Below are 45827 nucleotides of genomic sequence, written 5' to 3' on the forward strand. Positions count from 1 at the left end.
TGATAGGCCGCGAGCCCATCCCAGACCGAAAAACTTTCCCCAACCAACCATGCGGCCAGAAGGAGGTATCCGGTATTAGCCCCCGTTTCCGAGGGTTATCCCAAAGTCCAGGGCAGGTTACTCACGTGTTACTCACCCGTTCGCCGCTCGAGTACCCCGAAGGGCCTTTCCGCTCGACTTGCATGTGTTAAGCACGCCGCCAGCGTTCGTCCTGAGCCAGGATCAAACTCTCCAACAAAAACCTTTGTTAAAAAGCGACCTGGCAACCATAATTAACGGATGCCAAAATCAAACACAATTGGCACTGGCTTATCAAACACCCTGTTGAGTTCTCAAAGAACAAACACACACCAAGAGACTGGCTCGTTTCCGAGCCCGTATCCTAGGGCTTTGTTTTAGCTCCCGTGTCCGGCGCTTCCGCGCTGGGCACTTTTACTACGTTACCCGGTCCGTTTGGCGTTGTCAACCCGGTGTTTCCCGGTTTGTCATGCCTTGGGCGGGTTCCCCGTCCGCGGGCGCGCAGCAGTCAACCTGCCGAACTCTCGCTTCAAGGGATTTGGTAGGCCGTCCGCTCGCTGCTCTCGCCGCGTCGCGCCCGGTGCCCTACCGACTCGCAAACCTTACCCCGTCGGTTTCGCCTCACCAAATCGACCCGTTGTCCGGATCGTTCCGTGTTGCTCCCGCCGTGCAGAAAGAAAGATACGCAGCCCCCGGATTGATCGTCAAATCGGGGGACTGCGTCCCGCGTCACATGATCAAAAGAGCGGCTCAGGAGACCCGCTCGACGCCCGCGAACGTGCGCTTTCCACGCCGCAGCACCAGGAAACGCCCGTGCAGCAAGGCATCCGCGGGCACCGTGGCCTCTACATCGGACACTCGCTCGTTGTTGACGTACGCACCGCCCTCGGTGATCGCCCGCCGTGCCTCGTTGAGACTGCCCACCAGGCCGGTGTCCCGGAAGAGGGCGGCAACCGTCGGCAATTCACCCTGGATCTCCACGAGACCCGCCTCCGCCAGAGCCGAACGCAGCGTCGCGGGGGCGAGCTCGGCCAGCGAACCCCGCCCGAACAGCGCCTGGCTCGCCGCCAACACCTGGGCGGTCTCCGCCTCACCGTGCACCAGCGTGGTCAGCTCCGCGGCCAGGGCCCGTTGCCCCTCCCGCGCTCCCGGCCGCTCCGCTGTCGCCCGTTCGAGCTCCTCGAGCTCGGCGTGCGACCGGAAGCTGAAGTAGCGCAGGTAGGACGTGATGTCCCGGTCATCGGTGTTGAGCCAGAACTGGTAGAAGGCGTACGGGCTGGTCATCCCGGCGTCGAGCCAGATCGACCCGCCCTCGCTCTTGCCGAACTTGGTGCCGTCGGCCTTGGTGATCAGCGGCGTCACGAACGCGTGCACCGACCCACCACCCCGCCGGCGGATGTAGTCGACCCCGGCCGTGATGTTGCCCCACTGGTCGGAGCCCCCGAACTGCAGCGTGCAGCCGTGCCGCACGTGCAGCTCGTAGAAGTCGTTGGACTGGAGCAGCTGGTACGCGAACTCGGTGAAGCTGATCCCCGACTCCAGGCGCGCCTTGACCACCTCGCGGGCCAGCATCCGGTTGACGGGGAAGTGCTTGCCCACGTCGCGCAGGAAGTCGATGGCCGACATCGGCCCGGTCCAGTCGAGGTTGTTGACCAGCGTGGCCGCGTTGTCACCCTCGTAGGTGACGAACGGCCGCACCTGCTCCCGGATCTTGTCGACCCACCCGGCGATCACGTCGACGGGGTTCAGCGTGCGCTCGCTGCTCTCCCGGGGGTCACCGATCTGCCCGGTGGCCCCGCCGACGAGGAGCAGCGGCCGGTGCCCGGCGAGCTGCAACCGGCGCGCGGTGAGCACCTGCATCAGGTGACCGAGATGCAGGCTCGGCGCCGTCGGGTCGAAACCGACATAGAACGTCACCTGCCCCGAGTCCAGATGCTTGCGCAGGTCGTCGAGGTCGGTGGAGTCCTGCAGCAGGCCCCGCCACAGCAGGTCGTCGATGAATTCGCTCACGCTTGGATTGTCTCGCACCCGTGGCCGGTGCTCACACCCGGTTTACTGCACGGAGAGCACGTCGACGACGAACCGCAGCGCGCCCGCGGGGTAGCCGGCCGGCGGCTTCTCCCCGTACGCCATCGCCGCCGGGATGTCGAGCTGCACCCGGCTGCCCTGCTTGACGCCGAGCAGGCCCTTGTCCCAGCCCTGGATGACGCTGCCGGAGCCGAGCTGCACGGGGAACGGCTGCCCGGAGTTCCAGGACGCGTCGAACTCCTTGCCGTCGGCGTAGGTGACACCCACGTAGTTGACGGTCACCGTCTGCCCGTTCTGCGCGGCGGGCCCCTTGCCCTCGATGATCGGCGTCACCTTGAGCGTCGTGACCGTACCCTCGCCGGCCTTGACCTCAGGCTTGGTCTTGAGCGCGGGGTCGACGTCGGCCGGAATCCCACCGGCCTGGGACTGCGCGGGCGCGGACGCCGTCGCGCTGGCACCGGCCTGCGGCGTGGTCGGCTTGTCGTCGCCACCCCGCACGAACAGCACGATCGCCACGACGATCGCGACAACAGCGAGACCGGCAAGCGCGATCGCCCACTGCTGGCGGCGCTTCTTGGCCTTCGCCGCCCGCGCCTCGGCAGCCAGACGTGCGGCCTTGGCAGCGGCACGCCGCTCATTCTTGGTCTCGGCGACGCGGTTGCTCACGGTGATGTCGTCCTCACGGCAGGTGTCCGGCCGGCCCGGACCGCTCAGCACACGGTACCGGCGTCACCTGAGCATCGGCAGGGCGAAATCCGGCCAAGTCCGATTGAGAATCCACGCTGTCCCACGAGTCACTTATGACCTTGTCCCGGGTACGCGGTGGTCCGGACCGATGCTCCCGCCGGGGACCGCTTCGCTTGCCAGGTCCGACGTTGGTTCTGGTCAAACCTTGGTCGGGGATCGACTGGTCTCGGCCGCGTTGGCTGCGTTGGTTTCCGGGGCGCTGCCCCGGTCCCCGCCGCGATCAGGCCTGGGTGGCTGAGAGGTGGGGCGCGGGGATCGAGGCCCAACCACGCAGTGCCCAGCGGCGGGCCAGGACGATCGCGCCGGCGAGGGCGGCGCCCATCAGGGCGCATTCGATGGCCAGGACAGGCAGGGCGTTGCTGTAGTTGACCGTGGCCGCGAACGCCACCGTCACCGGGGTGGCGAGCGCGCCGGCCAGTGGCAGAAGCAACGCCATCGCCAGCACCGTGTGGGGCATCGCCGGTAGGTGGCGGAGGCGGAACCAGACCGTGACCAGCGACGTGGCGAGGACCAGCGCGGCCAGCACCGCGTACGTCGCGATCACCGCGGCCAGCGACGGCTCGTCCGACGGTGGCGCCGTCGGGCCCGCGATGTAGCCGTAGAGGAGTGCGTAGGCGAACGCCAGGCCCGGCAGCGCGGTGAGCAGCAGGCGGTCGTACGCGTACGGCACCCGCTCCACGCCGGCCTCGTCGGCCAGGCGGCGTGCGAAGCCGCGGACGTCCGGGCCGACCAGGTCGGCCGCCGCGACGCCCTCGTCCGCTGCCGCGGTCAGGTCGTCGCGCAGGTCGCGGCTCAGCCGGGCCAGGTCAGCCGGCCGGACGTGCTGCCGGCGCCACTGGCGTTCGGCCGAGCGGACCGTCTGGTCTATCGACCATTGCTGGGACTCATTCAAGGCCGCCTCCGGAGGTGTCTGCGAGGGTCGCGTCGACGGTGGTGACGAAGCGTTGCCACTGCTGCCGCCAGGCACCCAGCCGGTGGTGGCCGGCCGGGGTGACCTTGTAGACCTTGCGCCGCGGACCGCTCGGGCTCTCCTGCGTCTCGTCTTCGACCAGGCCCAGTCGGCGCATGCGGGTCAGCAGCGGGTAGACCGTGCCGTAGCCGCCCGCGTCCAGGCCCGCCTCGTCGAGGCGGCGGACGAGCTCGTAGCCGTGCGCGGGCTCCTTGGCCAGGAGCGCCAGCATGCACATGTCGAGGGCGCCGCGCAGCAGTTGCGTGTGCCGTTCGCCGCCCTCGACAGGTGTCATGCGAGACATACTAGTGAGAGCTATTAGGTGTCGTCAAATACCGGCGGCCGGGGAGCAGCAGACCCGCGACCGCGGCCGCACCGACCACCGCCGCGCCGACCAGCACCGCGGGGACCAGGCCGTCCACGTAGGACGTACCACTGCTGTAACTGCCTTGGCTCGCGAAGACCGAGGCCAGCGCGGCAACGCCGACCGCGACGCCGAACTCACGGACCATGTTGAGCGTTCCCGAGGCCACGCCCTGCGAGCCGGCGTCGACGCTGCCCAGCGCCACCGTGCTCAGCGGGGCGAAGGTCAGACCCATACCGATGCCGGCGAGTACGAACGCGGGCACCAGCGAGCCGAAACCGACGTCGACCGTCGACGACAGCGCGATCCAGAGCAGGCCGAGCGCCAGCAGCACCTGGCCCAGCACGATCAGCACCCGGCTGCCCACCCGGCCGACCAACAGGCCCGCGATCGGGGCGACCACCATCGGGGCCGCGGTCCAGGGCAGCGTGCGCAACCCCGAGCCGAACGGGCCGAGGCCCTGCACCACCTGGAAGAACTGGGCCAGCAGGAAGACCGAGCCGAACACGCCGAGGGAGAACAGGAACGCCACCACGTTGACGGCCGAGAACGCCCGCGAGCGGAACAGCCGCAGCGGCAGCATCGGCTCCGGCGCCCGCCGCTCCCAGGCCACGAACGCCACCAGCAGCAGGAGACCGGCGGCCAGCGTGCCGAGCACCGACAGCGACGTCCAGCCGTCGTCCGAGCCGTGCACCACGCCCCAGATCAGGCCGAACATGCCGACCGAGACCAGCACCAGGCCGAGCGGGTCGAGTCGCTTGGCGCTGCCGTGCGACTCGGTCAGCACCAGCCGCACCAGCACGATGGCCAGCACACCGACCGGCACGTTGAGCCAGAAGATCCAGGTCCAGTGCAGGCCTTCGGCGACGGCGCCGCCGACCACCGGGCCGACCGCCACGCCGAGGCCGCTGATCCCGCCCCAGATGCCGATCGCGGCGTTGCGCATGCGCTCGGGTACGGCCGCCGCCAGCAACGTCAGCGACAGCGGCATGACCATCGCGCCGCCGACGCCCTGCACCGCGCGGGCGGCGGTGAGCATCCACGGCTCCGTGGCCAGCGCGCACGCTGCGGACGCCAGCGTGAAGACGGCGATGCCGAGGACGAAGAGCCGGCGCCGGCCGACCCGGTCGCCGATCGCGGCGGCGGTGAGCAGCAGGGCGGCGAACGGCAGCGTGTACGCGTTGACGAACCAGGACAGGTCGCTCAGCGAGGCCCCGATCTCGGTCTTGATCACTGGCAGCGCCGTGGTCACGACCAGGTTGTCCAGCGTGACCATGAACATCGGCACGCCGACCGCGACCAGGACCCAGGCCAGCGACCGGGATCTGGGCCGGGCCCCCGGCGCGGCGGCCACGGGTGTGGCGGTTGTGGTCATGGCGGTCCCCCCTTGTTGTTATCGACTGATAACTTCGAAAGTAGTTATCGACTGATAACCTGTCAACAGCAATAAGGAGGAGAGCACCGTGACACGCACCCGGCTCACCGCCGCCGAGCGCAGCGAGCAGCTGGTCGACGCGGCGATCACCGCCTTCGCCAAGGGCGGCTACGCGGGCACCACCACCGACGACGTCGCCCGGCTGGCCGGGGTCTCACAGCCGTACGTGATCCGCCTCTTCGGCTCGAAGCACGCCCTGTTCATCACCGTGATCACCCACGTCAGCGACCGGATCCAGCAGGTCTTCCGGGACGCCGCGCCGGCACAGGGCGCCCAGCTCGGCGACCTGGCCGACGGCTTCGACCGCTTGCTGGCCCAGCGCTACCTGCTGCCGGTTCTGCTGCACGGCTTCGCCGCGGCGAACGCCGACGAGGAGATCGGCCGCACGGCCCGCACCTGCTACGGCGACATCTTCACGCTGGTGCGCGACCTGACGGGCGCGTCAGCCGAGGAGGCCGCCGACTTCATCGCCAAGGGCATGCTGCTCACGGTGCTCGCCTCGATGCGCGTGATCGGCCCCGACCCGGTCGAGCAGACGCCCTGGATGACCGAGATGATCAGCACCTTCGCCGACCACACGCACTGACCGCCCCGACGCCAGACGGGCGCGGGGCGGTCAGCGACACAAAGCTCAGAACACCGGCATCGGTAGGCCCGGGCTTTCGTTCCACAGGCGGTCCAGCGCCGTCACCACGTACGTGTAGCGGTGGCCCGGCTGCGCTGTCGCATCCACATAGGACTCTGTGCCGCGTACGGTGCCGAGCAGGTGGTCCGCGTCCGCGCGGTCGCAGCCCGTCGGGATCCGGACGCCGTCGAAGCGGTAGACCGCGTACGACGTGGCCTTGCCGAACGGCCCGATCCCGTTGGCCGGCTGCCGCCAGCGCAGGGTGACCGCCCCCGCGGCGTCGCGGCTCGCCGACGTGACGACCGGGAACAGCAGCGGCTTGGCCGGCAGGTGGGTCATGGTCGGCACCAGCGCCGGGTGCGCGTAGTGCTCCGCCGCGTAGATGTCGGTCGCCCCGAGCTTGTTGGCCCGCACCTGCACCGCGCTGAAGTGCACGTGCCCGGACACGTTGTAGTCACGGGCGAACGCGAGGTGGTCGGTCATCTCGCGCGGGTCGTTCCAGTTGGTGTCGGCGTTGGCCGCGATCTTGTAGTCGGCCTCGCCGATGTAGAGCTGGACCTTCGTCCCACTGACCACGTCGGACCACCACGGGATCAGCTTCGCGTAGTCGGCCACCGTGAACCCGATGCTCCAGTAGATCTGCGGCACGATGTAGTCGATCCACTCCTCCTTGACCCACTTGCGGGTGTCGGCGGAGATGATGTCGTACGACTGCGAGCCCGCCGTGTCGGAGCCCAGCGGATCAGCCGTCTTGTTGCGCCAGATGCCGAACGGGCTGATGCCGAACTTCACCCACGGTTTGACCGCCTTGACCGCCGTGCCGAACTCCTGGACCAGCAGGTTGATGTTGTCGCGCCGCCAGTCGGCCTTCGAGGCGAAGCCCCGGTTGTACGCGGCGAACGTCGCGTCGTCGGCGAAGTCCTGGTTGGCCGCCGGGTACGGGTAGAAGTAGTCGTCGAAGTGCACGCCGTCGATGTCGTAGCGCGCCACCGCGTCGAGCATCGCCGTCTGCACGAACGCCCGCACCTCGGGGATGCCGGGGTTGTAGTAGAGCCGGGCGCCGGCCGCGTTGATCGGGTACGGCACCACCCAGTCGGGGTGCTGGCGCACCGGGTGGTCGGGCGCGAGCTTGTTGATGTCGACACCGGCACCATCGGGCATCGACACGCGGTACGGGTTCATCCAGGCGTGGAACTCGAGGTCGCGCTTGTGCGCCTCGTCGATCAGGAACGCCAGCGGGTCCCAGCCCGGGTCCTGGCCCCGCACACCGGTGAGGAACTCCGACCACGGCTCGTGCGGCGACGGCCAGAACGCGTCGGCGGTCGGCCGGACCTGCACGACGACCGCGTTGTGGTGGAGCCGCTGGGCCAGGTCGAGCCAGCCGAGGTATTCGGCCTGCTGCGCGGCGATCCGGTCGGGCGCGGTCTGCGACGCCTTGGTCGGCCAGTCGATGTTGACCACCGACGAGATCCACATGGCCCGGAACTGCCGCTTGGGCGCGGCCGGGTTGGTGACGCACGTGGCGGCGCCCGTGGCCCCGGAGGCCGAGGCCGGCGCGGGTGCGACGACGGCCAGCAACGAGAGGGTCAACGTCGCGGCGCCCACCGCCGCACCGAGTCTGCGAGCCACCATGCGCGCGTACCTCCGTGAAGATTTCCGTCATCAGGTCTGTCACATTGAAGGAAATCTTCATGCCCAGACGGATCGAAAGCAAGACCTTCGTGGATGTCCGTCCAGGATAGGCGGTCGAGGTGCGTTATTCGCCGCGTTTGCGCGGCACGTGCCGCCGGTACGTGCTGACCGTCGGGTCGTCGGCGATCCAGAACCGCCATTCCAGGTCGTGCGCCCCGGTCACGCCGACGCGCGGGCCGGCCACGATCGCGGCGGCCGGCACCCGCGACGGCCCCCGCGCCAGCCGCACCGGGCTGGCGGGGTCGAACAGGTCCAGCCCGTACGCCGCGCGGTCGATGCCCAGCGCGGAGCACAGCCGGGCGGGTCCGCGGGCCAGGTCGACGTCCTTGCGGACCGCAGTGCGGCGGGCGCGGGCGGCGTCCAGGCCGGACACCACCTCGCCCGCCCGCAGCAGCACCGCGTTGGCCAGCCCGGGCGGGCCGGTGACGACGTTCATGCACCAGTGCATGCCGTAGGTGAAGTACACGTACGAGAACCCGGCCGGCCCGAACATCACCGCGTTGCGATTGGTGCGACCCCGGTGCGCGTGCGACGCGGGGTCCTCCCCCGTGCCCGCGTAGGCCTCGACCTCGGTCAGCCGGACCGTGACACCGCCGGCGGTCAGGTGGCAGCCGAGCAGCTCGCGCGCGGCCCGCACGCCGCCGCCGGCCAGCACCTCCCGCAGATCCTTCACCACGCGATCAGCGCGGGACGACGCGTTGCGCCGTCCACTCCCGCCAGCTCTCCAGCTTGTCCTGCACCGACGCGAGCTGGTCGGCGACCGGGCCCGGGCCCGTCGAGCCCGGCGTCGTGCGCGACGCGAGCGCCGACTCGACCGTCAGCACCTGCCGCACGTCGGGCGTCAGCAACGGGCTGACCCCGCGCAGGTCGTCGTCGGAGAGCTCGTCGAGCGCGCAGTCGCGGGCCTCGCACAGCGACACCAGCTTGCCGGTGATCTCGTGCGCGTCGCGGAACGGCACGTGCTTGCGGACCAGCCAGTCGGCGACCTCGGTGGCCAGCGTGAAGCCGACCGGTGCGGCGGCGGCGAGCCGGTCCGTCCGTACCGTCATCGTCGAGATCATCCCGGCCAGCGCCGGCAGCAGCAGCTCCAGCGTGTCGACCGCGTCGAAGACCGGCTCCTTGTCCTCCTGCATGTCGCGGTCGTACGTCAGCGGCAGGCCCTTGAGCATGGTCAGCACCGCGACGAGGCCGCCGACGAGCCGGCCGGACTTGCCCCGGGCCAGCTCGGCGATGTCCGCGTTCTTCTTCTGCGGCATGATCGACGAGCCGGTGGCGAACGCGTCGTCGAGCTCGACCCAGCCGAACTCCTGCGAGGTCCACATCACGACCTCCTCGCCGAGCCGGGACAGGTGCACGCCGGCCAGCGCGGTGACGAACAGGAACTCGGCGGCGAAGTCGCGGTCGGCGACGGCGTCCATCGAGTTGGCCGCCGACGTGGTGAAGCCGAGCTCCTTGGCCACCACCACCGGGTCCAGCGGCAGCGACGAGCCGGCCAGCGCGCCCGAGCCGAGCGGCGAGATCGCCGTGCGCTTGTCCCAGTCGCGCAGCCGGTCGAGGTCACGCAGCAGCGGCTGGACGTGCGCCAGCAGCCAGTGGCCGAAGCTGACCGGCTGGGCGTGCTGCACGTGCGTCATCCCGGGCGCCGGGGTCTCGACGTGCTGCGCCGCCTGCGAGACCAGGGCGTCAGCCAGCTCCACGAGCCGCGCCGCCACCCCGCGGGCGTGGTCGCGCAGATAGAGCCGCAGGTCCGTGGCGACCTGGTCGTTGCGGGACCGGCCGGCGCGCAGTTTGCCGCCGAGCGTGCCGAGCCGCTCCAGCAGGCCGCGCTCCAGCGCGGTGTGCACGTCCTCGTCGTCGACCGTCGGCCGGAACGCCCCGGAGGCGCAGGCGGCCTCCAGGTCGTCGAGCGCGGCCAGCATCTGGCCCAGCTCCTCCGCGTCGAGCAGACCCGCGTGCGCGAGCACCCGGGCGTGCGCCCGCGACGCCGCCAGGTCGTAGGGGGCGAGCCGCCAGTCGAACTGGACGCTCACCGACAGGCGGGCGAGGGCCTCGGCGGGGCCGCCGGCGAACCGGCCACCCCACAGGCTCGTGCGCGAAACAGACTGATCGGTCACGGACACCATTCTGTCGGTCACGCCGACGGGCCACCCAACCGGGCGTCCCGGGCAGCCGCCATGCGCGACGGCAGGCCCCAGAGTTGGACGAAGCCCTTCGCCAGCGACTGGTCGAAGGTGTCGCCGGTGTCGTAGGTGGCCATGCCGAAGTCGTACAGCGAGGACTCCGAGCGCCGGCCGGTGACGACCGCGCGGCCGCCGTGCAGGGTCAGCCGCACCTCGCCGCTGACGTGCTTCTGGGTGTCGTCGATGAACGCGTCGAGCGAGCCCTTGAGCGGCGAGAACCACAGGCCGTCGTACGCGAGCTCGGCCCAGCGCTGGTCGACGCTCTTCTTGAAGCGCGCCACGTCGCGCTCGACGGTGACGGCCTCCAGCTCCTGGTGCGCGGTGATCAACGCGATCGCGCCCGGAGCCTCGTACACCTCGCGGCTCTTGATGCCGACCAGCCGGTCCTCGACCATGTCGAGCCGGCCGATGCCCTGCGCACCCGCGCGCCGGTTGAGCTCGGCGACGGCCTGGAACGGCGTCACGGTCTCGCCGTCGATCGCGACGGGCACGCCGGCGTCGAAGGTGATCACGACCTCGTCGGCGTCGCGCGGTTCGGCCGGGTTCGCCGTGTACGAGTACACGTCCTCGATCGGGCCGTTCCAGATGTCCTCGAGGAAGCCGGTCTCGACGGCGCGACCCCACAGGTTCTGGTCGATGGAGTACGGGGACTTCGCCGACACGTCGATCGGCAGGCCCTTCTCCTCGGCGTACGCGATCGCCTTGTCCCGGGTCCAGGCGAAGTCGCGGGCCGGGGCGACCACCTTCAGGTCCGGTGCGAGCGCGCCGAGGCCGACCTCGAAGCGGACCTGGTCGTTGCCCTTGCCGGTGCAGCCGTGCGACACGATCGTGCCGCCGTGCTTGCGCGCCGCGGCGACCAGGTGCTTGACGATCAGCGGCCGGGACAGCGCCGAGACCAGCGGGTAGCGGTCCATGTAGAGCGCGTTGGCGCGGATCGCCGGCAGGCAGTAGCCGGCCGCGAACTCGTCGCGGGCGTCGACCACCTCGGACTCGACCGCACCGCAGTCGATCGCCCGCTGGCGGATGACCTTCATGTCCTCGCCGCCCTGGCCGACGTCGACCGCGACCGCGATGACCTCGGCACCGGTCTTCTCGGCGAGGTACGGAATGGCGACGGAGGTGTCGAGACCTCCGGAATATGCGAGGACCACGCGCTCGGTCATCAGTTGCTCCCTTCCAGTGGTTCTCCGGCCCAGCCGGATAGCTTGTCGGCCAGTGCCGCACCACCCATGGCATCGCGGGACACGACGAGGATGGTGTCGTCGCCGGCGATGGTGCCGACGACCTCGGGCAGCCCGGTCCGGTCCAGCGCGCTGGCCAGGAACTGCGCGGCGCCCGGCGGAGTGCGCAGGACGGCGATGTTGCCGCTCGCGTCGACGCCCGTCAGCAGCTCGCGCAGGAGCCGGATCAGCTTCGCCGAGGCGGCCTCGGCGTCGCGCAGCGGGCGCAGGCCGTCTTCCGGGATCACGTACGCGGCCGGACCGTCGGCACCGCGCACCTTGACCGCGCGCAGCTCCTCCAGGTCGCGGGAGAGCGTGGCCTGGGTGACGACGAGTCCGTCGCCGGCGAGCAGCTCGGCGAGCTCGGTCTGCGACCGGATCGCCTTGGCGCGGATCAGGTCGACGATCCGGGCATGCCGCGCGGCGCGGGTCACGGGAGAAGTCACGCGGACTCCTCGATCAGGTACGCCAGCAGTGCCTTCTGGGCGTGGAGCCGGTTCTCGGCCTGGTCGAGCACCGCGCTCTGCACGCCGTCGAGCACCTCGTCGGTGATCTCGTCACCCCGGTGGGCGGGCAGGCAGTGCAGCACGACCGCGTGCTTCGCGGCCTCGGCGACCAGGTCGGAGTCGATCCGGTACGGCAGGAACGGCGTCATCCGGTCGAGGCCGTCCTCCTCCTGGCCCATCGAGGTCCAGGTGTCGGTGGCCACCACGTCGGCGCCGCGCACGGCCACGTACGGGTCGGTCATCGTGCGCACCGAACCGCCGGTCTTGGCCGCGATCAGGGTGGCCTTCTCGAGCACCGCCGGGTCGGGCGTGTGCGCGTCGGGGCCGGCGACCCGCACGTGCATGCCGGCGGTGGCACCGGCCAGCAGGTACGAGTGCGACATGTTGTTGGCCGTGTCGCCCAGGTACGCCAGCACCCGCCCCTGCGTGCCGCCGCACCGCTCGCGCACGGTCAGCAGGTCGGCGAGCAGCTGGCAGGGGTGGAAGCCGTCGGTGAGCGCGTTGACCACCGGCACGGTCGCGCCGGACGCGAGCTCGGCGAGGTGGCTGTCGGCGAACGTCCGCACCACGATCGCGGAGACGTAGCGGGACAGCACGCGGCCGGTGTCCGCCGCGGTCTCGCCCCGGCCGGCGTGGGTGCCGCCGCTGTCGACGACGATCGGGTTGCCGCCGAGCTCCGCGATGCCGGCCGCGAACGACACGCGGGTCCGCAGGCTCTGCTTGTCGAACAGCACGGCGACCGAGCGCGGACCCTCCAGGGCCCGGTACTTGAAGCGGTCGGCCTTCATCGCGGCGGCGAGGTCGAGGACGGCCGACTGCTCGGCCGGCGACAGGTCGTCGTCACGGAGGAAATGCCGGGGGGACGTCATGGGAGCACCTCGGCTAGGGCCGCGACGAACGCGTCGGCCTGGTCGGCGGTCAGGATCAGGGGTGGTGCCAGCCGGATCACGCCGGGCTGGACGGGGTTGACCAGGAAGCCGGCGTCGCGCAGGCCGTCGGCCACCTCCTTCGACGCGGGCTTCGTGAGCACGATGCCCAGCAGCAGGCCCGCGCCCCGCACCTCGCCGACCAAGGGGTGGTCGAGCGCCTCGATGCCGCGGCGCAGCCGCTCGCCGACCCGCTTGACCGAGTCGAGCAGGCCCTCGTTGGCGATCGTGCCGATCACCGCGAGGGCGGCCGCACAACTGACCGGGTTGCCGCCGAACGTGGTGCCGTGCAGGCCCGGTGCGAGCAGGTCGCCGGCCGCGCCGAACGCGACGCAGGCACCGATCGGCAGGCCGCCGCCGAGGCCCTTGGCCAGCGTGATGACGTCGGGCTCGACGCCGTCGGCCTGGTGCGCGAACCAGTGCCCGGTGCGGCCGATGCCGGTCTGGATCTCGTCGAGCACCAGCAGCGCGCCGTGCTTCGTGGTCAGCTCGCGCGCCGCGGCCAGGTAGCCGGGCGGCGGGACGACCACGCCGTTCTCGCCCTGGATCGGCTCCAGGATGACCATGGCGGTCTCGGCGGTGACGGCGCCGGCCAACGCGGCGACGTCGCCGTAGGGCACGTGGGTGACCTCGCCGGGCAGCGGACGGAACGGGTCGACCTTGGCCGGCTGCCCGGTCAGCGCCAGCGCGCCCATCGTGCGGCCGTGGAAGCCGCCGACCGTGGCCACCACGTGGGTGCGGCCGGTCAGCCGGGAGAGCTTGAAGGCCGCCTCGTTGGCCTCCGCGCCGGAGTTGCTGAAGAACACCCGGCCCGGCCGGCCGGCCAGCGCCAGCAGCAGCTCGGCCAGCGCGACCGGCGGCTCGGCGACGTAGAGGTTGGAGACGTGGCCGAGCGTGCCGATCTGCCGGCTGACGGCCTCGACCACCGCGGGGTGGGCGTGGCCGAGGGCGTTGACCGCGATGCCGCCGAGCATGTCGACATAGGACTTGCCGGCCTCGTCGGTGAGCACCGCGCCGTTGCCGCGCACCAGCGCCAGCGGCGGGGTGCCGTAGTTGTCCATCATGGACCGCTGCCAGCGGTCGACCAGGGTCATGACGCGTCCACCACCATGGTTCCGAAACCCTCCGACGTGAACACTTCGAGCAACGTGGAGTGGGCGACCCGACCGTCGACCACGTGCGCGGCGGGCACCCCGCCACGCACCGCGCGCAGGCACGCCTCCATCTTCGGCACCATGCCCGCGGCGAGCGTCGGGAGCAGGGCTTCGAGGTCGGTGGCGGTGATCTGGGAGACCAGGCTGGCGGTGTCGGGCCAGTCGGCGTAGAGGCCGGGCACGTCGGTCAGCACGACCAGCTTGCGCGCGTCGAGCGCGATGGCCAGCGCGGACGCGGCGGTGTCGGCGTTGAGGTTGTGCAGCACGCCGTCGACGTCCGGCGCGACGGTGGAGATGACCGGGATGCGACCGGCGGCGATCAGGTCGTCGACCGCCGAGGTGTCGACCGTGGCCACGTCGCCGACCTGGCCCACGTCGACCGCCTCGCCGTCGACGAAGGCCGGGCGGCGGACGGCGGTGAACAGCCGGGCGTCCTCACCGGAGAGCCCGACCGCGTACGGGCCGTGCTCGTTGATGAGCCCCACCAGCTCGCGGCCGACCTGGCCGACCAGCACCATCCGCACGACGTCCATCGCCTCGGGCGTGGTGACCCGCAGGCCGCCGCGGAACTCGGTGACGATGCCGAGCCGGGTGAGCATCGCGGAGATCTGCGGGCCGCCGCCGTGCACGACGACGGGCTTGAGGCCCGCGTAGCGGAGGAACACCATGTCGGCCGCGAACGCCCGCTGGAGCTCCGGGTCGACCATGGCGTTGCCGCCGTACTTGACCACGACGGTCGCGCCGTGGAACCGGGCCAGCCACGGCAACGCCTCGATCAGCGTGGCCGCCTTGACCTGGGCGTCGCTGAGGTCACGGGACAGGGAGGCGGTCATGTCGAGTACGCCGAGTTCTCGTGCACGTAGCCGTGTGACAGGTCGTTGGTCCAGATCGTCGCGGTGGCGTAGCCGGCGTGCAGCGCGACCTTGACGGTCACGTCCCGCCCGCTGAGGTCCACTTTGGAGCGGTCCTCGGCCGCCGCGCCGGAGCGGCAGACCCAGACCCCGTTGACCGCGACGTCGAGCTCGTCGGGCTCGAAGGCGGCGGCCGTCGTGCCGACCGCGGCCAGGATCCGGCCCCAGTTGGGGTCGTTGCCGAACAGCGCGGTCTTGACCAGGTTGTTGCGGGCGACGGCCCGACCGACCTCGACCGCGTCGTCGTCGGACGCGGCGCCGGTCACCTCGATCGCCACCTTCTTGGTCGCGCCCTCGGCGTCGTCGACGAGCTGCTCGCACAGGTCCTGGCAGGCCGCGGTGACCGCCTCGGTCAGCTCGTGCGTGGTGGGCGCGACCCCGGACGCGCCGCTGGCCAGCAGCAGCACGGTGTCGTTGGTGGACATGGCGCCGTCGGAGTCGACCCGGTCGAAGGTGAGCCGGGTGGCCGCGCGCAGGGCCACGTCGAGCGTCCGGGCGTCGGCGACCGCGTCGGTGGTCAGCACGCACAGCATGGTGGCCAGCCCGGGCGCCAGCATGCCGGCGCCCTTGGCCATGCCGCCGACCGTCCAGCCGTCACCCGCGACCACAGTGGACTTGGGCTTGGTGTCGGTGGTCATGATGGCCCGCGCCGCCGCGTCGCCGCCGTCGGCCGCGAGCGCGCCCAGGGCAGCGGTGACGCCCGGAAGCAGCTTGTCCATCGGCAGCCGCTCGCCGATCAGGCCGGTGGAGCAGACCGCGACCTCGCCCGCCCCGATCGCCAGGGCCGCCGCGACGTGCTCGGCGGTGGCGTGGGTGTCCTGGAAGCCGAGCGTGCCGGTGCAGGCGTTGGCGCCGCCGGAGTTGAGCACGACCGCGCGCACCACTCCCCCGCGCACGACCTGCTCGGACCAGAGCACCGGCGCGGCCTTGACCCGGTTGGCGGTGAACACACCGGCGACGGCCGCCGCCGGACCGTCGTTGACGACGACAGCGACATCGTCGTTGCCGCTCTTCTTGAGGCCCGCGGCCACACCGGAAGCCCGGAAACCCTTGGGACTTGTAACAGTCACGGCATGACTCCGAGGGCGGACAGGCCGGTGGTCTCCGGCAGGCCGAGCATCAGGTTGGCGCACTGCACGGCCTGGCCGGCGGCGCCCTTGCCGAGGTTGTCGAGGGCGCTGACCACGATCACCCGGCCCGAGTCGCGGTCGACGGTGGCCTGCAGGTGGCAGGCGTTGGAGCCGAGGGTGGCCGCGGTGCGTGGGAACACGCCTGTCGGCAGGACTTTCACGAACGATTCACCGGCGTACGCGGCGGCGAGCACGTCGGCGGCGTCGGCGGTGCCGGTCGGCCGGGCCGTGACGGTGGCCAGGATGCCACGCGGCATCGGCGCGAGCAGCGGCGTGAACGACAGCGAGCGGGCGCCGGTGGCCTGCTTGATCTCCGGAACGTGCTGGTGCGCACCGGTCTTGTAGGTGGACAGGTCGCCCATCACCTCGGTGGCCAGCAGATGCGCCTTGGCGGCGCGGCCGGCGCCGCTGGTGCCGGAGGCGGCCACCACGACGACGTCGTCGGCCTCGACCGCGCCGGCGGCGACCAGCGGCGCGAGCGCCAGCGTGATCGTCGCGGCGTAGCAGCCCGTGTTGGCGACCCGGTTCGCGGCGGCGATCGCGGCCCGCTGACCGGGCAGCTCGGGCAGCCCGTAGGTCCAGGCACCCGCGTGGGGGCCGCCGTAGTAGCTCTCCCACGCCGCGGCGTCGGTCAGCCGGTGGTCGGCGCCCAGGTCGACGACCTTGACCGACTCGGGCAGCTGGGCCGCCAGCGTGGCCGACTGGCCGTGCGGCAGGGCGAGGAACACTAGGTCCGCATCGGCCAGCACGGCCGGGTCGGTCGCCGACAACGTCAGGTCCAGACCCGCGAGCTGCGGGTGTACGGCCGACAGGGGGGAGCCGGCCTGGCTGTGCGCGGTGGCGGCGACGAGGTCGAGCTCTGGGTGCCCGGCGATCAGGCGGACCAGCTCACCGCCCGCGTACCCGCTCGCTCCGGCCACCGCGACCCGGATGCCCATGTGCACCTCCGCATGTCTATGCAGAAAACGCTAGCAGCAAGCGTTGCCGAACCGCAAGATCATGCAGTCGGATGTATGGCCAATCACGCGTACGTGCGACGCCGGCGGATCAGGACACCGGCGCCGATACCGAGCAGGGCGGCGAGCGCGGCACCGGAGAGCCACGCGCCGACGTTGTGGAGCGGCATCCGGTACGCCAGCCGGACCGTGTGAGTGCCCGCCGGCACCGCCACCGCCACCAGGCCGTTGTCGGCCGGGACCAGAGTGGCGGGTGCGCCGTCGACGGTGACTCCCCACGTGCCCTGCAACGCGTCGGCGACGACCAGGTAGCCCCCGCCCTGGGCGTCGACCCGGGCCGCGATCTCGTCGGTGCCGTCCTCGGTCACGGTGACGGTGGCCGGTCTGCCCTCCGGCGCTGTCGGCGGTGCGGCGTCGAGCACCACCTGGTCACCCGGCAGCCGTCCGCTCAGCGCGGACATCCGGGACGTGAGGTCGGAACCCACCTGGACCCGGCTGGCCCAGCGGATCCGCGGCAGCGCGGTGGTCCGCTCCCAGACGGTCGAGTTGCCGGCGTACGCGATCCGGAGCCCGTCGGCGGCCGGCGTCACCGTCGAGATCGCGGGCCGGCTGCCCTCCCCGGCGACGGTGACCGGCCGGTCCACGACCACGACGGCGGTCAGCGGCGTACCCGCCGGGATGTCCTCGCCCGCGATCGGGACGTATGTCGGGGTCCCGATCTTTCGCCACCGCACCGACCTTTCGGCCCTGGTGAGCTCCGCACCCCGGGCATCGCGGATGCTGACCTCGATCCTGGTCGGCCTGGTGAGCGCGGCGGCGAAAATGAAGCCGACGCCCCGGATCGGGCCCTTCGTCGCGAGCGGCACGCTCACCGGCCGGCCCGGCTCGAGTGCGACCGTCGACCCGTCACCGCCGGCCACCCGCTCGGTGCCGAAGACGTCCGCGCTCGGCGGGGTCACGAAGTAGCGCACCGCCAGCCGGTCGAGGATCGGGCTGCGGGCCATCTCGTGAGTGGCCGGCACGCGCAGCAGCGTGGCACCGAACTGCTCGCCCGGGAGCCCCTGCACGGTCTCGGCGAACCGGCCGTCGAAGAACGCCTCACCGGTCAGCGACCGGAGTTTGGCCGCGCTGTCGGCGCCCGGGTACATGCCGTAGTCGGCCGCGGCGAACCGCTCGTGCCCGAGGTTGGCGGCCAGGTAGCGGTGCACGTCGGTCTGCGGATACCAGGTGCCCCGGTCGACCCGTGGCCAGTACGCGTCGACGGTGGCCAGCGCTTGACCGGCCATCAGCAACGGCACGAGGGCCGCCGCCGCGACGGTCAACCGGTCGGCGCGCCACAGCACGCGGACGGCCAGGGCGGTGACGGCGATGATGGCCAGCCCGCCCGCGGTGCGCAGGGCGAAACCGCGCATCCCGAGGCCGCTGTCCGGGGCCGCCACCACCCGCCAGCCCGCGAACAGGGTCGCGGCGACGAACACCAGCCCGGCGGCGCCGACGCCGAGGGCCCACGACCGTTGCCGGCCCGCGACGGCGACCGGGCCCTTGGCGCGCCGCAGGGCGAGCTCGAAGCCCACCGCGACCAGCACTGCGACCAGGAAGCCGAGAACGCTCCGGGCCCGGCCGACGAAGTTGTCGGCGAACAGCAGCGGCAGCTTCTGCAGGAGCTCCAGCGGCAGCCCGCCCGCGTAGATCAGCACCAGCCAGGTGGCGGTGGCGCCGACGAGATAAGCCCAGACGCCGCGCGGCAGGAACGAGCGGGCCCGGGCCGGCAGCGCCACCGCGACGAGGAACAGCACCAGGCCGGCGGCGCCGACGTAGGAGAGCGCCTCGACCGCGTTCGGGCGCAGCGCGAAGTCGTTGACCCGGCCGAGCGACCACGGCGCCCACGAGGTGAGCAGCGCCGCCGGGTCGAGGTGGTCAGCGCCGGTCTGGCCGCGTCCGCTCAGCTTGGCGTGCCGCATGGCGGCGGCGAACGGAAGGAGCTGGATCGCGGTGATCGTGACGGCCCCGGCCAGCGCGCCCGCGGCGCCGAGGACCGGGCCGAGCGGGCGGCCCTGGGCGAAGGCCCGCACCAGCAGGTAGCCGCCCGCGGTCAGCACCGTGTAACCGGTGACCGCGGGGAAGCCGCCGAACAGCATGCATGCCAGGGCCGTCGCCAGGAGCGCGCCGTCGCGTACCCGGCGCTCGGTGGCCAGCCGCTCGGCCGCCCAGAACACGGCCGGGATGAACGCGGCGACCCGGGTCTGCGGCCAGTTGGTCCACACGACCATGAACGCGCTGCTGGTGAAGGCCAGCCCGCCGAGCCACGCCGCGGCGCGGCCGAGCCGCAGCCGGCGCAGGAACAGGTAGGTGCCGCCGGCCGCGACCAGGATCTCCAGCAGCTTGACGAACGCGGGCGCCAGCGGCGCCGGCAGGACGTAGTACGGCAGCGTCAGCGGCGAGAGGACGGCGAAGTTCGGCACCGCGCCCAGGGTGCTGCCGCCCGCGACGTACGGGTTCCACGCCGCCAGCCGGCCGTCCCGCAGCTCCGCGGCGAACAGCGACGTGCTGGGCAGCACCGACGCGACCACGTCGTTGGCGATCTCGTTGGTGACGGGGACCGACAGGCCCGCGCCGGCGTACGGGCTGTGGCTGACCAGCAGGTCGGTGTTGGCGAAGGTGGTCAGGCCGAGCAGCGGCGTCCCGATGCCCACCAGCGCGAACAGCACGACGGCGAGCAGGGCCACCCGGTCCACGAGAAGAGCCCGGGTGCGTGGCGACGCACCCGGGCTCTCAGAGCCGTTCTCGACGGCAGTAAGCGTGCCGGTTTGCTCCACCATCAGGAGAAACCGTACCCGTTTGTCCGGTTAGCCCGCCCAACCTCCCGTCAGGGAGTACACCGACGTGTCAGAGACGGCCGTCCTTGACCGCCTGGGTGACCCACGGGATGACCTCGTCGAGCATGGTGTCGAGGCTCGTCGTGGCCTCGAAGCCGAGCACCTTGCGGGCCTTCTCGACGTCCGGCACGCGCTTCTGCACGTCGTACTCGAACGGGTCGTCCGACACGACGCTGAACGGCACGTCCGGGCCCTTGATCTTGTGCCAGATCACCTTCGCCAGGTCGAGGACCGTGGTCGACTCGGCGGTCGAGAGGTTGAAGTCGTCGTTGGTCGCGGCCTCGTGCTCCATCGCCACGACGATGCCCCGGGCCAGGTCACCACCGTAGGTGTAGTGCCGGACCTGCTCGCCGGAGCCGAGGATGTGCAGCGGGTCCTGGCCCTTGACGATCTTCTGGACGAGGTCGGGGACCACGTGCGACATGGCCAGCTTGACGTTGCCCGAGAGCACCTCGGCCTCGCCCAGCGCGCGACCCTCGCCGACGCCGACGCAGTTGAACGGCCGGACGATCGTGTAGGGCAGCTTGTACTGGTCCCAGGCAGCCTTGGCGTAGTACTCGACCGCGAGCTTCTGGAAGCCGTAGGACGAGAGCGGCGGCGGCACCTTGCGCTCGTCGCCCTCCTTGCTCGGCCAGGTCTCGGTCGACTCGAACACCATCGACGACGACATGTAGACGACCTTCTTGAGCTTGCCGTCGCGGTGGGCCGCGATGGCCGCGTCGCAGGTCGACGCCATGATGCGCTCGTTGGCCGCCAGCAGGTCGTACGCGTAGGCGTGGAAGTAGGAAATGCCACCGATCAGCGCCGCGCCGGCGATCAGGTGATCACAGTCGCTCAGCAGCTTGGTCATCAGGTCGACGTCACGCGCGTCGCCCTCGACGAAGTGGTAGCTCGGGTGGTTGTCGTAGCTGCGCGAGACCGGTCCGTACTTGGAGAAGTTGTCGAGACCGACCACCTCGTGGCCGCGACCGAGCAGTTCCTCGACCACGTAGCCGCCGATGAACCCCGCCGAACCGGTTACCAGAACCTTTGCCACTGCTCGCAGTCTCCTCTACCGGGCATTCTGAAATTCGTTGGCCGATTCGGCCGGCTTGTCGCCCGCACCGGCGGCGCCGTGCTCTTCGGCAGCGGTGCGCTGCGTCGGCACTTCGGCTCGCCGGCCGGCGGCGAACCGCTCGGGCGTCAACCGGGGACCATACGCGAAGAAATACCACCGCAGATAACCGGGCATGAAACGCCCGAGGTCGAACCGGGACTCGCCGAGCTGGCGGTCGAGCCAGATCGTCGGGATCTCGGCCACCGGCCGGCCCAGCCGGGTCGCCTTGGCGGTCAGCTCCAGGCCGATCTCGAAGCCGGTCCGCGACTCGATGCCGACCTCACGGACGAACTCCGTGTCGTACGCCTTGAAGCTGTTGGTGGCATCGCGGGTGCCGGCCCGGGCGAACAGGTGCAGCGACCGGCCCGCCCACTTCGACATCATCCGCTTGAACCGCGGGCCACCGACCTGCTGGCCGCCCGGCATGTAGCGGGACGCCGCGGCGACCACCACGCCGCGGTCGACCAGCCGCGCCAGGTCGTCGATCTGCCGGGGGTCGTCACAGCCGTCGGCCATGGTCACCACGGCGACCGGCGCCTGCGCGGCCGCGATGCCGAACCGGATCGCGTTGGCCGGACCACGCCCGTACGTGTTGAGCACCGGCCGGACCCGCGGGTCGCTGCGGCCGATCTCCTCCGCGAAGGGCACCGTGGTGTCCTCGGGCATGTCGTGCACGACCAGGATCTCGGCCGGCAGCAGGACCTCGCGCAGGATCCGCTCGAGACAACGGACGATGTTCTCGCCCTCGTTGTAGACCGGAATGACGACCGAGACCCGCGGGGTAATGGTCATACCCGCACGCCCTGCCCGGTTAGGCCCCACATGTCGACGACCGGCTTGTCGGTGTCCAAATTGGCGTAGTCCGCGTGCGGTGCGGCGATGACCAGCAGGTCGGCCCGCTTGAGCACGTCGTCGAGCGGGGTGAACCGGTCGTCGACCACGTACGGGTCGGTGCAGAGCGTCTCGCGGGTCTTCAGCATCAGGATCTTGCGCAGCTTGTAGGCCAGGCTCTCGCGGGGGTCGTCGCTGCCACCCTTGAACGCCATGCCCAGGATGCCCACGGTCAGCTCGCTCAGGTCGAACCGCTCCTCGAGCCGGGAGACCAGGTAGAGCGGCAAACCCTCGTTGATCAGCATGGCCGAGTGGCCGAGCACGAAGTTGTTCCGGTTGAACGCGGCCAGCTGCATCGTGTCCTTGAACAGGCACGGGCCCGCCGCGAAGCCGGGCATCGGGATGTCGGCGGCGCGGGGGTAGTCGAACGAGATCGCGTGCCGGATCCGGGCGAAGTCGAGGCCGAAGTCGTTGGCCATCATCCAGAACTGGTTGGCGGTCGCGAACTTGATGTAGCGCCAGGTGTTCGTGAACAGCTTGGCCAGCTCGGCCTCTTCGGGCTCGAGGTGCACGATCTGCGTGGTCAGGTTGCGGAACAGCGCCTCGGCCCGGGCCAGCGCGGTGGGGTTGCGGGCGGAGACGATCTGCGGCAGCTCGAAGAGCTCCGTCATCGCCTTGCCCTCGGCGATCCGCTCGGGGCAGAACGCGACGTCGACCCCGATGCCCTTGCCGGCGAGCAACTTCTCCGTCAGCGCGGTGACGCCCGGGTAGACGGTGCTGCGCAGGACGACGAGCTGGCCGTCGCGCAGGTATTCGGCGCACCGGTCCAGCGCCCGCGGCACGGCGCCGAGGTCGGGGTTGAGGTGCTCGTCGACCGGCGTGCCCACGACGACGACCAGGTTCTCGGCGGACCCGACGCTCGACGGCTCGGTGGTGGCCCGCAGCCGGCCGGCCTCGACCACGTCGGCCAGCACCTGCGCGGCGCCTTCCTCGGCGAACGGCAACGTGCCCGAGTTGACCACGTCGACGGCGGCGGCGTTGATGTCGTACAGCACGACGGACAGGCCGCGCGACGCGAGTGCGATGCCGAGGGGCAGGCCCACCCGGCCGCAACCACCGACAATGCAAACGTCTACGTCGAACGTGGTCGCCGGCGCATCGGCAGAGGCCACTTGAAGCTCCCGTTGATTGGCGGACGCCGACACCTCAGCGCCGTTGGGTCGACAACCACCGCAGGCTAGCCGAACGTGAGGATTGGGCCAACCCCGGTGTGACGCATCGACCCCGGCTTCACGCCTTCGCGTAAAGCCTCTAAGGTCTCTCGGGTGGCGGCTACGAATGAGCGGGACTTCTCGGGCGACGAGTTGGCGCAGCTCTACGACAACCGGTTCGACTCCGCGGAGTTGGAAGGCAAGCGGGTCCTGTGGGACGCGCTCTGCCGAGGTTTCTTCGACCGCTATGTCGGTCCGCAGGACACGGTCCTCGACCTGGCCGCGGGCACGTGCGAGTTCACCAACGCGATCCACGCGAAGCGGAAGATCGCGGTCGACCTGAACCCCGACACCCCGAAGTTCACCGACGCCGAGGTGGTCATCGCGCCGAGCGACGACATGGCGGCGATCGGTGACGGCGAGGTCGACGTGGTGTTCACGTCCAACTTCTTCGAGCACATGCCCGACAAGCGGGCGCTGCTGAGCACGCTCCACGAGGTCCGCCGGGTGCTGCGCCCGGGTGGCCGCCTGCTGGTGCTGATGCCCAACCTGCGGTTCGTCGGCGAGCGCTACTGGGACTACTTCGACCACCACCTGCCGCTCACGCACAACAGCCTCGTGGAGGGCCTGGAGCTCGCCGGGTTCAAAGCGCGCGAGGTGATCCCGCGGTTCCTGCCGTACACGGTCAAGGACTCGCCGGTGAAGGTTCGCCCGGCGTTCGTCCGCGCCTACCTCGGGCTGCGCCCGGCGTGGCGGATCCTCGGCAAGCAGATGTTCGTGGTCGCGGAGAAGCCCGCCGCCTGAGCGGCGGGCCCCTCGTTCTCGTTCAGCCCAGCCGGTTGCAGGGGATCCGCACGTACCACCAGTCGTGGCGGTACTGGAACGTCCCCCGGCCCTCGTGGACGTCGCAGTAGGCGTGTGCCTGGCGGACCGTCTCGGTCCACGGCTGGCTCGCGGAGCGCCCGTTCGGGCCCCGCAGGTTGACCGCGCAGACGACCGCGAGCAGCACCACGAAGGCCAGGACCGGCACCCGGGACGCGAGTCGAGGCCGGGCCACCGCGTTGTCCGACTCGGCCCGCGGGGCGGGCCGCAGCAGTGCCGCCAGGGCCACGTAGAACAGCAGCGCGACCGGGATGACGTAGCGCGGCTGGGTCCAGCCGAAGCTGCCGACGGAGATCGCGAAGAACAGCCCACCGACCCCGACGGCCGCGATCGCGAGCGGCCAGTGCGGGCGGGTCATCCGCCGCAGGGCGAGCAGCACGATCGCCGCCACGATCGCCCAGGCGACCAGTGCGAGCACGATGTGCGCCGCGGTGCCGATGCTCAGCGGCGCGACGGCGCCGGTGACGGTGGTGCCGGGTCCGCCGAGCCACTTCTCACCGAACAGCGCCCGCGGGATGGCCGTGCCGGCGTACTCCTTCAACAGGAAGATGGGGTTGTAGTCCGGGTCGCCGATCCCGTCGCGGCTGGTCCGGCCGGTGACCGTGAAGAAGCCCTGCAGCGCGAGCCCGGCCAGCGCGCCCAGGGCCATCAGGCGGGTGACCCAGTCGCGGACGAACCACAGCCGCAGCGCCAGCAGGGGCAGCAACATGACCGGCAGGATGCTGCAGCTGCCCGCGTAGAGCACCGGCAGGATGGCGACCACCTTGCCGCCGATCGTGCGCGGCCGCCACAGCACCGCCCAGAACATCGCGTAGAACGCGAAGAACTGCACGGTCGCGATGTCGTTGTCGGCCTGGGTGTGCGCGACCGGGACCATCACGACCGGCACCGCCACGAGCAGCCGCAGCCACCACTGGGTGAAGAACCGGCCGCTGGCGGTGAACGCGATCGCGGCGGTCGAGGCGATCAGGAAGACCGCGATCAGCGTCAGCACCGGAGCGGACCACCGGACGCCGAACAGCGAGGAGAATTCGGCGGCGATCCGCGGGCCGACGTGGACGTAGCCGTTGAACGGGTCGAGGATGACGTGCGTCGCCGGCGAGTTGCTGAACGCGCCGTTGAAGAAGCGCTTCGCGTCCTCGATCCAGATCGAGTTCAGCGCTCCGGGACCGCCGGTACGCGAGATGCTGATGCCCATCGCGGCCAGGAAGCCGAGGACGCCGAGCGCGATCGCCCGGCCGGAGGGGCCGTTGGCGGCCGGCTCCGGAAACAGCTCGCGCAGCCAGCCGGCCAGGCGCGGCCCGGCCGGCACCGGAGCGTCAGGGACGCGCACGTCCGTACGCACATTTCCCGTGGACACATCTACCCCCGCGTCAGGGCGCGCGGCGCCACCGGACTCGAAACATCCGTAGGCTAGCCGAACGTGAGACGGCGACCTATTCCGGTCGCCGTCACGCGCCCCGCAGCGTCGCGCCGAACCGGTCGGCCGCCGCGGCGACCGCCGCGTCGCGGGCCGCAACGGCCTCCTCGACGGTCAGCGTGCGGTCCGGCGCGCGGAAGGTCAGCTTGTAGGCCAGCGACTTGCGGCCGGCGCCGAGCTGCTCCGACGCGTACACGTCGAAGAGCCGCACCGACTCCAGCAGCTCGCCCGCGCCGTCCACGATCGCCTGTCGCACATCGGCCGCCGGCACGCCGTCGCCGACCACCAACGCCACGTCGATCAGGGCGGGCGGGAAGCCGGAGACCCGCGGCGCCGGTGTCACCGGGGCCGCCGGCAGCGCGTCCAGGTCGAGCTCGACGGCGGCGGTGCGCTTGGGCAGGTCCAGCGCGCGGACCACGGCCGGGTGCAGCTCGCCGGCCCAGCCGACCACCGCGTCGTCGACCGCGATCGCCGCGCACCGGCCCGGGTGCCACGGCGCGATCGCCGCGGAGCGGACGCTGACCCGCTCCTCCGGGATGCCCGCGGTGTCCAGCACGGTCCGCGCGGCCTGCACCGCGTCGGCCCAGCTCGCGGGTCGCCCGCCGGCCCACCAGCCGGTCGGCTCGACCTCGCCGGCCAGCACCACGGCGACGTGCCAGGGCTGCGCGGGGACCACCGCGTCGGCGGCCGCGAACACGGAGTCGGCCGGGCGCTCGTCGACGCCCATGGCGGGCGGCGCACCGGCGCCGGAGCGCGCCTGGAACACCACGCCGACCTCGTAGAGCGCGAGGTCGCGGGCGCCCCGGCCGACGTTGCGGCGCAGCGTGGCCAGCAGCGGCGGCAGCAGGGTGGTGCGCAGGTACGGCTCTTCGTCGGAGAGCGGGTTGGCCAGCCGGACCAGCGACCGCCGCGGGTCGTCGTCGGCGATGCCGAGCGCGTCGAGCGCCGGAGTGCCGACGAACGGGTACGAGAGCACCTCCACGTGCCGGGTCTCGGCGAGCGCGCGGGCCACCGAACGGCGGCGGCGCTGCTCGTCGGTCAGGCCACGGCCGGCCGGGGCCAGCGGCAGCCGCCCTGGCACCTTGTCGTAGCCGTCGAGGCGGACCACCTCTTCGACCAGGTCGGCCGGGTCGGTCAGGTCGGGGCGCCAGGTCGGCGGCACGGCGGAGAGCCGCTCGCCGTCGACGGTCACCGTGCACCCGACCGCTTCGAGCAGGCCGACCACGCGGGCCGGCTCGTAGACCACGCCGACCCGCCGGGTGGGCAGGTCGACCGCCATGTCGACGGGGGTACGCGGGCGGACCGCGTCGACGTCGAGGATCTCGTCGCCGGTGGTGCCGCCGCCGTACGTGGTCATCAGCGTCACCGCGCGCTCGAGCGCGACCAGCGGCAGCGCCGGGTCGACGCCGCGCTCCCAGCGCTTGGCGGCCTCGCTGAACAGCTTGTGCCGGCGGGCGGTGCGACCGACCATCACCGGGTCCCAGTGCGCCGCCTCGAAGAGCACGTCGGTCGTGCCGACGTGCACCTCGCTGGTCTCGCCACCCATCACCGCGGCCAGCGAGATCGGCCCGCTGTCGTCGCAGATCACCATGTCTTCCGCGTCGAGGGTGCGGTTGGCGCCGTCGAGCGTCGTCAGCTTCTCCCCCGCCGTCGCCCGGCGCACCACCAGCGGGCCGCGCAGCCGGTCGAGGTCGAAGGCGTGCATCGGCTGGCCGAGCTCGAGCATCAGGTAGTTGGTGATGTCGACCGGCAGCGAGATGGTGCGGATGCCGGCCTGGGTGAGCCGGCGGGCCATGAACGCGGGCGTCGCGGCGGCCGGGTCCACTCCCCGGACCGCGCGGGCGGCGAACCGGTCACAGCCGATCGGGTCGCGCACGTCGACCGGGTACGCCGGCTCGGCGGTCGCGCCGGGCGCCGGGTGCAGGGCCGGGTCGCGGAACGGCAGGCCCAGGGCCAGCGCGAGCTCGCGGGCGATGCCGCGCACCGACATCGCGTACCCCCGGTCGGGGGTGATCTCGACCTCGACCAGCACGTCGTCTAGCCCGACGATCGGGCGGGCGTCGTCGCCGGGGTTTGCCGTCGTGTCGGCGGGCAGCACGATGATGCCGTCGTGGTCGTCGCCGAGGCCCAGCTCGCGGGCTGACGTGATCATGCCGGCCGACATGTGGCCGTAGGTCTTGCGCGCGCCGATCTCGAAGCCGCCGGGCAGCACGCCGCCGGGCAGGATCACCACGACCAGGTCGCCGGGCGCGAAGTTGCTGGCGCCGCAGACGATCTCCTGCGGCTCCCCCGTGCCGTTCGCCGAGCCGACGTCGACCGTGCAGAACCGGATCGGCTTCTTGAAGCCGGTCAGCTCCTCGACGGTCAGCACCCGGCCGACCACGAGGCCGCCGGTCACGCTCGTCCGGAGGTCGGCGACGGCGTCGACCTCGATGCCGAGGCCGACCAGCGCCTGCTCGAGGTCGGCGGCGGAGATGTCGGCCGGCAGGTCGACGTGCTCACGCAGCCAGGACAGTCCGACCCGCATCTACAGCTCCATCCCGAATGCGCGCGTGAAGCGCACGTCACCCTCGACCATGTCGCGCATGTCGCTGATCCCGTGCCGGAACATCAGCGACCGTTCGATGCCCATCCCGAACGCGAAACCGCTGAACTCGTCCGGGTCGATGCCGCAGGCGCGCAGCACCCGCGGGTTGACCATGCCGCAGCCGCCCCACTCGACCCACTGTGGACCGTCGCGGTGCTCCGGGAACCAGATGTCGAACTCGGCCGACGGCTCGGTGAACGGGAAGTAGTGCGGCCGGAACCGGGTGCGCGCGTCCGGACCGAACATCGCCCGGGCGAAGTGGTCGAGCGTGCCGCGCAGGTGCGCCATCGTGATGCCGCGGTCGACGACGAGACCCTCCACCTGGTGGAAGACCGGGGTGTGGGTGGCGTCGAGCTCGTCGGTGCGGTAGACCCGGCCGGACGCGATCACGTAGATCGGCGGCGTGCGGGTCAGCATCGCCCGCGCCTGCACCGGGCTCGTGTGCGTGCGCAGCACCAGGCCGCTGCCCTGGGGTGCGATGTGGAACGTGTCCATCAGGCCCCGCGCCGGGTGGTCCGGCGGGATGTTGAGCGCGTCGAAGTTGGTCCACTCGAGCTCGGCCTCGGGACCTTCGGCGATCTCGTAGCCCATGCCGACGAACAGGTCGCCGATGCGCTCCATCAGCGTGCTCAGTGGATGCCGGGCGCCGCGCGGGCGGCGGTCCCAGGGCAGCGTGACGTCGACGCGCTCCTCGGCCAGCACCCGCTGCTCCTGCTCGGCGGCCAGCGCCGCCTGGCGGGCGTCGAACAGGTCCTGGATCTGGCGCCGGGCCTCGTTGACCCGCTTGCCGGCGTCGGACTTCGCGGCCGGCGGCAGCGCACCGATCTCGCGCCGGGCCAACGAGACCGGCGCCTTGTCGCCGAGGTGCAGGTGGCGCAGCTGGGTCAGGGCGTCCGGGTCGGCCGCGCCGGCGAACGCCTTGTCGGCCTCGGCCACCGCGGCGTCGAGCGCTGCGGGGTCGAGGTAGGCGACCTGCTTGGGGTCGTACGGGTCGTTGCGGTAGGACATGACTCTGCTTCCGCTTTCCCTGTTCATTGCACACACCGATCTAGGTGTGGGCGTAAACGGATACTTCGCTCTCCGCCGTCGCCTAACCGGCTGGAGTCCTGGATCGGCAGTCTGATCCGTTGGCGATCGGCCCGTTCCCGCAGGATCTCCTTGACCCGCTGGTGCGGGGTACGGAGGGTGATGTCGGGATCACCATGTCTACGCAGGACGTTGATCGCGGCGGCGTGGTCGGCCTGCCACATGACCCCGCACGAGGTGCAGTAAAGCTGTTCCCCGGCCCGGCTGCCGAAGCCTCCGCACCTAGGACAGACTTGTGACGTGTAGGCGGCGTTGACCAGCACGAGCGCAGAACCTCTGCGCTCCGACACGTTCGTCAGCGCCTCTGCGGTGACACCCTTGGTCCATGCCGCGAGGCGACGATTCGTCTTCTTCCCAAATGACCTGCGCCCACTAAATGTCTTGGTCAGGTCCTCGGCCACAACGATCTCAGCCTTGTCCACAACACGATGCACAGCTGTAAAGATCTCTGTGCGGACCTGCGCCCGATACCTGGCAGCTTGCCGGTCCCGCTTCATGGTGCCGAGGTTGTTCACCCGAACCCGCGCTGCCTTCGCGAGCCGGCCCGCCTCTGAGGCGGTGTTGGCGATCGACCGGAGCCTGGCCCGCCGCCGGTTGCGGTCGGTTATCCGGTCCGACTCACTGGTCAGCAACATGCCAAGGCGTTCGCCATGATGATCGCCGTCGGAGTCGGTCAATACCTCGGTGTAGCCCTTGTCGACTCCGACCGTGCGGGTTCCGCAGGGCCGGTGCGAGGTTCGCATGGTGTCGGCGTCGACCTGGTGGTGAACCTCGACCCGTCCATGGCGCAGGATCAGTCGCAGCGTCCCCTGCGGTGCGATCTTCGTGTTGAGTGGGACGGCAACCGGGCGTCGGGGCTCGATCCCGGGGACCTTCAACCACACGTCGCCGCCCTCGACGAGGACGAATGTGCTGACCTTGTCTGCCCGGATGATGATCTGGTTATGAGTGTGGTTCTTGCCGCGCTTCCACTGCTGACGCATCTGCCGTGACAACCACCGGTCCTCGGTCCACCGGTTCGCCTTCAGCAATCGGTAACACCGTTCCTGGTCCACGACCGGCCTTTTCGCCACGGCACGTCTGACCGCTGCCTTCGCTGACTCGCGGCTGGCAGCAATGTCGTCGAGAGCGTCGCGCAGCGTTTCCTTCCAGGCGTTTGCCGCGACGCCGAAGGTCTGGCAGGTGCCATCCCGCATCCACAGGTTTCGCAGATCCTGCCCGGTGCACGGCGCGGCATTGATGGAGCCGAACAGTTGCCACGCCAGCGACCGGACCCGACCCAATCGGCGCGCTTGTTCTAGCAGAGCCTCGAACTTGCCGGGGTTGAGGCGGGCCGAACAGGCAATCCGCGTGACCTCCACAACCCACCTCCCACCTCGAATGACCTACTGAACCGGAAACGCCGGGTTCCCGACAACCTCGCAAGTCTACGGGCGACCGGCGGCGGGGCGGCGCAGGGCTCGGGCGCTCGCGTAGAGGCAGACAGCGGCCGCCGCGGCCAGGTTGAGGCTTTCCGCGCGGCCGTGGAGCGGCACCCGGACACGGTGGTCGGCGGCGGCCAGGAGGTCGTCGGGCAGGCCGTGCGCCTCGGAGCCGAACAGCCAGGCGGTGGGTCGGGCGAGGCCGCCGGTGTCGGCGAGGTCGTCGAGGTCGGTGTCGCCGTATCCCGTGGCCGCGAGCACGGTCAGGCCGCTGGCCTTCAGGCTCTCGACGGTCGCGGCCGGGTCGGCGTCCCGGACCAGGTCCGTGTGGAAGACGCTGCCCGCTGACGCCCGGACACATTTCCCGTTGTACGGGTCGACGGCGTCACCGGCGAACACGACGGCCTTGGCTCCGGCCGCGTCGGCGGTGCGCAGAATGGTGCCGGCGTTGCCCGGGTCGCGGATCTCGGCCAGCACGGCGACCAGCCTCGGCGCTTTGGCGAGCGCGTCTTGCAGGCGTACCCCCGGCTGGTGGCAGACCGCGACGAGCCCCTGCGGTGCGACGGTCTCGGCCAGCGCGGCGATGGCGCCGTCCGTGACCAGGGTGGCGTCTTTGGTCAGGTCGGGGTGGCGCTCGACCGCCTCGGCGGTCGCGAAGAGCTCCTTGACGGCGTCGGCGGCGATCGCCTCACGGACCGCCTGTGGACCCTCGGCCAGGAACAGGCGGGACTCGTCGCGCTCGCGTCGCCGCTGAAGTCGGCGCGCAGCAATGACCCGGGGCGTCCGTTCGGTGAACGGAGCAACCCCGGGTCGCTGGTGGTGCTGTTGAGCCAATCGCTCAGGCGGCCTTCTGCGCACCCGTGCCCTCGGCCGCGACGGCGGCCTTGGCGACCTCGACGATGGCCGCGAAGGCAGCCTCGTCGTGCACGGCCAGGTCGGCCAGGATCTTGCGGTCGACCTCGATCCCCGAGAGCTTGAGGCCCTGGATCAGCCGGTTGTAGGTCATGCCGTTCGCGCGGGCGGCCGCGTTGATGCGGGTGATCCACAGCTGGCGGAAGTCACCCTTGCGGTCGCGCCGGTCGCGGTACGCGTACTGCATCGAGTGCAGCACCTGCTCCTTGGCCTTGCGGTAAAGGCGGGAGCGCTGACCGCGGTATCCGCTCGCGGTCTCGAGCAATGTGCGGCGCTTCTTCTGGGCGTTGACCGCCCGCTTGACGCGTGCCATCGAATGTTCTCCTTCGGTCGGTGGCGCGCGTCAGCGCCCGAGCAGCTTCTTGATGCGCTTGGTGTCGGCCTTCGAAATCTCTTCGGTGCCGGACAGCCGACGGGTACGGGTCGAGGACTTGCCCTCGAGCTTGTGCCGCTTACCGGCGGGCTCGTGCACGATCTTGCCGCCCCCGGTGACGCGGACGCGCTTGCCCGTGCCGGTGTGGCTCTTCATCTTCGGCATCTTGTTACGTCTTCTCCCCTGTCACTCGCCGGGATTTCCGGCGGGCCCGGCAGTCGCAGCCGGAGTCACCTCGGCGTCTTCCGGACGCGGCTCGCGCGTCGGCGCCTTGGTGTTCGCGGCCACCGCAGCGGCCTTGGTGGCCCGGTGCGGAGCCAACACCATGATCATGTTGCGGCCGTCCTGCTTAGGAGCGGCTTCGACATATCCCAGTTCCGAGATCTCCGACTCGAGCCGGCGCAGCAGGCGGTAGCCAAGCTCCGGACGGCTCTGCTCGCGACCACGGAACATGATCGTCACTTTGACCTTGTCTCCGGCCTTGAGGAACCGCACGACGTGACCCTTCTTGGTCTCGTAGTCGTGCGGGTCGATCTTCGGACGGAGCTTCATTTCCTTGATGACCGTCTGTTGCTGGTTACGCCGTGCTTCGCGAGCCTTCAGTGCGCTCTCGTACTTGAACTTGCCGAAGTCCATGAGCTTGCACACCGGCGGGCGCGCCATGGGCGCAACCTCGACCAGGTCCAGGTCTACATCCGCCGCCAGCTGAAGTGCACGCTCCAGGGGGACGATGCCCACCTGCTCGCCTTCAGGACCGACCAGTCGGACCTCTCGTGCCCGGATCTGCTCGTTGACGCGTGGTTCGACGCTGATGAGGCCTCCTCGTTGCCATGTCTGTCGCTGCGGTCGCAGCTTGTGCCAACCGAGGAGAAGCAGAAGGCCCCGGCGCATGCCAGGGCCCGCTCGACCGGTCGGCACGCAAAGGTGCACTGCCGGACGGGAGCCACGTAGGCTCGCCTTCCGGTGACCGGACCCGGCTCTCTGCGATCGAGGCTCGGGTGGGAGCAGGCGCTCCGCTTCACCGCCACCCGAATGCTTCACGCACACGGACGGCATGGTCGACGACCACAAGGTTACCAGGTCGGACGCGAACCCGCGAAAAGGGGCACCGACCCCATCGAGATCGGACGTCAGCCGCCAAACCGCCCGACGGTGTTGGCTTCGTGAAGTTTCGTGGCGGGTGGCGTGCAGAACGTCGTCGTGGGCGGTCGCCGGTCCTACGGTCCCGGTTGTGGAGACCGTCGACGTGCTGGTCGTGGGTGCGGGGCTGGCCGGGTTGCACACCGCCCGGCGGCTGGCGCTGGGTGGGCTGAGCGTGCTCCTGGTCGACCGGCGCTCGTCGCTGGCGACCGGCATCCGTACCACCGGGATCTTCGTCCGCCGCACCCTCGACGACTTCGACCTGCCCGGCCGGCTCCTCGGTCCCGGGGTGCGCGAGGTGCTGATCTACCCACCGTCGCGCCGGACGCCGGTGCGGCTCGTCAGCGACCGCGACGAGTACCGGGTGGCCGACATGCCCGGCGTCTACGCGCACGCGCGGGCGGCGGCCGAGGCGGCCGGGGTCCGCGTCCGGCTGGGCAGCCGGTACATCGGTGTGGCGGCGGGCCTCGTGCGGTTCGCCGGAGCCGATCCCGTGGCCGCGCGCTTCGTGATCGGCGCCGACGGGGCCCGCTCCCGGGTGGCCCGCGACCTCGGCCTCGACGTCAACCGGCGGTTCATCGTCGGCGCCGAGCTCGTCCATCCGATCGCCCCGACCGGTCGCGCCCCGGTGTTCCACTGCGTGCTGGACCCGCGGGTGGCGCCGGGCTACCTGGGCTGGGTGATCGACGACGGCCGGCACGCCCACGTCGGCGTCGCGGGCTCGCCGGCCGCGATGCGGTCCGGCCTGCGCCACCTGCTCGACTCGTTCGCCGCCGACGCGCCTGGGCGGGCGGCGCCGACGGGCCCGATCGAGCGCCGCGGCGGGCCGATCCCGGTCGGCGGTGTGCTGCGCCGGCTGGCGTGCCCGGCCGGGCTGCTCGTCGGGGACGCGGCCGGCGACGTGTCGCCGCTGACCGCCGGCGGCCTGGACCCGTGCCTGCGGATGTCCGACCTCGCCGCCGCCGTCACCGCCGAGTTCCTGCGGACCGGGGACGAGGGCGTGCTGCGCGGGTACGACGGTGGCGCGCTGCGCGCCCGGTTCCGGGGCCGGCTGTTGCTCCGCCGCGCGTTCGCCGGGATCCGCTCGCCCCTGCTCGCCGAGGCAGCGGTCGCCTTCCTGCACAGCCCGGCCGGCCAAGCCGCCGCCGCCCGGATTTTGTTCGGCGACGGCTCCTTCCCGGACGTCAGTGTTCACCGCCCCACGCCGCTGCGGGCCTAGGGTCGGTAGACCTCGGTGCCCGAGTGGCGGCGCTTGGCCGCGTACATGGCCGCGTCCGCGTCCCGGAGCAATGCCTCCACCGGTTTGTCCGTGCTCACCGCGACGCCGACACTGGCCGCCGGGTGCACGGTCTGCGCGCCGATCGTGACCGGCCGCGCGAGCGTGTCGACGATCCGCCGGGCGGTCGCCGCGGCGTCGGCCTCGGTCGTGTCGGCCAGGATGACGCTGAACTCGTCGCCGCCGAGGCGAGCCACCGTGTCGTCCGGGCGCACGCTGTGCCGGATCCGCTGCGCGACGATCCGCAGCAGCTCGTCGCCGGCCTGGTGGCCCAGCTGGTCGTTGACGTCCTTGAACTGGTCCAGGTCGAGCAGCAGCACCGCCCGCGAGCCGGCGTCGCGCAATGCCTCCGCGCGCTCGTTGAACAGCGCGCGGTTGGCCAGCCCGGTGAGCTGGTCGTGGCTCGCGTCGTGCCACAGCCGGTTCCGCAGGGTGACGGTGTCCGAGACGTCGCGGATGTTGAGCACGACCCCCTCGACCGCCGGATCGTCGAGCCGGCCCGTCGCGATCACGTTCAGCCAGACCGAGGTGCCGTCGGAACGGCGGGCCTCGATCTCGTCGTCCTCCGTCGCCGACGACCCGGCGAGCATCGGGGCGAGCAGGGACCGCAGCCGCCCTGGGTCGACGGGATGCAGCGACTCGGATATGGGCCGGCCGACCGAGGCGGCCGGGTCGCGGCCGAGCACAGGATCCATGGCCGGCGTGGCGTAGGTGACCACCCCGTGGCGGTCGAGCACCACCGTGCAGTCCGAGGCGTGCTCGACCAGCGACCGGAACCAGCGCTCCCGGCTGCCGACCGTCTCGACGGTGCGGTCGAGCTGGCCGACCAGGCGGGCGTTCTCGACCAGCAGCAGGTCCTGGCGCAGGATGATCAAACCGGCGATCGCCACCGTGCCCATCGCGGTGCCCCAGCTGCGCGCCGTCAGACCCTCGTCGGACAGTTGGGCGATCAGCAGGACCTGGGTGGTCGCCAGCGCGACCAACGGCGCGAACACCCGCACCCGCCGACCCTGCAGCACCGTCAGCGCGGCCGGGCCCAACCGCTCCAGGGCCGGCGCGGCCGCGAACAGCAGCGGTGGCACCAGCCGCAGCACCAGCACCAGCAGCCCGTCGTCCGCGTCCATGACCTGGGGGTTCAGGGCGCGTTCCAGGCCGTGCAGGGCTGCGCCGATGCCGATGACCACACCCGCCACGACCGCGAACGGTGCCATTCCCGTGACCAACAGCTGCGTCACCGCGAACGCCGAGCCCAGCAGGATGACGGCGCCGACAGCGGTCCAGACGACCTCTTCGGCCCCCTCGGCGCTGTTCTCGCCGGTCAGCGCGATGGTCCAGATGAAGACCCCGGCCGCCACCATGACCGTGCCCGCGTCGATCCACAGCTCGCGCCGCACCAGCCCGCCGTTGTAGGGCAGCCCGGTGAGCATGGCCGCCAGCAGCCAGGCCGAACCGACGGTGAACAGGGCGGACGGCGCCGTCCAGGCCGTGCTCTGCAGACCCGGTGCGACGATCTCGTCGACCGTACGCAGCAGCGCGGCCACGAAATATATGACGCCGCTGACGGTGGCCGCCCGCCAGAACCGCCGCGAGCGGTGGGACCGGGTGCCGCTGGTGGACAGCCGCCAGGAGAGCACCGTGAACACGATGTAGAGCGCGGCCTGGGTCGACCACGACGCGATCGCCGGCGCGGGACCCACGAGGATCGCGATGGTCGCCCCGCCGAACATGATCAGGAGTGCCCAGAGCCACGGCTCCGCCAGCAGCGCGCCGGCGGGGCCGCCTCGAGGCTTCACCTGTTCGACCGCCGCCAAGCTCCCATAACACCATGCCTGCGGCGCGGCATCAGGGGTGTACGCGGACCGATGCGAAGAATGTCCGGATCTCCTGGGCGATTCGCTCGACGTTTTCGGGCTTGCCGTCCTGGTTGGTGTTGCTGGGGTCGCTGGACGCCCCGTGATCGAAGCCCGGGAACTCCACACGCCGGCTGTGCGGGAGGGTCGCCTCCAGCGCGTCGCGGGCCGGCTCGAGGAAGGCCAGCCCTTTGGACCCGCCCATCAGCAGCACCTCGGCGCGCAGGTCACGGAACGCGTCGACGGAGTCGGCCGCCTCGGCCAGGATCACGCCCTCGAAGTGGATTGTCGGGGCGAGCTTGCGCATGGTGATCGCGTCGGGGGCCGCAGCGCGGTCCTCCTTGTTCATCAGCATGGTGGTCAGGGCGGCCAGCAGCCGGCGCGGGAACACCTTGAAGATCGGCGGCGCGAGGTCCAGGCCGTACATGCTGGTGATCATCGCGGCCGCCACGTCCCCGCAGGCAAGCTCGGCGTCGAACCGGGCCAGCCAGTCGGTGTGCTTGGTGCCATCGGTCAACAGCGCCGGCTCGTAGACGGCGACCTTCTGGATCGCCGGGATCCGGCGCGCGGCCTCCAGGGTGACGAGCCCGCCGGCGCTGACGCCGAACACCAGGTGCGCGCCGGCCGCCTCCACGACGGCGGCCAGGTCCTCGACCTCGGTCTGGATGCCGTGGTCGGGCCGGTGCGGGCCGGACAGGCCGCGACCGCGGCGGTCCGGCAGGTAGACGGTGAACTCGTCGGCGAGCGCGTTCGCCAGCAGCGTGTGGCTGCGGGCCGACTCCATGCTGCCGTGCAGCAGCACGACGGCCGGGCCGCGACCCGTCTTCCAGTAGCCGATGGTCGTGCCGTCGGCGGAGGTAACCGTTCCGGTGGTCATCTCGATCTCTGTCATGCCGAAATAGTGGCACGGAATCTAGTTGCAACGCAACTAGTCATTTGTAAACTGATAGCACTGCTACGCTGAGGTGGTGACTTCGACCTTTCGCCGTTCCCCACTGGCGCTCGCGATCCTGAGCCTGCTGGAAACCGGACCGATGCATCCGTACGCGATCCAGCGGTTGATCAAGCAATGGGGCAAGGACCAGGTGGTCAACGTCGGCCAGCGCGCGAGCCTCTACCGCATGATCGACCGGCTCGACGAGGCCGGCCTGATCACGACGACCGGCACGGACCGCGACGAGCGCTACCCGGAGCGCACGACGTACGAGGTCACCGACGCGGGCCGCGCCGCCACCCGACAGTGGCTGGCCGAGATCGTCTCGACCCCACGCAACGAGTTCCCGGAGTTCCCGGCGGCCCTGTCGTTCCTGCTGATGCTCACCCCGGAGACCACGGCGGACCTGCTCGAACAGCGCCGCGCCCACCTGGCGGCCCGGCTGGCCGACCAGGACGCGAAGCTGGAGATCCCACTGCCCCGCATCATCGCGATCGAGGACGACTACACCCGCGCGCTGACCCGTGCGGAGCTGACCTGGGTCGAGACCACGCTGGCCGACCTACGAGACGGCTCGTTCACCTGGAGCCACGAGGAACTGGCCCCGCTGGCCTCCGCGTCGATGAAGGCAGCGCAGGCCTAAGCCTGCTCGGCCGGGGCCTGCTCTGCGGCAGCCGGCTCGGCCGGGACAGCGGCCGCGGCCTGGTGTGCGGCCAGCAGTGCGCGTAGGGAGCGCACGGCGCCCAGGGCGTACTCCTTGTCGACGACCTGTAGGGCGACGATCGTGATGAGCTCGTCGTCGTGCAGTTCCGCGCTCGCGAACGAGACGCCGCCGTCGAAGCGGATCGCCCGCACGACCTCCCAGGGGAGGTCGTACGAGCCGATCACGTTGCGGATCCGGATGCCGGCGGCGTCGGCCTCGACGCGCGGGCGCAGGAAGAGCAGGATGCCGGCGGCGAACGCGATGCCGAGCCCGATCATCGCGGTCTGGTCACCGCGCTGGAAGACGGCGGTCGTGCTGTCGCCGGTCGAGCCGGTCAGGCCGAAGCTGACGGCCGTGAAGACGACGACGACCGCGATGGCCGCGCCGATCGCGACCTTGCGCGCCCGCTGGGGGCGGAAGCTGACCGGTGCGCTGTCCATGGCAGCTCAATCTACAGGCGGCAGTTGTGGATGCCGGTCACCAGGATGGCGCGGGCGCCCAGGTCGTACAGCTCATCCATGATCTTGTGCACGTCCGATCGCAGGACCATCGCCTGTACGGCCACCCAGCCCTCGCGGTGCAGCGGCGAGACCGTCGGCGACTCGATGCCCGGCGTCAGCATCGTCGCCTGCTCCAGCAGGTCGGCCCGGACGTCGTAGGCGAGCATCACGTAGCGGCGCGCGACCAGCACGCCCTGCAGGCGCCGGACGAGCTGGGCCACCGCCCCTGCCGCGACCGCGCCGCCGCGCCGGCCGTCGGTGGCCGGGTCGCGGCCGATCAGCAGCGCCGACGAGGTCAGGATCGGGTCGCCGATCACCGCCAGCCCGGCCTGCCGCAGCGTCGCGCCGGTCTCCACGACGTCGGCGACCACGTCGGCCACGCCGAGCCGGATGGCGTTCTCGACCGCGCCGTCGAGCCGGATCACGTCGGCCGCGATGCCGTTGTCGGTGAGGTAGCGGTTGACCACGCCGGGGAACGACGTGGCCACCCGGCGGCCGGCGATCTGGTCGACGGTCGTGATGGTCGACGGGTGCGCGGCGAACCGGAAGCTCGCGCCGGCGAAGTCGAGGTCGAGCAGCTCGTCGGCCGGACTGCCGGCGTCGACCAGCAGGTCGCGCCCGGTGATGCCGAGGTCGAGGTCGCCGGACCCGACGTAGGTGGCGATGTCACGCGGCCGCAGGTAGAAGAACTCGACGTCGTTGACCTCGTCGCGGCAGACCAGGTCGCGCTGGTCGGTGCGCTGGCGGTAGCCCGCCTCGCGCAGCATCTCGGCGGCGGGACTCGCGAGGGTGCCCTTGTTGGGCACGGCGATGCGCAGCATTTCGGGAAGACTCCTGTCGGAAGAAAGGTGTGCCGGTCCGTGAGCGGGGCTCACAGATGTCGGTACACGTCCTCCAACTTCAGGCCGCTGGCCAGCATCAGCACCTGGGTCTGGTAGAGCAGCTGCGAGATCTCCTCGGCGGCCCGCTCCGGACCCTCGTGCTCGGCGGCCATCCACGACTCGGCCGCCTCCTCGACGACCTTCTTGCCGATCGCGTGCACCCCGCGCTCGAGCGCGGCGACGGTGCCCGAGCCCGGCGTGCCGGCCTCGGCCTTCGCCGACAGCTCGACGAAGAGCTCCTCGAACGTCTTCACGCAGCCATCCAACCAGGCAGCGCCGCCGAAGCCGAACCGACCTGGCCCCGTTCCACGCTGTGGTCGCCCCTACTCGACCACCACGGTGTGGTCGTCCGACACCCCGTCAACAGTCACGGTCAGCGTGTACGTGCCCGGCGGAAGCGAGAGTGTGAGTTGCGCCTCACGCTGCGCGGGGCTGCCCCCACGGAGGGTCAGATCCTGTCCCCGGGCGCCAGGAGTGACTTCCAGCCGCGCGGTCGACCCGAAACCCGCCACGTGTACGTCGACCCGTCCGCCCCGGACGACCTCGCCCTCCTGCGGGTTGATCAGCCAGACCGGCGCGAGGGTGTCCACAGCCGGCGCCCGGCGCAGCACGTCGCCGTCGCCGATCCGTACCCCCGGAAGACCGCTCGCGGCGGTCACAGTCCAGACCAGCTGCTGGGCAGCGATCGCGGACGGCGGGGTGGCACCGCCGAGGTCGACCGTGACCACCTCACCGGCGACGGTCACGCCGCGGACCGTCGTGCCGGCCGGCCACGCCGACGCGTAGTCGGGGTCCAGCGGCGCCGTGCCGAACATCAGGGCGAGCGCGGAGCGCACGGCGTCGGACCCGGGCGCGACCCGGTGGAACTCGCGCACGAGCGCGTCGTCGCGGCTCGGACCGACGTAGTAGACGGCCAGCAGCGGCCCGGCCGCCGGCGTCGGAGTCGCGGCGGCGGTGGTGGTCGGGGCCCCGGGACGCGGCGGGTCCGGGTGTGGCGCGTCGGGCAGGACGAGGATCGTGACGGCCGCCGCCGTCGCCACAGCCAGGCCCGCGCCCCACGGGATCCAGCCCCGGCCGCGCCGCCGCCGGGTGCGGGCCCGGATCGCGGCGAGCGCGTCGGGCCGCACCTCCACCGTGGACGCCGCGGCCTCCAGCGCGCGCCGGATCGTCTCCTCGGGGGTCATCACAGCCGCTCCAGGATCGGGCGCAGGGCGGCGACCGCCCGCGACGCGTGGCTCTTGACCGCACCGCGGCTGACCCCCATCGCCTCGGCGATCTCCGCCTCGGACAGGTCGACGTAGTAGCGCAGCACGATCGCCTCCCGCTGGCGGGTCGGCAGCCGGCGGATCGCGTCGACCACCGCGGCCTGGGTGAGCAGGTCGAGCGCACCGGCTTCGGCGCTGGGCACGTCCGGCGGCGGGCGGCTCGCGGCCAGGTGCGCGTCGACGACCCGGCGGTGCCGCAACGCCGACCGGCAGCCGTTGACCACGGTCATCCGCAGGTAGGCCAGGGCCTTGTCGGGTTCGCGGAGCTTGTGCCAGCGCGAGTGCAGCCGCACGTACGCGTCCTGCACGATCTCCTCGGCCAGGCCGCGTTCGTGCAGCAGCAGGCTGGCCAGCCGGACCATCTGGCGGTAGTGCGCGCCGAAGAGATGGGTGACCGCCTGGTCGGCGTCCCATTCGGTGGACGGTCGGTCGGCCATGCCCCTCCGGGGACGTAGCGCCGTCTCGGTTCGCACGCGATGATGACGCACGACGGACCTACCTGGTTTACCGCCCGCGTCTCTAAGCTGTCCACCATGTCCAGGCGAGCTACCCCCCTCGCGGTCGCGGTCGCGGCCGCCTTGCTCACGACTCTCGCGGCCTGCGCGCCCGAGGAGACGCCGGAGACCGCACCGTCGGGGTCGGCCGCCGCGTCCTGCACCAAGGACTCCCTCCAGACGAAGACCGCGGGCAAGCTGACGATCGCGACCGACGACCCGGCGTACGAGCCGTGGGTGGTCGGCAACAAGCCCGAGTCCGGCGAGGGCTTCGAGGCCGCGGTCGCGTACGCCGTCGCCGAGAAGTTGGGCTTCGCGAAGTCCGATGTGGCCTGGACCCGGGTCACGTTCAACAACGCGATCGCGCCCGGCCCGAAGGCGTTCGACTTCGACGTCAACCAGTTCTCGATCACCCCGGAGCGCCAACTGGCGGTCGACTTCTCGTCGCCGTACTACCTTGTCCGCCAGACCGTGATCTCGCTGAAGTCGTCGAAGATCGCCAACGCGAAGACCGTCGCCGACCTCAAGACGGCCAAGCTCGGCGCACAGGTGGCCACGACCAGCTACCAGGCGGTGGCCGAGCTGATCAAGCCGAGCACCGAGCCGCAGGTCTACAACTCCAACGACGACGCCAAGAAGGCGCTGGAGAACGGCCAGATCGACGGCCTCGTGGTCGACCTGCCGACGGCGTTCTACATCACCGCCGCCGAGCTGACCGACGGCAAGATCGTCGGGCAGTTGCCGCAGGTGGGCACCCCGGAGACGTTCGGCCTGCTGCTCGACAAGGGCTCGCCGCTGACCAGGTGCGTCAGCGACGCGGTCGACCAGCTCCGCAACGCGGGTCAGCTCACCGAGCTCGAAAAGAAGTGGCTCGCCGACACGGCGGGCGCGCCCGAACTCTCGTGACCGACGGCGCTCCGCCGCTCTCGGCCGTCCAGCTCGACCGGATCGCCTGGCGGCGACGCCAGAGCATCCGGTCGATCCTGGTGGCCGCCGCGTCGACCGCGGTGCTCGGCGTGCTGCTGGTCGTCGCGGTCACCGGCGCGCCCGGCTGGGACCGCGTCCGGCAGTCGTTCCTGGACCCGACGATCGCGGCGGACGCCCTACCCGACATCCTGCGCGGGCTCTGGCTCAACGTCCGGCTGCTGGTCTTCTGCGCCGTCGGCTCGCTCGCGCTGGGCCTGGTGATCGCGCTGCTGCGTACCCTGCGTGGCCCGGTCTTCTTCCCGGTCCGTGCGCTGGCGACCAGCTACACCTACACGTTCCGCGGCCTGCCCCTGATCATCGTGATCTACGTGCTCACCCTCGGCGTGCCCGGGCTGCGCCTGCAGGGCATGCCGTCGGTGCTGGTGCTCGGCGGGTTGGCGCTGGTGCTGACCTATTCGGGCTACCTCGCCGAGGTGTTCCGCGCGGGCATCGAGTCGGTGCATCCCAGCCAGGTCGCGGCGGCCCGCTCGCTCGGCCTGACCTACCGCCAGGCGATGCGCCACGTGGTGCTGCCACAGGCGGTCCGCCGGGTGGCGCCGCCGCTGCTCAACGACACGGTGGCGCTGCAGAAGGACGTCGGCCTGGTGTCGCTGGCGGGGCCGATCGACGCGGTGCGCGCGGCGCAGATCTCGACCGCCGAGCACTTCAACTACACGCCGTACATCGTCGCGGGGGTGCTGTTCGTGCTGCTCGCCATCCCGCTGATCGCGGTCACCGACTGGGTGACGCTGCGGGCCGCCCGCCGGCAGGCCAGCCGATGACTGCCGTGCTGTCCTGCCAGGGCGTCCGCAAGCTGTTCGGGCCGTCGGTCGTTCTCGACGGGCTCGACCTGGACGTGGCCGAGCACGAGGTGGTCGCCCTGATCGGCGCGTCCGGCTCGGGCAAGTCGACGCTGCTGCGCTGCGTCAACCTGCTGGAGGATCTCGACGACGGCACGATCCACCTGGACGGCGCGCACATCACGGACCCACGGATCAACCCCGACCTGGTACGCCGCAAGATCGGCATCGTCTTCCAGGCGTACAACCTGTTCCCGCACCTGTCCGTGTTGGACAACATCACCCTGGCGCCGGTGCGGGTCCACAAGCGGCCCGCGGCATCGGCGCGTTCGCAGGCGCTGGCACTGCTGGACCGGATCGGCCTCGCATCGAAGGCCGCCGCGTTCCCGGACCGACTCTCAGGCGGGCAGCAACAGCGGGTAGCGATCGTCCGCGCCCTGGTCAACTCCCCGAGGCTGTTGTTGCTGGACGAGGTGACGTCGGCGCTGGACCCGGAGCTGGTAGGAGAGGTCCTGGACCTGATCCGCGATCTGAAGGCCGACGGCATGACGATGGTGCTGGCCACCCACGAAATGACCTTCGCGCGGCAGGTAGCCGACCGGGTCTGCTTCCTGGACGCGGGCCGAATCCTCGAACAGGGCTCACCTGAGCAGGTCCTCGACAACCCGGTCGAGGCCCGCACGCAGCAGTTCCTGCGCCGCCTGGCCCCGGCCTGAGCGATCGCAACGGCGACCTGCTAATCGGCTCGCCCACCGAATGGCGCTCGGCGCCGGACCGGCCGGCGGGCTGGCGGGTCGTCGAGTCCGCGGTGACGAGGACGCACTCGGGCTACTACGGGCGCGGCCGGTTCGACTTCACCATGTCGAGCACGGCTGGCGACTTCCGCAACTGACGCCGCTGGTGCCGATGGCCGCGCAGCGCCAGGCGGGCGCCGCCGCACACCAGCCGGTGCACCACGCAGTGCCCCGAACTGCCGACCGGCCGGCTGGGTGCGGCCCTGTCGATGCTGAGCGACGCTTGATCGCCGGTCGCGGTCACCGTCGCCATCGCCGCCACCGTCACCGTCGCCGTCACGGCGGTCACCGCCGACCTCGCCGCCGCCGCCAGGGTCGCCGTGCCATCGCCGCCACGGTCATGGTCGCCATCACGGTCGCCGCCACGGTCACGGTCGCCATCACGGTCGCCGCCACGGTCACGGTCGCCGTCGCCGTCGCCGTCGCCGTCGCCGTCGCCGTCGCGGTCGCCATCGCCGTCACGGTCGTAGTCGCCGCCACGGTCATGGTCGCCATCACGGTCGCGGCCACGTTCACGGTCGCGGCCACGTTCACGGTCGCCATCACGGTCGAGGCCACGGTCGCCGTCGCCGTCGCGGTCGCCATCGCCGCCGCAGTCATGGCCGCCGTCACGGTCGCCGTCGAGGTCGCCATCGCCGTCACGGTCATGGTCGCCGTCACGGTCGCCGTCGTCGAGGGCGACATCCCAGCCGCCCGCGTGCACGCCCTGGAGACCCGTCTGCCTGCACTGGCCCAGAGCGAAGGGCTGCTGAGAAGCGCCTTCGACCAGTACCACCCAGCGCCGCGCCCATCGCCCGATCGACGGAGGACCGACCACAACCCGTCGGAGCGCCGTGCGTACCTGCTGCACGTAAAACGCCGCGTTGGGCCCCCGATTGCGGTTATGGGGAAAGATTCGAGCGAATTTAACCGTCCTTTCCGAGCTTCAACCGGAATGGGCTCGGCGCAATTGACTCAGCGGTGGCCGCCACATCGGCTAAGCCTTTCGCTTGCCGGTGTAGGCACTGTCGAAATACAGACGAAGCCCGCGACTTTGCCACCTGGCGGCAGATTGGCGCGCGCTCGCCCGCCTGGCCCGGTCCACGGAAGGCTCGGATGAGGCGGGGTCGGCGCAGTTTTAATTGCGGAACATATTGGCATGATCAAATCGGGTTTTCCGGGCTCGGATGCGATACAATTAATGCATGCGGCAGCTTCAGTTATTCACCACAACAGAGCTGGCTGCAATGCGGGATCGCACCGCCTCCCGCAGTTATTCACCAGCGGCCGACGATTTCCGCCGTGATCACGAACGGCGCCGGCGCTGGGGCTTGATCCGGCGTCATGCCGAGCGTCTACGCCGCTCGGCCGGCGGCGCCCACTGCTCCCACCCCCCAACAGCCACCGCGGATCGTGCGGGAGGCCAGATCCCTCAGCCGCCAAACCTGTCCCCGGCCGCGGCATCAACCTCGGCGTTGCCGGCCGCAGCCCCAGCAGAAGTGGCGGGTTCGGGCGCGAGCGCCGCACGGAATTCGGCCTCGACGCCAGCCTCAGCGTTGCCGGTCGCGCCGGCCCCGGCCGCAGCAAAGGTGGCGGGTTCGGGCGCAAGCACCGCACGGACATCGGCCACCACGTCGACCTCGGCGCTACCGGTTCCCCCGGTCACGGCCGCGGGGTTGTTGGCCGGTTCGGGCGCAAGCACCGCACGGACATCGGCCACCACGTCGACCCCAGCGCTGCCGGTTCCCCCGGTCACGGGCGCCGGGTAGGCGGCGGGTTCGGGCGCAAGCACCGCACGGACATCGGCCACCACGTCGACCCCAGCGCTGCCGGTTCCCCCGGTCACGGGCGCCGGGTGGTTGGCGGGTTCGGGCGCATGCACGGCATGGACATCGGCCACCACGCCAGCCTCAACGTTGCCTTTCACGCCGGCCGCGGCCACAGCACAGGCGGCGGGTTCGGGCGCAAGCACGGCACGGACATCGGCCACCACGCCAACCCCAGCGCTGCCTGTTGCCACGGTCGCTCCAGTCGCGGCCGGAGAAGAGGGCGATTCGGGCGCGAGCGCCACCGGGACTTCGGCCTCGACGTCGGCCTCAGCGTTGCGCGTCACCCGGCCGCGGCCCTGGGAGAAGCGGTGGGTTTCGACCCGAACGACCCCAGAGACTTCGGCCTCGATGCCAGTGTCACCGGCCACCCGGTCACGGCCGTGGAGGATCCGGTCGGAAAGTGCGCGTAGCCCCACGTCTACACCGCCATTCGTACCTTGCGGATCGGGTCGGCGATCCCGGCCAGCGCTTCGGCTCAACGCTCGTCGTCCGCGCGAGCGCCACCAGCGTGGCCGAGACGAGCCTGTGCGGGTCCCCTGCCGGATGCGCAGCAGCATCAGGAAGACGGCGTGCCCGAGCAGGAAGAGCGCCGCACCGGCCGCATGTGCCGCCGCGGCGTTCCACTTCAGCGGTTCGAACGCGGCCGGGATGGCCTTCTTGATGTCGGCCGAGAACAGCACGACGTCGATGATCAGCGGGTTCCGACCCGAACGCCCCGCAGACTTCGGCCTCGACGCCAGCCCCGGCGTCACCGGCCACCCAGTCACGGCCGTGCAAGAGCCGGGCGGGTTCCAACCCGCACGCCCCACGGACTTCGGCCCCGACCCCAGCCTCCGCGCCACCCAACACCGGGTCACGCCCGCGCAAGAACCGGCCGGGT

Annotated in this window: 43 protein-coding genes, 1 rRNA gene and 1 pseudogene; 8 read left to right on the forward strand and 37 right to left on the reverse strand. The window is 71.2% G+C overall.

Annotated features, from left to right (window positions below; translation table 11 throughout):
- The 6 genes from CHC05_RS39685 to CHC05_RS39710 form a co-directional block, all read right to left on the reverse strand.
- Nucleotides 1-238: ribosomal RNA gene (locus CHC05_RS39685) — 16S ribosomal RNA — on the reverse strand; the annotation flags it as partial.
- A 530-nt stretch (nt 239-768) separates the two neighbouring features.
- Nucleotides 769-2028 carry a tyrosine--tRNA ligase gene (gene tyrS / locus CHC05_RS39690; protein WP_089255927.1) on the reverse strand — a complete coding sequence of 420 codons (1260 nt, stop codon included), beginning with the start codon at nt 2026-2028 and terminating at the stop codon, nt 769-771.
- A gap of 42 nt (nt 2029-2070) precedes the next feature.
- Nucleotides 2071-2712, reverse strand: coding sequence for an FKBP-type peptidyl-prolyl cis-trans isomerase (locus tag CHC05_RS39695; protein ID WP_089256001.1), 642 nt, complete (start codon nt 2710-2712; stop codon nt 2071-2073).
- A gap of 301 nt (nt 2713-3013) precedes the next feature.
- Nucleotides 3014-3685 (reverse strand): hypothetical protein, encoded by a 672-nt coding sequence (locus CHC05_RS39700; protein ID WP_089255929.1) that lies wholly within the window; start codon nt 3683-3685, stop codon nt 3014-3016.
- A complete protein-coding gene (locus CHC05_RS39705; RefSeq protein ID WP_089255931.1) occupies nt 3678-4037 on the reverse strand; it encodes a PadR family transcriptional regulator in 360 nt (119 codons plus the stop codon). Before CHC05_RS39705 ends, CHC05_RS39700 begins: the two co-directional genes overlap by 8 nt.
- Nucleotides 4038-4047: 10 nt before the next feature.
- Nucleotides 4048-5481 (reverse strand): MFS transporter, encoded by a 1434-nt coding sequence (locus CHC05_RS39710; RefSeq protein WP_089255933.1) that lies wholly within the window; start codon nt 5479-5481, stop codon nt 4048-4050.
- An 88-nt stretch (nt 5482-5569) separates the two neighbouring features.
- On the opposite strand from CHC05_RS39710, the gene CHC05_RS39715 reads away from it, so the two are divergent.
- On the forward strand, nt 5570-6127 hold the full coding sequence (locus CHC05_RS39715; RefSeq protein WP_089255935.1) for a TetR/AcrR family transcriptional regulator: 558 nt from the start codon (nt 5570-5572) through the stop codon (nt 6125-6127).
- Between the two features lie 45 nt (nt 6128-6172).
- On the opposite strand, the gene CHC05_RS39720 is transcribed toward CHC05_RS39715, so the two are convergent.
- The 14 genes and pseudogenes from CHC05_RS39720 to CHC05_RS39785 all read right to left on the reverse strand — a co-directional run bounded on the left by CHC05_RS39720 (nt 6173) and on the right by CHC05_RS39785 (nt 22816).
- Nucleotides 6173-7798, reverse strand: a complete 1626-nt coding sequence (locus tag CHC05_RS39720; protein ID WP_089255937.1) for a glycoside hydrolase family 10-like protein — start codon at nt 7796-7798, stop codon at nt 6173-6175.
- A gap of 124 nt (nt 7799-7922) precedes the next feature.
- Nucleotides 7923-8531 carry a DNA-3-methyladenine glycosylase gene (locus CHC05_RS39725; RefSeq protein ID WP_425426927.1) on the reverse strand — a complete coding sequence of 203 codons (609 nt, stop codon included), beginning with the start codon at nt 8529-8531 and terminating at the stop codon, nt 7923-7925.
- A 7-nt stretch (nt 8532-8538) separates the two neighbouring features.
- Complete coding sequence (gene argH / locus CHC05_RS39730) at nt 8539-9972, reverse strand: argininosuccinate lyase (RefSeq protein WP_245871474.1); 1434 nt, start codon at nt 9970-9972, stop codon at nt 8539-8541.
- A gap of 17 nt (nt 9973-9989) precedes the next feature.
- Nucleotides 9990-11201 (reverse strand): argininosuccinate synthase, encoded by a 1212-nt coding sequence (locus CHC05_RS39735; RefSeq protein WP_089255943.1) that lies wholly within the window; start codon nt 11199-11201, stop codon nt 9990-9992.
- On the reverse strand, nt 11201-11704 hold the full coding sequence (locus CHC05_RS39740) for an arginine repressor (RefSeq protein WP_089255945.1): 504 nt from the start codon (nt 11702-11704) through the stop codon (nt 11201-11203). Before CHC05_RS39740 ends, CHC05_RS39735 begins: the two co-directional genes overlap by 1 nt.
- Complete coding sequence (argF, locus tag CHC05_RS39745) at nt 11701-12597, reverse strand: ornithine carbamoyltransferase (protein ID WP_342745735.1); 897 nt, start codon at nt 12595-12597, stop codon at nt 11701-11703. Before argF ends, CHC05_RS39740 begins: the two co-directional genes overlap by 4 nt.
- A pseudogene (locus CHC05_RS39750) lies at nt 12549-13784 on the reverse strand (acetylornithine transaminase). The gene argF and the pseudogene CHC05_RS39750 overlap by 49 nt, the downstream one beginning before the upstream one ends.
- A complete protein-coding gene (argB, locus tag CHC05_RS39755; RefSeq protein WP_089255951.1) occupies nt 13781-14677 on the reverse strand; it encodes an acetylglutamate kinase in 897 nt (298 codons plus the stop codon). Before argB ends, CHC05_RS39750 begins: the two are co-directional and overlap by 4 nt.
- On the reverse strand, nt 14674-15825 hold the full coding sequence (gene argJ / locus CHC05_RS39760; RefSeq protein WP_089255953.1) for a bifunctional glutamate N-acetyltransferase/amino-acid acetyltransferase ArgJ: 1152 nt from the start codon (nt 15823-15825) through the stop codon (nt 14674-14676). The genes argB and argJ overlap by 4 nt, the downstream gene beginning before the upstream one ends.
- On the reverse strand, nt 15822-16823 hold the full coding sequence (argC, locus tag CHC05_RS39765; protein WP_089255955.1) for an N-acetyl-gamma-glutamyl-phosphate reductase: 1002 nt from the start codon (nt 16821-16823) through the stop codon (nt 15822-15824). Before argC ends, argJ begins: the two co-directional genes overlap by 4 nt.
- 83 nt (nt 16824-16906) lie before the next feature.
- Entirely contained in the window at nt 16907-19660 is a 2754-nt protein-coding gene (locus CHC05_RS39770; RefSeq protein ID WP_144022987.1) for a YfhO family protein, read from the reverse strand.
- A gap of 67 nt (nt 19661-19727) precedes the next feature.
- The gene (locus tag CHC05_RS39775; protein WP_089255959.1) at nt 19728-20753 is read right to left on the reverse strand and encodes an NAD-dependent epimerase/dehydratase family protein; all 1026 of its coding nucleotides are present in this window, start codon (nt 20751-20753) and stop codon (nt 19728-19730) included.
- 15 nt (nt 20754-20768) lie between these two features.
- Nucleotides 20769-21605, reverse strand: coding sequence for a glycosyltransferase family 2 protein (locus CHC05_RS39780; RefSeq protein WP_089255961.1), 837 nt, complete (start codon nt 21603-21605; stop codon nt 20769-20771).
- On the reverse strand, nt 21602-22816 hold the full coding sequence (locus CHC05_RS39785; protein WP_179266590.1) for a nucleotide sugar dehydrogenase: 1215 nt from the start codon (nt 22814-22816) through the stop codon (nt 21602-21604). The genes CHC05_RS39780 and CHC05_RS39785 overlap by 4 nt, the downstream gene beginning before the upstream one ends.
- A gap of 153 nt (nt 22817-22969) precedes the next feature.
- On the opposite strand from CHC05_RS39785, the gene CHC05_RS39790 reads away from it, so the two are divergent.
- The gene (locus CHC05_RS39790; protein ID WP_179266591.1) at nt 22970-23659 is read left to right on the forward strand and encodes a class I SAM-dependent methyltransferase; all 690 of its coding nucleotides are present in this window, start codon (nt 22970-22972) and stop codon (nt 23657-23659) included.
- 22 nt (nt 23660-23681) lie between these two features.
- Here CHC05_RS39790 and CHC05_RS39795 read toward each other — a convergent pair whose 3' ends face one another.
- The 8 genes from CHC05_RS39795 to infC form a co-directional block, all read right to left on the reverse strand.
- A complete protein-coding gene (locus CHC05_RS39795) occupies nt 23682-25070 on the reverse strand; it encodes a hypothetical protein (RefSeq protein ID WP_144022988.1) in 1389 nt (462 codons plus the stop codon).
- A gap of 118 nt (nt 25071-25188) precedes the next feature.
- Nucleotides 25189-27684 (reverse strand): phenylalanine--tRNA ligase subunit beta, encoded by a 2496-nt coding sequence (gene pheT, locus CHC05_RS39800; RefSeq protein WP_089255965.1) that lies wholly within the window; start codon nt 27682-27684, stop codon nt 25189-25191.
- Complete coding sequence (gene pheS / locus CHC05_RS39805) at nt 27685-28752, reverse strand: phenylalanine--tRNA ligase subunit alpha (protein WP_089255967.1); 1068 nt, start codon at nt 28750-28752, stop codon at nt 27685-27687.
- 23 nt (nt 28753-28775) lie between these two features.
- On the reverse strand, nt 28776-30191 hold the full coding sequence (locus tag CHC05_RS39810; protein WP_218824824.1) for an RNA-guided endonuclease TnpB family protein: 1416 nt from the start codon (nt 30189-30191) through the stop codon (nt 28776-28778).
- 66 nt (nt 30192-30257) lie between these two features.
- On the reverse strand, nt 30258-31085 hold the full coding sequence (locus tag CHC05_RS39815) for a TrmH family RNA methyltransferase (protein ID WP_245871477.1): 828 nt from the start codon (nt 31083-31085) through the stop codon (nt 30258-30260).
- Between the two features lie 4 nt (nt 31086-31089).
- Nucleotides 31090-31476: a 50S ribosomal protein L20 gene (gene rplT / locus CHC05_RS39820; protein ID WP_089255969.1), complete on the reverse strand. Its 387-nt coding sequence runs from the start codon at nt 31474-31476 to the stop codon at nt 31090-31092.
- 30 nt (nt 31477-31506) lie between these two features.
- A complete protein-coding gene (gene rpmI / locus CHC05_RS39825) occupies nt 31507-31701 on the reverse strand; it encodes a 50S ribosomal protein L35 (protein WP_089255971.1) in 195 nt (64 codons plus the stop codon).
- 21 nt (nt 31702-31722) lie between these two features.
- Nucleotides 31723-32349, reverse strand: coding sequence for a translation initiation factor IF-3 (infC, locus tag CHC05_RS39830; RefSeq protein WP_089256009.1), 627 nt, complete (start codon nt 32347-32349; stop codon nt 31723-31725).
- Nucleotides 32350-32767: 418 nt separating this feature from the next.
- Between infC and CHC05_RS39835 the strand changes: the two genes are divergently transcribed.
- On the forward strand, nt 32768-33895 hold the full coding sequence (locus CHC05_RS39835) for an FAD-dependent oxidoreductase (RefSeq protein ID WP_218824825.1): 1128 nt from the start codon (nt 32768-32770) through the stop codon (nt 33893-33895).
- Here the strand turns inward: CHC05_RS39835 and CHC05_RS39840 are convergent.
- Together CHC05_RS39840 and CHC05_RS39845 are read right to left on the reverse strand one after the other, a co-directional pair.
- Complete coding sequence (locus CHC05_RS39840; RefSeq protein ID WP_144022989.1) at nt 33892-35745, reverse strand: sensor domain-containing diguanylate cyclase; 1854 nt, start codon at nt 35743-35745, stop codon at nt 33892-33894. The two genes, CHC05_RS39835 and CHC05_RS39840, sit on opposite strands and share 4 nt — an antisense overlap.
- A 49-nt stretch (nt 35746-35794) precedes the next feature.
- On the reverse strand, nt 35795-36694 hold the full coding sequence (locus tag CHC05_RS39845; RefSeq protein ID WP_089255977.1) for an alpha/beta fold hydrolase: 900 nt from the start codon (nt 36692-36694) through the stop codon (nt 35795-35797).
- Between the two features lie 76 nt (nt 36695-36770).
- On the opposite strand from CHC05_RS39845, the gene CHC05_RS39850 reads away from it, so the two are divergent.
- Nucleotides 36771-37379 (forward strand): PadR family transcriptional regulator, encoded by a 609-nt coding sequence (locus CHC05_RS39850; RefSeq protein ID WP_089256011.1) that lies wholly within the window; start codon nt 36771-36773, stop codon nt 37377-37379.
- On the opposite strand, the gene CHC05_RS39855 is transcribed toward CHC05_RS39850, so the two are convergent.
- From CHC05_RS39855 to CHC05_RS39875, 5 genes are all read right to left on the reverse strand, one after another.
- Entirely contained in the window at nt 37376-37879 is a 504-nt protein-coding gene (locus CHC05_RS39855; protein ID WP_089255979.1) for a PH domain-containing protein, read from the reverse strand. The genes CHC05_RS39850 and CHC05_RS39855 overlap by 4 nt on opposite strands.
- An 11-nt stretch (nt 37880-37890) precedes the next feature.
- Nucleotides 37891-38760 carry an ATP phosphoribosyltransferase gene (hisG, locus tag CHC05_RS39860; RefSeq protein ID WP_089255981.1) on the reverse strand — a complete coding sequence of 290 codons (870 nt, stop codon included), beginning with the start codon at nt 38758-38760 and terminating at the stop codon, nt 37891-37893.
- 50 nt (nt 38761-38810) lie between these two features.
- Nucleotides 38811-39074 (reverse strand): phosphoribosyl-ATP diphosphatase, encoded by a 264-nt coding sequence (locus CHC05_RS39865; RefSeq protein WP_089255983.1) that lies wholly within the window; start codon nt 39072-39074, stop codon nt 38811-38813.
- A gap of 69 nt (nt 39075-39143) precedes the next feature.
- Nucleotides 39144-40004, reverse strand: coding sequence for a GerMN domain-containing protein (locus CHC05_RS39870; protein ID WP_089255985.1), 861 nt, complete (start codon nt 40002-40004; stop codon nt 39144-39146).
- Entirely contained in the window at nt 40004-40522 is a 519-nt protein-coding gene (locus tag CHC05_RS39875; RefSeq protein ID WP_089255987.1) for a SigE family RNA polymerase sigma factor, read from the reverse strand. The genes CHC05_RS39870 and CHC05_RS39875 overlap by 1 nt, the downstream gene beginning before the upstream one ends.
- 96 nt (nt 40523-40618) lie before the next feature.
- On the opposite strand from CHC05_RS39875, the gene CHC05_RS39880 reads away from it, so the two are divergent.
- Genes CHC05_RS39880 through CHC05_RS39890 form a run of 3 tightly spaced genes read left to right on the forward strand, consistent with a single transcriptional unit; the run spans nt 40619 to nt 43061 of the window.
- Nucleotides 40619-41485 (forward strand): ABC transporter substrate-binding protein, encoded by an 867-nt coding sequence (locus CHC05_RS39880; RefSeq protein WP_089256013.1) that lies wholly within the window; start codon nt 40619-40621, stop codon nt 41483-41485.
- Nucleotides 41482-42327 carry an amino acid ABC transporter permease gene (locus tag CHC05_RS39885; protein WP_179266592.1) on the forward strand — a complete coding sequence of 282 codons (846 nt, stop codon included), beginning with the start codon at nt 41482-41484 and terminating at the stop codon, nt 42325-42327. The genes CHC05_RS39880 and CHC05_RS39885 overlap by 4 nt, the downstream gene beginning before the upstream one ends.
- Entirely contained in the window at nt 42324-43061 is a 738-nt protein-coding gene (locus CHC05_RS39890) for an amino acid ABC transporter ATP-binding protein (protein WP_089255991.1), read from the forward strand. Before CHC05_RS39885 ends, CHC05_RS39890 begins: the two co-directional genes overlap by 4 nt.
- A gap of 115 nt (nt 43062-43176) precedes the next feature.
- Here the strand turns inward: CHC05_RS39890 and CHC05_RS41945 are convergent, their stop codons facing one another.
- The gene (locus tag CHC05_RS41945) at nt 43177-43989 is read right to left on the reverse strand and encodes a hypothetical protein (protein WP_179266593.1); all 813 of its coding nucleotides are present in this window, start codon (nt 43987-43989) and stop codon (nt 43177-43179) included.
- A 561-nt stretch (nt 43990-44550) separates the two neighbouring features.
- Nucleotides 44551-45627 carry a hypothetical protein gene (locus CHC05_RS41150; protein ID WP_144022991.1) on the reverse strand — a complete coding sequence of 359 codons (1077 nt, stop codon included), beginning with the start codon at nt 45625-45627 and terminating at the stop codon, nt 44551-44553.
- 7 nt (nt 45628-45634) lie between these two features.
- Here CHC05_RS41150 and CHC05_RS42225 point away from each other — a divergent pair.
- Nucleotides 45635-45827 (forward strand): hypothetical protein (locus CHC05_RS42225; protein ID WP_218824826.1); only part of this gene is annotated, 193 nt, incomplete at its 3' end.

Source organism: Asanoa hainanensis (assembly GCF_900188485.1).
In the GTDB taxonomy this organism is placed as follows: domain Bacteria; phylum Actinomycetota; class Actinomycetes; order Mycobacteriales; family Micromonosporaceae; genus Asanoa; species Asanoa hainanensis.

Bases quoted from the DNA above. Each gene is read 5' to 3' on its own strand.
- CHC05_RS39705 (WP_089255931.1), bottom strand. From the start codon at position 4,037: ATGACACCTGTCGAGGGCGGCGAACGGCACACGCAACTGCTGCGCGGC.
- CHC05_RS39710 (WP_089255933.1), bottom strand. From the start codon at position 5,481: ATGACCACAACCGCCACACCCGTGGCCGCCGCGCCGGGGGCCCGGCCC.
- CHC05_RS39720 (WP_089255937.1), bottom strand. From the start codon at position 7,798: ATGGTGGCTCGCAGACTCGGTGCGGCGGTGGGCGCCGCGACGTTGACC.
- CHC05_RS39735 (WP_089255943.1), bottom strand. From the start codon at position 11,201: ATGACCGAGCGCGTGGTCCTCGCATATTCCGGAGGTCTCGACACCTCC.
- argB (WP_089255951.1), bottom strand. From the start codon at position 14,677: ATGACCGCCTCCCTGTCCCGTGACCTCAGCGACGCCCAGGTCAAGGCG.
- argC (WP_089255955.1), bottom strand. From the start codon at position 16,823: ATGGGCATCCGGGTCGCGGTGGCCGGAGCGAGCGGGTACGCGGGCGGT.
- CHC05_RS39770 (WP_144022987.1), bottom strand. From the start codon at position 19,660: ATGGTGGAGCAAACCGGCACGCTTACTGCCGTCGAGAACGGCTCTGAG.
- CHC05_RS39780 (WP_089255961.1), bottom strand. From the start codon at position 21,605: ATGACCATTACCCCGCGGGTCTCGGTCGTCATTCCGGTCTACAACGAG.
- pheT (WP_089255965.1), bottom strand. From the start codon at position 27,684: ATGCGGGTCGGACTGTCCTGGCTGCGTGAGCACGTCGACCTGCCGGCC.
- pheS (WP_089255967.1), bottom strand. From the start codon at position 28,752: ATGTCCTACCGCAACGACCCGTACGACCCCAAGCAGGTCGCCTACCTC.
- rplT (WP_089255969.1), bottom strand. From the start codon at position 31,476: ATGGCACGCGTCAAGCGGGCGGTCAACGCCCAGAAGAAGCGCCGCACA.
- rpmI (WP_089255971.1), bottom strand. From the start codon at position 31,701: ATGCCGAAGATGAAGAGCCACACCGGCACGGGCAAGCGCGTCCGCGTC.
- CHC05_RS39845 (WP_089255977.1), bottom strand. From the start codon at position 36,694: ATGACAGAGATCGAGATGACCACCGGAACGGTTACCTCCGCCGACGGC.
- CHC05_RS39855 (WP_089255979.1), bottom strand. From the start codon at position 37,879: ATGGACAGCGCACCGGTCAGCTTCCGCCCCCAGCGGGCGCGCAAGGTC.
- hisG (WP_089255981.1), bottom strand. From the start codon at position 38,760: ATGCTGCGCATCGCCGTGCCCAACAAGGGCACCCTCGCGAGTCCCGCC.
- CHC05_RS39870 (WP_089255985.1), bottom strand. From the start codon at position 40,004: ATGACCCCCGAGGAGACGATCCGGCGCGCGCTGGAGGCCGCGGCGTCC.
- CHC05_RS39875 (WP_089255987.1), bottom strand. From the start codon at position 40,522: ATGGCCGACCGACCGTCCACCGAATGGGACGCCGACCAGGCGGTCACC.
- CHC05_RS39880 (WP_089256013.1), top strand. From the start codon at position 40,619: ATGTCCAGGCGAGCTACCCCCCTCGCGGTCGCGGTCGCGGCCGCCTTG.
- CHC05_RS39890 (WP_089255991.1), top strand. From the start codon at position 42,324: ATGACTGCCGTGCTGTCCTGCCAGGGCGTCCGCAAGCTGTTCGGGCCG.